Origin of the sequence: Streptomyces bungoensis (genome assembly GCF_001514215.1) — a bacterium.
GTDB classification, from domain to species: domain Bacteria; phylum Actinomycetota; class Actinomycetes; order Streptomycetales; family Streptomycetaceae; genus Streptomyces; species Streptomyces bungoensis.
In genome coordinates this window covers 68,165-125,685 of the sequence record NZ_KQ948859.1, presented here as the reverse complement: position 1 = coordinate 125,685, position 57,521 = coordinate 68,165, and the positions used below count along the sequence as shown (strand labels likewise).

Annotated in this window: 46 protein-coding genes and 1 tRNA gene (1 of these 47 cut by a window edge); 23 read left to right on the top strand and 24 right to left on the bottom strand. The window is 72.8% G+C overall.

Annotated features, from left to right (window positions below):
• The 3 genes from AQJ66_RS19610 to AQJ66_RS19600 form a co-directional block, all read left to right on the top strand.
• Positions 1–111, top strand: the end of a protein-coding gene (locus AQJ66_RS19610) for a response regulator transcription factor (RefSeq protein WP_061923634.1). Its footprint begins 609 nt before the window's first position; 111 of the gene's 720 nt are visible here — the last part of the coding sequence; its start codon lies beyond the left edge, outside the window; it ends in the stop codon at positions 109–111.
• Positions 108–1,511, top strand: coding sequence for a sensor histidine kinase (locus AQJ66_RS19605; protein WP_061923632.1), 1,404 nt, complete (start codon positions 108–110; stop codon positions 1,509–1,511). The genes AQJ66_RS19610 and AQJ66_RS19605 overlap by 4 nt, the downstream gene beginning before the upstream one ends.
• Positions 1,512–1,620: 109 nt before the next feature.
• Positions 1,621–3,081 (top strand): glycoside hydrolase family 18 protein, encoded by a 1,461-nt coding sequence (locus AQJ66_RS19600; RefSeq protein WP_061923629.1) that lies wholly within the window; start codon positions 1,621–1,623, stop codon positions 3,079–3,081.
• 97 nt (positions 3,082–3,178) lie between these two features.
• On the opposite strand, the gene AQJ66_RS19595 is transcribed toward AQJ66_RS19600, so the two are convergent.
• Positions 3,179–4,609 carry a GH1 family beta-glucosidase gene (locus tag AQJ66_RS19595; protein WP_061923626.1) on the bottom strand — a complete coding sequence of 477 codons (1,431 nt, stop codon included), beginning with the start codon at positions 4,607–4,609 and terminating at the stop codon, positions 3,179–3,181.
• Positions 4,610–5,322: 713 nt separating this feature from the next.
• Here AQJ66_RS19595 and AQJ66_RS19590 point away from each other — a divergent pair.
• The 5 genes from AQJ66_RS19590 (at position 5,323) to AQJ66_RS19570 (ending at position 11,902) form a co-directional block, all read left to right on the top strand.
• Complete coding sequence (locus tag AQJ66_RS19590) at positions 5,323–6,639, top strand: ABC transporter substrate-binding protein (RefSeq protein WP_061923624.1); 1,317 nt, start codon at positions 5,323–5,325, stop codon at positions 6,637–6,639.
• Positions 6,640–7,005: 366 nt separating this feature from the next.
• Positions 7,006–7,998, top strand: a complete 993-nt coding sequence (locus AQJ66_RS19585; protein ID WP_061923621.1) for a carbohydrate ABC transporter permease — start codon at positions 7,006–7,008, stop codon at positions 7,996–7,998.
• 14 nt (positions 7,999–8,012) lie between these two features.
• Positions 8,013–8,933: a carbohydrate ABC transporter permease gene (locus tag AQJ66_RS19580; protein ID WP_061923619.1), complete on the top strand. Its 921-nt coding sequence runs from the start codon at positions 8,013–8,015 to the stop codon at positions 8,931–8,933.
• 273 nt (positions 8,934–9,206) lie between these two features.
• Complete coding sequence (locus tag AQJ66_RS19575; RefSeq protein WP_061923616.1) at positions 9,207–10,664, top strand: GH1 family beta-glucosidase; 1,458 nt, start codon at positions 9,207–9,209, stop codon at positions 10,662–10,664.
• Positions 10,665–10,846: 182 nt separating this feature from the next.
• Complete coding sequence (locus AQJ66_RS19570; protein ID WP_061923614.1) at positions 10,847–11,902, top strand: LacI family DNA-binding transcriptional regulator; 1,056 nt, start codon at positions 10,847–10,849, stop codon at positions 11,900–11,902.
• Between the two features lie 86 nt (positions 11,903–11,988).
• Here the strand turns inward: AQJ66_RS19570 and AQJ66_RS19565 are convergent.
• The 4 genes from AQJ66_RS19565 to AQJ66_RS19550 form a co-directional block, all read right to left on the bottom strand.
• Positions 11,989–12,061, bottom strand: a tRNA-His gene (locus tag AQJ66_RS19565).
• Positions 12,062–12,190: 129 nt separating this feature from the next.
• The gene (gene orn, locus AQJ66_RS19560; RefSeq protein ID WP_061923611.1) at positions 12,191–12,793 is read right to left on the bottom strand and encodes an oligoribonuclease; all 603 of its coding nucleotides are present in this window, start codon (positions 12,791–12,793) and stop codon (positions 12,191–12,193) included.
• A gap of 162 nt (positions 12,794–12,955) precedes the next feature.
• The gene (locus tag AQJ66_RS19555) at positions 12,956–14,173 is read right to left on the bottom strand and encodes a helix-turn-helix domain-containing protein (protein ID WP_061923608.1); all 1,218 of its coding nucleotides are present in this window, start codon (positions 14,171–14,173) and stop codon (positions 12,956–12,958) included.
• Between the two features lie 378 nt (positions 14,174–14,551).
• The gene (locus tag AQJ66_RS19550; RefSeq protein ID WP_061923605.1) at positions 14,552–14,848 is read right to left on the bottom strand and encodes a hypothetical protein; all 297 of its coding nucleotides are present in this window, start codon (positions 14,846–14,848) and stop codon (positions 14,552–14,554) included.
• 320 nt (positions 14,849–15,168) lie between these two features.
• On the opposite strand from AQJ66_RS19550, the gene AQJ66_RS19545 reads away from it, so the two are divergent.
• Positions 15,169–15,696, top strand: coding sequence for a universal stress protein (locus tag AQJ66_RS19545; protein WP_061923602.1), 528 nt, complete (start codon positions 15,169–15,171; stop codon positions 15,694–15,696).
• 234 nt (positions 15,697–15,930) lie between these two features.
• On the opposite strand, the gene glmS is transcribed toward AQJ66_RS19545, so the two are convergent.
• The 3 genes from glmS to AQJ66_RS19530 all read right to left on the bottom strand — a co-directional run bounded on the left by glmS (position 15,931) and on the right by AQJ66_RS19530 (position 19,009).
• A complete protein-coding gene (gene glmS / locus AQJ66_RS19540) occupies positions 15,931–17,748 on the bottom strand; it encodes a glutamine--fructose-6-phosphate transaminase (isomerizing) (RefSeq protein ID WP_061923598.1) in 1,818 nt (605 codons plus the stop codon).
• A gap of 22 nt (positions 17,749–17,770) precedes the next feature.
• A complete protein-coding gene (locus tag AQJ66_RS19535; protein ID WP_061923596.1) occupies positions 17,771–18,028 on the bottom strand; it encodes a hypothetical protein in 258 nt (85 codons plus the stop codon).
• A gap of 96 nt (positions 18,029–18,124) precedes the next feature.
• Complete coding sequence (locus AQJ66_RS19530; RefSeq protein WP_061923593.1) at positions 18,125–19,009, bottom strand: DUF4429 domain-containing protein; 885 nt, start codon at positions 19,007–19,009, stop codon at positions 18,125–18,127.
• 62 nt (positions 19,010–19,071) lie between these two features.
• Between AQJ66_RS19530 and AQJ66_RS19525 the strand changes: the two genes are divergently transcribed.
• Positions 19,072–20,679 (top strand): beta-N-acetylhexosaminidase, encoded by a 1,608-nt coding sequence (locus tag AQJ66_RS19525; RefSeq protein ID WP_061923591.1) that lies wholly within the window; start codon positions 19,072–19,074, stop codon positions 20,677–20,679.
• 54 nt (positions 20,680–20,733) lie between these two features.
• On the opposite strand, the gene AQJ66_RS19520 is transcribed toward AQJ66_RS19525, so the two are convergent.
• The 10 genes from AQJ66_RS19520 to AQJ66_RS19475 all read right to left on the bottom strand — a co-directional run bounded on the left by AQJ66_RS19520 (position 20,734) and on the right by AQJ66_RS19475 (position 33,624).
• Positions 20,734–22,506, bottom strand: a complete 1,773-nt coding sequence (locus tag AQJ66_RS19520) for an IucA/IucC family protein (protein ID WP_061923588.1) — start codon at positions 22,504–22,506, stop codon at positions 20,734–20,736.
• On the bottom strand, positions 22,503–23,057 hold the full coding sequence (locus AQJ66_RS19515; protein ID WP_061923585.1) for a GNAT family N-acetyltransferase: 555 nt from the start codon (positions 23,055–23,057) through the stop codon (positions 22,503–22,505). The genes AQJ66_RS19520 and AQJ66_RS19515 overlap by 4 nt, the downstream gene beginning before the upstream one ends.
• Positions 23,054–24,343, bottom strand: coding sequence for a lysine N(6)-hydroxylase/L-ornithine N(5)-oxygenase family protein (locus AQJ66_RS19510; RefSeq protein WP_061923582.1), 1,290 nt, complete (start codon positions 24,341–24,343; stop codon positions 23,054–23,056). Before AQJ66_RS19510 ends, AQJ66_RS19515 begins: the two co-directional genes overlap by 4 nt.
• Positions 24,327–25,769 carry a pyridoxal phosphate-dependent decarboxylase family protein gene (locus AQJ66_RS19505; protein WP_061923580.1) on the bottom strand — a complete coding sequence of 481 codons (1,443 nt, stop codon included), beginning with the start codon at positions 25,767–25,769 and terminating at the stop codon, positions 24,327–24,329. The genes AQJ66_RS19510 and AQJ66_RS19505 overlap by 17 nt, the downstream gene beginning before the upstream one ends.
• Positions 25,770–25,839: 70 nt before the next feature.
• Entirely contained in the window at positions 25,840–26,658 is an 819-nt protein-coding gene (locus AQJ66_RS19500) for a siderophore-interacting protein (RefSeq protein ID WP_061923577.1), read from the bottom strand.
• 141 nt (positions 26,659–26,799) lie between these two features.
• Positions 26,800–27,846, bottom strand: coding sequence for an ABC transporter substrate-binding protein (locus tag AQJ66_RS19495; RefSeq protein ID WP_061924039.1), 1,047 nt, complete (start codon positions 27,844–27,846; stop codon positions 26,800–26,802).
• 111 nt (positions 27,847–27,957) lie between these two features.
• Positions 27,958–29,118, bottom strand: a complete 1,161-nt coding sequence (locus AQJ66_RS19490; protein ID WP_061924036.1) for an acyl-CoA dehydrogenase family protein — start codon at positions 29,116–29,118, stop codon at positions 27,958–27,960.
• Between the two features lie 5 nt (positions 29,119–29,123).
• Positions 29,124–30,047: a hydroxymethylglutaryl-CoA lyase gene (locus tag AQJ66_RS19485; protein WP_208611401.1), complete on the bottom strand. Its 924-nt coding sequence runs from the start codon at positions 30,045–30,047 to the stop codon at positions 29,124–29,126.
• Between the two features lie 17 nt (positions 30,048–30,064).
• On the bottom strand, positions 30,065–31,996 hold the full coding sequence (locus AQJ66_RS19480; RefSeq protein ID WP_061923571.1) for an acetyl-CoA carboxylase biotin carboxylase subunit: 1,932 nt from the start codon (positions 31,994–31,996) through the stop codon (positions 30,065–30,067).
• 11 nt (positions 31,997–32,007) lie between these two features.
• A complete protein-coding gene (locus AQJ66_RS19475; protein ID WP_061923568.1) occupies positions 32,008–33,624 on the bottom strand; it encodes a carboxyl transferase domain-containing protein in 1,617 nt (538 codons plus the stop codon).
• A gap of 94 nt (positions 33,625–33,718) precedes the next feature.
• Between AQJ66_RS19475 and AQJ66_RS19470 the strand changes: the two genes are divergently transcribed.
• The 3 genes from AQJ66_RS19470 to AQJ66_RS19460 all read left to right on the top strand — a co-directional run bounded on the left by AQJ66_RS19470 (position 33,719) and on the right by AQJ66_RS19460 (position 36,515).
• Entirely contained in the window at positions 33,719–34,318 is a 600-nt protein-coding gene (locus AQJ66_RS19470) for an SACE_7040 family transcriptional regulator (protein ID WP_061923565.1), read from the top strand.
• A 131-nt stretch (positions 34,319–34,449) separates the two neighbouring features.
• Positions 34,450–35,607 (top strand): acyl-CoA dehydrogenase family protein, encoded by a 1,158-nt coding sequence (locus AQJ66_RS19465; RefSeq protein WP_061924033.1) that lies wholly within the window; start codon positions 34,450–34,452, stop codon positions 35,605–35,607.
• Between the two features lie 35 nt (positions 35,608–35,642).
• A complete protein-coding gene (locus tag AQJ66_RS19460) occupies positions 35,643–36,515 on the top strand; it encodes an acyl-CoA thioesterase (RefSeq protein WP_061923563.1) in 873 nt (290 codons plus the stop codon).
• 28 nt (positions 36,516–36,543) lie between these two features.
• Here AQJ66_RS19460 and AQJ66_RS19455 read toward each other — a convergent pair whose 3' ends face one another.
• Positions 36,544–37,341 (bottom strand): phosphatase, encoded by a 798-nt coding sequence (locus AQJ66_RS19455; RefSeq protein ID WP_061923560.1) that lies wholly within the window; start codon positions 37,339–37,341, stop codon positions 36,544–36,546.
• 76 nt (positions 37,342–37,417) lie between these two features.
• Positions 37,418–38,947, bottom strand: coding sequence for a PucR family transcriptional regulator (locus tag AQJ66_RS19450; protein WP_061923557.1), 1,530 nt, complete (start codon positions 38,945–38,947; stop codon positions 37,418–37,420).
• 176 nt (positions 38,948–39,123) lie between these two features.
• Here AQJ66_RS19450 and AQJ66_RS19445 point away from each other — a divergent pair, with 176 nt between their 5' ends.
• Genes AQJ66_RS19445 through AQJ66_RS19435 form a run of 3 tightly spaced genes read left to right on the top strand, consistent with a single transcriptional unit; the run spans position 39,124 to position 43,308 of the window.
• A complete protein-coding gene (locus AQJ66_RS19445; RefSeq protein ID WP_061923555.1) occupies positions 39,124–40,584 on the top strand; it encodes a sodium:solute symporter family protein in 1,461 nt (486 codons plus the stop codon).
• A 55-nt stretch (positions 40,585–40,639) separates the two neighbouring features.
• Positions 40,640–41,620 (top strand): agmatinase, encoded by a 981-nt coding sequence (speB, locus tag AQJ66_RS19440; RefSeq protein ID WP_061923550.1) that lies wholly within the window; start codon positions 40,640–40,642, stop codon positions 41,618–41,620.
• Positions 41,617–43,308: a thiamine pyrophosphate-binding protein gene (locus tag AQJ66_RS19435; protein WP_061923547.1), complete on the top strand. Its 1,692-nt coding sequence runs from the start codon at positions 41,617–41,619 to the stop codon at positions 43,306–43,308. The genes speB and AQJ66_RS19435 overlap by 4 nt, the downstream gene beginning before the upstream one ends.
• Positions 43,309–43,420: 112 nt before the next feature.
• Here the strand turns inward: AQJ66_RS19435 and AQJ66_RS19430 are convergent, their stop codons facing one another.
• Positions 43,421–43,789: a hypothetical protein gene (locus tag AQJ66_RS19430; RefSeq protein WP_159052587.1), complete on the bottom strand. Its 369-nt coding sequence runs from the start codon at positions 43,787–43,789 to the stop codon at positions 43,421–43,423.
• Positions 43,790–43,943: 154 nt separating this feature from the next.
• On the opposite strand from AQJ66_RS19430, the gene AQJ66_RS19425 reads away from it, so the two are divergent.
• From AQJ66_RS19425 to AQJ66_RS19395, 7 genes are all read left to right on the top strand, one after another.
• Positions 43,944–44,870, top strand: a complete 927-nt coding sequence (locus tag AQJ66_RS19425; protein WP_061923540.1) for a serine hydrolase — start codon at positions 43,944–43,946, stop codon at positions 44,868–44,870.
• 53 nt (positions 44,871–44,923) lie between these two features.
• On the top strand, positions 44,924–45,961 hold the full coding sequence (locus tag AQJ66_RS19420; RefSeq protein WP_061924030.1) for an esterase-like activity of phytase family protein: 1,038 nt from the start codon (positions 44,924–44,926) through the stop codon (positions 45,959–45,961).
• Between the two features lie 99 nt (positions 45,962–46,060).
• Positions 46,061–49,780: an ABC transporter ATP-binding protein gene (locus AQJ66_RS19415; protein ID WP_061923536.1), complete on the top strand. Its 3,720-nt coding sequence runs from the start codon at positions 46,061–46,063 to the stop codon at positions 49,778–49,780.
• Between the two features lie 122 nt (positions 49,781–49,902).
• Positions 49,903–50,295 carry a hypothetical protein gene (locus AQJ66_RS19410; protein ID WP_061923533.1) on the top strand — a complete coding sequence of 131 codons (393 nt, stop codon included), beginning with the start codon at positions 49,903–49,905 and terminating at the stop codon, positions 50,293–50,295.
• Positions 50,296–50,380: 85 nt separating this feature from the next.
• The gene (locus AQJ66_RS19405) at positions 50,381–51,805 is read left to right on the top strand and encodes a S28 family serine protease (RefSeq protein WP_061923530.1); all 1,425 of its coding nucleotides are present in this window, start codon (positions 50,381–50,383) and stop codon (positions 51,803–51,805) included.
• Between the two features lie 280 nt (positions 51,806–52,085).
• A complete protein-coding gene (locus tag AQJ66_RS19400; RefSeq protein WP_061923527.1) occupies positions 52,086–53,981 on the top strand; it encodes a glycoside hydrolase family 3 protein in 1,896 nt (631 codons plus the stop codon).
• A gap of 112 nt (positions 53,982–54,093) precedes the next feature.
• Positions 54,094–54,735 carry a hypothetical protein gene (locus AQJ66_RS19395; protein ID WP_061923523.1) on the top strand — a complete coding sequence of 214 codons (642 nt, stop codon included), beginning with the start codon at positions 54,094–54,096 and terminating at the stop codon, positions 54,733–54,735.
• Between the two features lie 14 nt (positions 54,736–54,749).
• On the opposite strand, the gene AQJ66_RS19390 is transcribed toward AQJ66_RS19395, so the two are convergent.
• From AQJ66_RS19390 to AQJ66_RS19380, 3 genes are all read right to left on the bottom strand, one after another.
• A complete protein-coding gene (locus AQJ66_RS19390) occupies positions 54,750–55,991 on the bottom strand; it encodes an MFS transporter (RefSeq protein WP_061923520.1) in 1,242 nt (413 codons plus the stop codon).
• 114 nt (positions 55,992–56,105) lie between these two features.
• Positions 56,106–56,906: a sugar phosphate isomerase/epimerase family protein gene (locus tag AQJ66_RS19385; protein ID WP_061923517.1), complete on the bottom strand. Its 801-nt coding sequence runs from the start codon at positions 56,904–56,906 to the stop codon at positions 56,106–56,108.
• A gap of 16 nt (positions 56,907–56,922) precedes the next feature.
• A partial coding sequence (locus AQJ66_RS19380; protein WP_159052586.1) for a GNAT family N-acetyltransferase occupies positions 56,923–57,521 on the bottom strand: 599 nt, incomplete at its 5' end.

Sequence of the window (57,521 nt, the reverse complement as noted above, 5' to 3'; positions counted from 1 at the left end):
AAGCTGGGGGAGACCGCGGCCCGGCCGCGCTATCTGCACACGCTCAGGGGCGTCGGCGTGAAGCTGGAGCCGCCCGCGACCGGTGACGGGGAAGGGGAGCCGCCGCGATGAGATGGGCCCTGGTCAAGGTGTGCCTGGCGGTGACCACGATGGTCGTGGTCGCCTTCGCGGTGCCGCTCGGGCTCGTCGTCAAGGAGATGGCGCGCGACCGGGCCTTCTCGAACGCCGAACGGGAGGCCGCCGCGGTGGCGCCCGCCCTGTCCATCACCACCGACCGGGACAAGCTTGAGCGCGTCGTGGCCGCCGCCGGCGCCGACTCCGGCATGGCCGTGCACCTGCCCGCCGGCGGCGGCCGGGCCGCGCTCGACCTCGGCCGGCAGCGCGCCGCCGACGACGACATCGAGGCCGTGCGGAAGCTGGGCCGCGCCTCCACCACCTCGGTGGCGGGCGGATCGACGCTGCTGCAGCCGGTGGCGCTCGGCACGGGCGCGATAGCCGTCGTCGAGGTGTACGTCCCCGAGGCCGAGGTGACCAACGGCGTCGGCACGGCCTGGGCGGTGCTCGCGGCCGTCGGCCTCGCGCTGATCGTCGGCTCCGTCGCGGTCGCCGACCGGCTCGGGGTGCGCATGGTGCGGCCCGCGCAGCGGCTGGTCGAGGGCGCCCACGAGCTGGGCGAGGGCCGGCTCGGCGCCCGGGTCCCGGAGGAGGGCCCGAACGAACTGCGGCTCGCCGCGGTCGCGTTCAACTCGATGGCCGACCAGGTCGTCCAACTGCTGGCCAACGAGCGGGAACTGGCGGCCGACCTGTCGCACCGGCTGCGTACCCCGCTGACCGTGCTGCGGCTGAACGCCGCCTCCCTCGGCGCCGGACCGGCCGCCGAGCAGACCCGGTCGGCCGTCGCCCAGCTGGAGGACGAGGTCGACGCCATCATCCGCACGGCCCGGGAGGCCAAGCCGCAGACCGCGGCCGCCGGACCCGGCGCCGGCTGCGACGCGGCCGAAGTGGTCCGCGAGCGCATGGAGTTCTGGTCGGCGCTGGCCGAGGACGAGGGCCGCAAGTGGCGGGTGGCCGGGGTCGAGCGCCCGGTGCGCACACCCGTGGCCCGCGCCGACCTGGCCGCCGCCCTCGACGCACTGCTCGGCAACGTCTTCCGGCACACCGCCGAGGGCACCGCCTTCGCGGTCGACGTGCACAACGGCGAGGACGCGGTGATCGTGCTGGTCTCCGACGCGGGCCCCGGCATACCCGACCCCGAGGCGGCGATGGCCCGCGGCCGCGGCTCCGGGAACACCGGCTCCACCGGTCTCGGCCTGGACATCGTGCGCCGGCTCGCCGAGTCCACCGGCGGCGACGTCCGCATCGGCTCCTCCGTGCTGGGCGGGACCGAGGTGCGGATCTGGTTCCAGCTGGACGGCCGGAAGGCGGCGGGCCGCGGTCACCGGGGGACCACCCGAAGACGCCGGACGGGCAAATTGGTCTCTACCTTTAACCGTCCCCGATCCCTTCCTTAAGCGCGGCCTAAGAACCTCACCCCCCGTCCGCATCAGGCCGTTTGTCCGATTCCATGCCGCTAGCGTGCTGCCGCACCTCACCCCCCTGACGAACGAAGGCAGGACGCGCATGAGCACGCACCGGCGCAGGATCAGTGGCAGGAACAAGGCGATCGGTGGCCTGGTGGCCGCGGCCGTGGTCGGCGGCGGCGCGCTCGTGCTGACCGGCACCGCCAACGCCGCCGGTGTGAACGCCGCGTACACGAGGACCAGTGCCTGGTCGACCGGGTACACCGCCCAGTACGTCGTCACCAACAACAGCGGTGCCACCGAGAAGACCTGGACCCTGGAGTTCGACCTGCCGGCCGGTGCCAAGGTCAGCTCGCTGTGGAACGGCGAGTCGAGCACCAGCGGGCAGCACGTCACCGTCAAGCCCGCCCAGTGGGACACCGCCGGGCTCGCCCCCGGCAAGTCGGCCACCGTCGGCTTCGTCGTGAGCGGCAGCGGCGACCCGACGGGCTGCCGCATCGACGGCCAGCAGTGTTCCGCGGACGGCGGACCCACCCCCGAGCCGAGCGGCCGCCCGACCCAGTCGCCCACGCCCAGCCCGTCCCCGAGCAGGAGCGCGACCCCGAGCCAGAGCCCGGCGCCCACCCCGACCCCCACGCCCGGCCAGAGCTCCGGCACCGGCACCACCGCCTCGGCCGGCTTCGCGCCCTACGTCGACACCTCCCTCTACCCGGCCTTCGACCTCCTCGCCGCGGCCGACGCGACCGGTGTGAAGAACTACAACCTCGCCTTCGTCACCGACGGCGGCGGCTGCACCCCCAAGTGGGGCGGTGTCACGGACCTCACCGGCGACGGCGTGGCCGCGCAGATAGGCTCCCTGCGCGCCAAGGGCGGTGACGTCCGGGTCTCCTTCGGCGGCGCCTCCGGCTCCGAGCTGGCCACCACCTGCTCCTCCGCGGACGCGCTGGCGGCGGCGTACGGCAAGGCGGTCGACGCCTTCAAGCTCACCAAGGTCGACTTCGACGTCGAGGGCGGCGCGCTGCCCGACACCGCGGCCAACACCCGCCGCGCGCAGGCCGTCGCCGAGCTCCAGCAGCAGCACCCGGGCCTGGACGTCTCCTTCACCCTCCCGGTGATGCCCGAGGGACTCACCCAGGACGGCGTGAACCTGCTGGCCGACGCCAAGTCCAACGGCGTGAGGATCGGCGCGGTCAACATCATGGCGATGGACTACGGCCCCGCCTACAGCGGCGACATGGGCACCTACGCCGAGCAGGCCGCCACCGCCACCCAGGCCCAGGTCAAGAGCGTGCTGGGGCTGTCCGACTCCGCCGCCTGGAAGACCGTCGCGGTCACCCCGATGATCGGCGTCAACGACGTCTCCTCCGAGGTGTTCAAGGTCGACGACGCCACCCAGCTGGTGGACTTCGCCCGGTCCAAGGGCCTCGGCGGGCTCTCCATGTGGTCCGCGACCCGCGACAAGGCGTGCGCCGGCGGCACCAAGCCCACCGCCGACGCCACCTGCAGCTCGATCGCCCAGGACCCGAACGCCTTCTCGAAGGCGTTCGGCGCCTTCAAGTGACGCCTGGGAAGACACCGGGCGCGGCCCGCCCCCACAACGGGCCGCGCCCGGGCCGGTGGACGCGGCCCTCCCCTATGACGGGTCGCGTCCCGGCCGGTCAGGCGGCCGGCTCCACCGACGGCAGCGCCCCGGTCCGCGCCGCCTGGCCGTACCACCGGGCGCTGGACTTGGGGGTGCGCTCCAGCGTCGTGTAGTCCACGTACACCGCCCCGAACCGCTTGCCGTAGCCGTAGGCCCACTCGAAGTTGTCCAGCAGGGACCACAGGTAGTAGCCGCGGACGTCGGCGCCGTCGGCGAGGGCCCGGCGCACCGCCGAGAGGTGGCCGTGCAGATAGGCGATGCGCTCCGGGTCGTGCACCCGGCCGTCGGGGCCGGGCTTGTCGTCGTAGGCCGCGCCGTTCTCGGTGATGTACAGCGGCAGCCCGGGCGCCTCGCGCGTGTAGCGCATGATCAGGTCGTACAGACCCGTCGGGTCGATCGTCCAGCCCATCTCCGTGCGCTCGCCCGGGGTCTGGTGGAACAGCACGTCGTCGGCGCCCGGCCAGGGAGAGTGCTCGCCGCCGCCGTGGCCGTCGGCCCGCGGGCCGACGGACCCGCCGGCGGCCGCCGAGACCAGGGCCGGCGTGTAGTAGTTGAGGCCCAGCGCGTCCAGCGGCGCGTGACTCGCGCGCTCGTCGCCGTCCCGGACGAACGACCAGTCGGTGACGGACGCCGTCGCCGGGAACAGCGACTCGGGGTACGCGCCGTGCAGCATCGGCCCGTGGAAGACCCCGTTGGCCAGGTCGTCGATCCGGCCGGCCGCCGCCAGGTCGGCGGGGTCCGGCGTCAGGGGCCGCACGACCGAGGAGTTGAGGCTGACGGCGATCCGGTTGCCGGCGGGCATCGCCGAGCGGAGCGCGGCCGCGCCCAGGCCGTGCGCCAGGTTGAGGTGGTGGGCGGCGCGCAGCGCGGCCGCGGGGTCGGTGCGGCCGGGGGCGTGGACGCCGGAGCCGTAGCCCAGGAAGGCGCTGCACCAGGGCTCGTTGAGGGTGGTCCAGTTCTCCACCCGGTCGCCCAGCGCCTCACCGACGATCCCCGCGTACTCGGCGAACCGCGGCGCGGTGTCCCGCTCGGGCCAGCCGCCCGCGTCCTCCAGCTCCTGCGGCAGGTCCCAGTGGTAGAGGGTGAGCGCCGGCCTGATGCCCTGGGCGAGCAGCTCGTCCACCAGGCGCCGGTAGAAGTCCAGGCCCTTCTGGACCGCCGGCCCCCGGCCGGTCGGCTGCACCCGGGACCAGGAGACGGAGAAGCGGTAGGCGTTCAGGCCCAGCTCCGCCATCAGCGCCACGTCGTCGCGGTAGCGGTGGTAGTGGTCGACAGCGGTGTCACCGGTCTCGCCGCCGGCCGTCTTGCCCGGCGTGTGGCTGAAAGTGTCCCAGATCGAAGGGGTGCGGCCGTCCTCCCGCACGGCCCCCTCGATCTGGTACGCGGAGGTCGCGGCGCCCCAGAGGAAGGCGGGAGGGAAGCTCTCGGTCAACGCGTCATCGGGCATGGAATCGCTCCCACGAGTCGGGTGCGCCCATTATGCATGGGAGCGCTCCCACGGCAAAGTGCCTGGCGGCAAGGGGAACGACGCTCACCCACATCCGGCCGGAGCGCCCGCCGGGAGGCCGTCCCCCTCTCTCGGCGGCCGGTGGACGCCGGCCCGGCGGCGGGCCGGGGTGCCGGGCCGCGGGACGGTCGCCGGACGACCGCCCGCCGCGACGCACCGTTCACCTTCCGGCGTCCCCTCGGGGCGTGCGGGATTCCGGCCCGGAAAACGCCCCCGGCGCCCCGGCGTCCGGGGCAACAGCCGGACCCCCGGCGGCAGTTACGTCGATGACCTGCGGGGATCCGGGAGAATGCCGGCTGATGTCCGGCCGGTGACGCCCCGCGGTGTGACACATTCCCGTGACGTGCGGAACACGCTTGCGCAACAACGCCGTTTTCAAGTCTTGACAGCGCGCCCGGCAGGAACCAGTCTTCCGGCATGCCGCGTGGGAGCGGTCCCACGGTTGGTCGGGGGGCTCACTCCCGTGTGGAGCGAACCACCCCAAGGCCCTTCCCTCTGTCGTCACTGCACCCCGATGACCAGCACCTTTTCCACCGCACGCCGCGTGTTGTGGGCTGGCCGCTGCTCGCACCGAGAGGGCAGGTCCGGATTGCCGGAGCACCGGCAGTCTGATTCCTGAGATCCCGTTCCCCACTGGAACAAGGAGTAGTGGAATGCGCATCACCCGTACCGGCGGTCGTGGCCTCAGAGCGGCGGCCCTGACCACATCGGTCCTGACCGCCTCGGCACTGCTGCTGACCGGCTGCAGCGACGACAGCGACTCGAGCACCTCGGACGCGAACGGGAACATCACTCTCACGGTGGCCGACTTCGGGCAGTTCGGCTACAAGGAAGCCGATCTGTTCGCTAAGTACCACAAGCTGCACCCGAAGATCACGGTCAAGGAAGAGACGACCGCCAACGAGCAGGACTACTACCCCAAGCTCCTTCAGCAGCTGAACACGGGCAGCGGCCTCGCGGACGTCACCGGCATCGAGGTGGGCCGCATCAAGGAGGTCGTCGACACGCAGGCGGCCAAGTTCGCCGACCTGAGCAAGACGATCAACGTGGGCGACTGGGTCTCCTGGAAGGAGAAGCAGGCCACCGCCAAGGACGGCACGGTCATAGGCGCCGGTACCGACATCGGCCCGATGTCGCTCTGCTACCGCAAGGACCTGTTCCAGAAGGCCGGCCTGCCCACCGACCGCGAGGCCGTCGCCAAGGCCGTCGCGGGCGGCTGGGAGGACTACCTCAAGCTCGGCGAGCAGTACAAGAAGAAGGCGCCCGCCGGCACCTACTTCATGGACTCCGCGAGCGCCATGTACAACGCGGTGGTCAGCTCCAGCTCGAAGCAGTACTACGACGCCGACGGCAAGGCGATCTACAAGGACAGCCCCTCCGTGCAGCAGGGCTGGAACCTGGCCGCCGAGGCCGCGTCGAAGAAGCTGACCCAGGGCCTGCCGCAGTTCACCGACGCCTGGACGGCGGCCCTGCGCAAGGGCAGCGTGGCCACCGTGGCCTGCCCCGCCTGGATGGCCGGTCAGATCTCCACCAACTCCGGTGACGCCTACAAGGGCAAGTGGGACATCAGCCGGGCCCCCGGCTCGACCGCGGCCAACTGGGGCGGCTCCTTCCTGGCCGTGCCCAAGGGCGGCAAGCACGTCAAGGAGGCCACCGACCTCGTCAAGTGGCTGACCGCCCCGGAGCAGCAGGCCGCCGTGTTCAAGGCGATCGGTGTCTTCCCCTCGAACAAGGGCGCCTACGAGCTCGCCGACGTGAAGAACGCGAAGCTGCCCTACTTCAGCGACGCGCCGATCGGCCAGATCTACGCCGACGAGGCCAAGTCCATCCCCGAGACGGTGCTCGGCCCGAAGGACGCCACGATCAAGGACTCGATCTCCAACCAGATCAACAACATGGAGAAGCGGGGCACCAAGCCCGCCGACGCGTGGAAGGCCGCGACCGACGCGATCGACAAGGTGATCGGCTGACACCCGACGGTGCGGGCGGCCCGACCGGCCGCCCGCACCGCGCCGTGGCGCGCGGGGCCGCGCGGCGGCTCCCGCCACCGGCGGGGGCCGCCCGCACTCCGCACCCGGGAGCGGTGGCCGGCCGCCGGTCCCGCTCCGCGGCGTCCGGCGCCGGTTCCCGCCGTACGGCCACCCGCTCCCGTACCCCGCGTACGGGGGCCGGTGCCCGTGAGGCGGGAACGGGCGCCGGACGCCACGCGCCGTGTCCCCGGGCCGGTGACCCAAGGCCGGTGAACGCCCGCCCGGCCACCCGGTTCCGTCCGGGCGGTGGGACGCCGACGTCCCCCGCCCCGTAACCGGCCGAAAACCCCAGGAAGGAACTTCCCCGTGGCAACGACAACTCCCACACGGGGTGCCCCCGCCCCGCGCGCCGGCGGCGCGGGTGCCGCGCCGAACGGACGCGGCACCTGGCGGACCCGGCTGTGGCGCCTCGACGACATCGCCTCCCCGTACGCGTACATCGCCCCGTTCTTCCTCGTCTTCGGTGCCTTCGGGCTCTACCCGCTCCTCTACACCGGCTGGATCGCCCTGCACCGGGTGGAGATGACGAGCCTCAGCCAGTCGGACTGGGTCGGCTTCGACAACTTCGCCAAGATCCTCCAGGACTCGGAGTTCTGGACGGCGGTCACGAACACCTTCCTGATCGGCGTCATCTCGACCGTCCCGCAGCTGCTCGTCGCCCTGGGCCTCGCCCACCTGCTCAACTACAAGCTGCGCGCCAGTACCTTCTGGCGGACGGTGATCCTCACCCCGTACGCCACCTCGGTGGCGACCGCCGCCCTGGTCTTCGCCCTGGTGTTCCGGGCCGACGGCGGCATCCTCAACTGGGTGCTCCACTTCGTCGGCATCGGCAACACCGACTGGGCCAACGGGGAGTGGACCTCCAAGATCGCCATCTCGGTCATCATCATCTGGCGCTGGACCGGCTACAACGCGCTGATCTACCTGGCGGCCATGCAGGCCGTGCCCAGCGACCTGTACGAGGCGGCCTCCATCGACGGCGCGACCCGCTGGCAGCAGTTCCGCAAGGTGACCATCCCCTCGCTGCGGCCGACGATCCTGTTCACCATCGTCATCTCGACGATCGGGTCCATGCAGCTCTTCGGCGAGCCGCTGCTGCTGCAGGGCGGCACGCTCGGCTCCACGGGCGGCACCGACCACCAGTACGAGACCCTCAGCATCTACCTCTTCAACTACGGCTGGAAGCTGGGACACCTCGGCCCCGCCGCCGCCGTGGCATGGGCCATGCTCGTCCTGCTGCTGCTCATCGCCCTGATCAACTGGATCGTCGGCCGGTTCGTGCGCAAGAGCGCGGCCTGACGGGAGCGATATCGATGACCACGACCAGCCCCACCAAGACCGCGCCCGGCTTCGACCCGGCGCCGCCGGTCGCCGGCCCGGCCAGGAGCCGCACCCGTCTCAAGCTCGGTGCCGGGCAGCAGCTCAAGGGCGGCCCCTTCACCTACGCCGCCCTGATCGTCGTCGGCCTGGGCTCCCTCTTCCCGCTGTACTGGACGCTGGTGGCCGCCTCGCACGACCAGCAGCGGGTCCTCGACAGCCCGCCGCCGCTCCTCCCGGGCGGCCGGCTGTGGACCAACCTCCAGACCGCCTGGGACCAGGCCCACCTGGGCAAAGCCATCGTCAACAGCGTCATCGTGGCGGGCTGCATCACCGCGGCCACCCTGTTCTTCTGCACCCTCGCCGGCTACGCCTTCGCCAAGATGCGCTTCCGCGGCCGGGGCGCGCTGATGACCGCGGTCATCGCCACCCTGACGATCCCGCCGCAGCTCAGCGTGGTCCCGCTGTTCATGATGATGTCCGACATCGGGTGGGGCGGGAAGCTGGAGTCGGTGATCTTCCCGACCCTGGTGGGCGCCTTCGGTGTCTTCTTCATGCGCCAGTACCTGCTGGAGGCCCTGCCCTACGAGCTCATCGAGGCGGCCAAGGTGGACGGCGCGACCAACATCCGCATCGTGTGGAACGTGGTCCTGCCCGCGGCCCGCCCCGCGATGATGGTGCTCGGCATGCTCACCTTCGTCCAGGCGTGGAACGACTTCTTCTGGCCCTTCCTCGCCCTGAACCAGGAGAACCCCACCCTCCAGGTGGCGCTCGGGCAGCTCAGCGCCTCCTACACCCCCGACCAGAGCATCGTCATGGCCGGCGCGCTGATCAGCACCCTGCCGCTGCTGCTCGTCTTCGTGATCTTCGGCAAGCAGATCGTCGGAGGCATCATGGCGGGCGCCGTCAAGGGCTGACACCGGGCGCCCGCGCCCCGCTCGGGGGAGCCGCGCGGGGCCGGTCCGCCCGGCCCCGCGCCCCGGCCCTCTCGTGCCGGCCGGGCCGGACGCGCACGTCCGGCCCGGCCCGGATCCGCACCGGAGACCGGGCCCCGCCCGCCGCCCTACGGCCCGCCCGACGCGCGGGCCGCGTCCGGCCGGGCGCCCGCGTGCGCGGGCCCGCCCGGTGCCGGCCCCCAGCAGGACCCTTTCCGATCTTTCCCCTCACGCCACTTTGGGAGCGTTCTCACGATGACCGCCGTACGTACCGAGACCACTGCCCAGTCGGCCTCGGACACCTCTTTCCCGCCCGGCTTCGTCTGGGGGGCCGCCACCGCCGCGTACCAGGTGGAGGGTGCCGCCGCCGAGGACGGCCGCACCCCGTCCATCTGGGACACCTTCAGCCACACCCCCGGGAAGGTCCGCAACGGCGACACCGGTGACATCGCCGCCGACCACTACCACCGCTACCGCGACGACGTGGCGCTGATGAAGGACCTCGGCCTCAAGGCCTACCGGTTCTCCGTCTCCTGGTCCCGGGTGCAGCCCACCGGCCGGGGCCCCGCCGTGGAGCGCGGCCTGGACTTCTATCGCAGGCTCACCGACGAGCTGCTGGAGGCGGGCATCGCCCCCGTCGTCACCCTCTACCACTGGGACCTGCCGCAGGAGCTGGAGGACGCGGGCGGCTGGCCGCACCGCGACACCGCGCACCGCTTCACGGACTACGCCGAGATCATGGCGCGGGCCCTCGGGGACCGGGTCGGCGTGTGGACCACCCTCAACGAGCCCTGGTGCTCGGCGTTCCTGGGCTACGGCTCCGGCGTGCACGCCCCGGGGCGCACCGACCCGGCCGCCACCCTGCGCGCCGCGCACCACCTGAACCTGGCCCACGGGCAGGCGGTCGGGGCGCTGCGGGAGATCCTGCCGTCGACCGCGCAGACCTCCATCACCCTCAACCTGCACCAGGTGCGCCCGCTCACCGGCAGCGCCGCCGACGCGGAGGCCGCCCGCCGCATCGACGCGGTCGGCAACCGGATCTTCACCGGCCCGATCCTGGACGGGGCCTACCCCGAGGACCTGATCGCCGACACCGCGCACCTCGTCGACTGGGCGGAGCTGGTGCACGACGGCGACCTGGCCAAGATCTCCCGCCCGATCGACGTGCTCGGCGTCAACTACTACTCGCCGACCGTGGTCTCCGCGGCCGCCGACGGCGATGCCAGCACCCGCAACGACGGGCACGGCGCGAGCGACCACTCGCCGTGGACGGGCGCCGGCGACGTCGCCTTCCACCTCGCGAACAACGATGTCACCGCGATGAACTGGGCCATCGACCCGAACGGACTGCACACCCTGCTGACCGACCTGGCGGCGTCGCACCCGGGGCTGGCGCTGATGGTCACCGAGAACGGTGCCGCCTTCGACGACTACGTCTCCCCCGAGGGCCGGGTGAACGACCCGCAGCGGATCGCCTACCTGCACGCCCACCTGGAGGCCGTCCGCCGGGCCGTGGCCGACGGAGCCGACGTGCGCGGCTACTTCCTGTGGTCCCTGCTGGACAACTTCGAGTGGGGCTACGGCTACTCGAAGCGCTTCGGCGCCGTCTACGTCGACTACTCCACCCAGCGCCGCATCCCCAAGGCGAGCGCCCACTGGTACGCCGACGTGATCCGCCGCAACGCCCTGCCGGCCGCCGGCGAGCAGGGCTGAGGCAGCGGGACCGGACCGCGTGGCCCGGCCGGGGGACCGGCGGGCCGCGGCGGCCCGCTCCCGGGCTCCGGGCCCGGGGAGCAGGCCCGGTCCACGGCGGACGATGCGACGATGGGGTCGGGGGAGGCCGGGCCACGGCTGTTAGATTCCTGGCCTGAGGCTGCGAACGGAAGGCGGCGACTATGGCGGTCAAGGGCGAGCGGAGCCGGGGTATTCGGCGGCCCACCCTGGAGGAGGTCGCCGCCCGGGCCGGCGTGGGCCGCGGCACGGTGTCGCGGGTGATCAACGGCTCGCCCCGGGTCAGCGACGCCACCCGCGCGGCCGTGGAGGCGGCCGTCAGCGAGCTCGGCTACGTGCCCAACACCGCCGCCCGCGCCCTGGCCGCCAACCGCACGAACGCGATCGCGCTGGTCGTGCCCGAGCCGGAGACCCGGTTCTTCTCGGAGCCGTACTTCTCCGACATGCTCAGCGGCGTCGGCGCCGAACTGTCCGACACCGAGATGCAGTTGCTGCTGATCTTCGCGGGCAGCGACCGCGAGCGGGCCCGGCTCGCCCAGTACCTGGCCGCGCACCGGGTGGACGGCGTGCTGCTGGTCTCCGTGCACGCCGACGACCCGCTGCCCGACCTGGTGGCCCAGCTGGAGATCCCGGCCGTGATCAGCGGTCCGCGCTCGGCGGCGGAGACGCTGCCCTCGGTGGACTCGGACAACTACGGCGGTGCCCGCTCGGCCGTGGAGCACCTGCTGGGCCGCGGCCGACGCACGATCGCCCACATCACCGGCCGTCTCGACGTGTACGGCGCCCAGCGCCGCGTCGACGGCTACCGCCAGGCCCTGCTCGACGCGGGGCGCTCGGCGGACGAACTCCTCATCGAGCCGGGCGACTTCACGGAGGAGGGCGGCCGCCGCGCGATGTCCCGGCTGCTGGAGCGCAGCCCCGGCCTGGACGCGGTGTTCGCCGGCTCGGACGTCATGGCGGCCGGCGCCCGGCAGGTGCTGCGCGAGGCGGGCCGCCGCATCCCCGAGGACGTGGCCCTGGTCGGCTACGACGACTCGGCCATCGCCCGCCACATGGACCCGCCCCTCACCAGCGTCCGCCAGCCGATCCAGGAGATGGGCCGCGCGATGATCGACCTCCTCCTCGAGGAGATCGCCGACCGCCGCCCCGCCGCCTCCCGGGGACCGGAGCGGCAGCAGCTGGTCCTGCCCACGGAACTGGTGCCGCGGGCGTCGTCCTGAGGGGCCCCGCCCCGCACCGGGGCGGCCCCGCCGGACACGCAAGAGGCCGGTGACCTGTCGTACAGGTCACCGGCCTCTTCACGAAGGGTGAGTGACGGGACTCGAACCCGCGGCATCCTGGACCACAACCAGGTGCTCTACCAGCTGAGCTACACCCACCATGACCGGCGGTTCGAGGAGTGGTTTCCCCGACCGGCCGAGAAGAAGTCTACAGGGTCGTGAGGGGTGCTCGCGCACAGGTTTTCGCGCGCCGCTCCGGGCGGGCCCCGGGGGGCCTGCCCGGGCGGTTCACCGTGCGGGCAGGACGTGCTTGGCGGCGATCGTCCTGGCCGTGTCGGAGTCCGGGCCGGGCTGCGGGACGAAGATGGCCTCGCGGTAGTAGCGCAGCTCGGCGATCGACTCGCGGATGTCGGCGAGGGCGCGGTGGTTGCCGTTCTTCTCCGGGCTGTTGAAGTACGCCCGCGGGTACCAGCGCCGGGCCAGCTCCTTGATGGAGGACACGTCGACGATCCGGTAGTGGAGGTAGTCCTCCAGCGTCGGCATGTCGCGCAGCAGGAAGCCGCGGTCCGTGCCGACGGAGTTGCCGCACAGGGGGGCCTTGCCGGGCTCCTTGACGTGCTCGCGGACGTAGGCGAGGACCTGCTCCTCGGCGTCGGCCAGCGTGGTTCCGCCGGGCAGCTCGGTCAGCAGCCCGGAGGCGGTGTGCATCTGACGCACCACGTCCGGCATCGTCTCCAGCGCCTGCTCCGGCGGGCGGATGACGATGTCCACCCCCTCGCCGAGCACGTTCAGCTCGGAGTCGGTGACGAGGGCGGCCACCTCGATGAGCGCGTCGTCGGACAGCGAGAGGCCGGTCATCTCGCAGTCGATCCACACCATGCGATCGTTCATGCGTCTCACCTTACGGCGACCCGACCCGGCCCGGACCGCGCGTGCGGCGACCTTGTCCGTGTGCAGGCGAAGAGACCGGCCGAAGAGACCGGCTGAAGAGACCGGAAAGGGCGGGGGAGGGGCGGAGTCGAGCTCCGCCCCTCCCCGTCGCCTCCGCGTCGCTCAGCCGGCGCCGCGCGGACCCGGCAGCAGGCCGACCGCGCCGGCCGCCTGGCGGCGGCTCTGCATCGGTACGGCGCTGTCCCGCTCCGGGTGCAGCATGGCGGGCGCCGCGCCGACCGGTACGTGACCGTGCAGTCCGGGCGGCGGGCCGGCGGGGCCGGGCTGGTGCACCGGCTCCGTCTCACCCGGCCGGTCGCCCTGCGGGCGCCGGGCCCGGTAGGCGGCCCGGTACGCCGCCGGGGACGAGCCGAGCTGGCGGCGGAAGTGCCCGCGCAGCGCGACCGGTGAACGGAAGCCGCACCGCCCCGCCACCTCGTCCACGGAGTAGTCCGACGTCTCCAGCAGCCGCTGCGCCTGCAGCACCCGCTGGGTGATCAGCCACTGCAGAGGCGCGCTGCCGGTCAGCGAGCGGAACCGGCGGTCGAACGTACGGCGGCTCATGTAGGCGCGTGCCGCCAGGGTCTCCACGTCGAACTGCTCGTGGAGGTGTTCCAGCGCCCAGGCGACGACCTCGGCGAGCGGGTCGGCGCCGATCTCCTCGGGTAAAGAGCGGTCGAGGTAGCGCTCCTGGCCGCCGCTGCGGCGCGGCGGGACCACCAGGCGCCGGGCGAGCGCGCCGGCCGCCTCGTTGCCGTGGTCCGACCGCACGATGTGGAGACAGAGATCGATGCCGGCCGCCGTGCCCGCCGACGTCAGCACGTCGCCGTCGTCGACGAACAGCTCTCTGGGATCCACGTGCACCGACGGATAGCGCTTGGCCAGCGTCGGTGCGTACATCCAGTGTGTGGTCGCCGGGCGGCCGTCCAGCAGGCCCGCCGCCGCGAGGACGAACGCGCCCGTGCACAGCCCGACGATGCGGGCCCCTTCCTCGTGCGCCCGGCGCAGCGCGTCGAGCGCCTCCTCCGGTGGCGGCGAGGTGATCGAGCGCCAGGCCGGTACGACGACCGTGCCCGCGCGTGAGATCGCCTCCAGCCCATGCGGTGCGGTGAGTTCCAGGCCCCCTGTGGTCCGCAGCGGGCCTTCCTCGCCGGCGCACACCAGCAGCCGGTAGCGCGGCACTCCGGCGTCCTGGCGGTCGATGCCGAACACCGAAAGTGGTATGGAACTCTCGAAGATGGGGCCGCCGCTGAACAGCAGCACCGCGACGATCTCCTTGCGGCGGCGCCCGGACAGTTTCCGGGCCGCGGCTTCCGGCATGGCAGTGGAGTCGTGGCTCATCCTGCTAAGCCCCCCTCGGTGGTCGCGGCTCCTCGGTTGTGTCGCTCCTGCACGTTTCCCCTCGGTCCTGCACGAGTCCCCCGCCGTAAGACAGTCAAGATCGAATCTACTGGCTCCCGCGGTCTGACGGTGGCCAGTTCGACACGCCGTAGTTTGTCGACATGACAACTTGGCGTGAAGCATTCGATCACGAAGGGTTGCACTCGTGGGCCGCGCAGGGAAGTGCGCCTTGTCGTAGTGGCCAAACCGCGTAGGGTGCGCAGGCCGGCCCGGACCCTTTCCGTGCAGGTGGAACGGGGGTTGAGGGGTGGTCGGCGCCCCCCGGAAGCGGTATCCGGAAGTTGGCTGAAAAGAAGCGCTCGGGGGTACAAAAACCGGTCAGTCGACCGGTGTCCCGCTCCAGGTGTGACGTCCACCTCCTCTTTGCGTGCCGGAACGCTCGGCGCCCCGCCCGGCGCTCCGCGCGGCACACCGCTCGGAGCGCCGCAGCAGGACCCGGCAGGCGGCCGTGACGGCGGCGAGTCCGAACGCGGTGCCGGCGGCGCCGGCGAGCGAGGTGCCGTACCAGAGCAGCACCACCGGGACGAGGACGCAGCTGAAGGCGGCCCAGCGGATCACGTCGCTCGTGGTGTCCCGGCCCGGCTGGGGGGCGGGGGTGGATCGGGGTCCGGGCATCTCGTACTCCCTGTGGGGACGGCTCACCGGGGTTCAACGCCCGTTCGATCCGCCGGTCACCGCCCGTGGCCGGGTGACGCTGTGCAAACCGCCTGTACGGGGCAGCAACCATTGCGTTACGGGCGTCGCTCGTGCATGCTCCGGGGAACCCCTGTGGTCACCCCCCGGGGGAGCCGCTCACGGAGCGTGCGCACGAGCTGGGCGGAGGAGGCTTGTCGCCGTACCCTTGGGGGTATGGGGTTGGGAAGACGAATCCCGGACACAGCTCCGCAGCACGATGTCACCCCCATCCACACAAGGATCACAACGCCGAGACAGCCATGGCCGGTCACGAATTCTTCGAACCCGCGGACCGCAAGCGGCCCGTCGCCGATCCCACGGCGGCCGAGCCCCTGGCGGCGGAAGAGGCGCGTCACTCCTGTGACCCCGCCTTCAGGCACGGAGTCGTCGTCGGTTTCGACGGCTCCACGTCCAGCGAGCGCGCCCTCGCCTACGCGATCGGCGTGGCCCACCGCTCCCACGCGGGGCTGATCATCGTCCACGTGGCCAACCGGCTGCCCACCACCGTCTGGGCGGGCTGCGAGCCCCCCGTCTTCGTCGACGTGCCGGACCACCGCACCGAGGTGCTGGGGCTCGAGCTGGCCTGTGCGGAGCACCTCGCCGAGGTGCCCTGGATCCTGGTCGAGCGCGGCGGCGACATCTGCCACGAACTCGAGGAGGTGGGGCGGGAGTACGAGGCGGACGCGATCGTGGTCGGCTCGACCCACGGCCTCGTCGGCCGGCTCTTCGGCTCCGTGGCCGGACGGCTCGCCAAGCGGGCGCAGCGGCCCGTGATCGTCATCCCGTAGGCGTCTCACGCCCCGTCAACTGCTCTTTGCCGATGCGTGGATTGCACGCACCCCGCAGGTGTTTGTGCGCTTGTGAAGGGCATATATCCCTGGCCGGCAGCGCTTCTTCGGCGTGCCGCCGGCCGGGGAGTGACGGCCACCGGCTGATCCGCGGCGGCACCGAACGGACCCCCGCGTGGAGGGTGGCCCTCGCGGGGGTCCGTTCCGCTGCTGCTCGAGTGATCGGCCGCTCGGCTACTCGACCGTGACCGACTTGGCGAGGTTCCGCGGCTTGTCGATGTCCCGGCCGAGGGCGAGCGCCGTGTGGTAGGCCAGCAGCTGCAGCGGGATGCCCATCAGGATCGGGTCCAGCTCGTCCTCGTTCTTCGGGACCACGATCGTCTGGTCGGCCTTCTCCTGGTGCCGGTGGGCCACCGCGAGGATCTTGCCGCTGCGGGCCTTGATCTCCTCCAGGGCCGCGCGGTTCTTCTCCAGCAGGTCGTCGTCGGGGACGATCGCGACCGTGGGCAGGGCCGGCTCGATGAGGGCCAGCGGGCCGTGCTTGAGCTCGGAGGCGGGGTAGGCCTCGGCGTGGATGTAGGAGACCTCCTTCAGCTTCAGGGAGGCCTCGCGGGCCACCGGGTAACCCCGGACCCGGCCGATGAAGAGCATCGAGCGGGCGTCGGCGTAGCTCTCGGCCAGCTCCTTGATCTCCTCCTCCTGCTTGAGGATCTCGGTGATCTGCTCCGGCAGCCGGCGCAGCCCCTCGATGATCCGCTTGCCGTCGCGCACGGAGAGGTCGCGGGTGCGGCCGAGGTGCAGGGCGAGCAGGGCGAAGGCGACCGTGGTGTTGGTGAAGCACTTGGTGGACACCACGCACACCTCGGGGCCGGCGTGCACGTAGATGCCGCCGTCGGCCTCGCGGGCGATCGCCGAGCCGACCACGTTGACCACGCCGAGGACGCGGGCGCCCTTGCGCTTCAGCTCCTGCACGGCGGCGAGCACGTCGTACGTCTCACCGGACTGGGAGACCGCGACGTACAGGGTGTCGGGGTCCACGACCGCGTTGCGGTAGCGGAACTCGGAGGCCGGCTCGGCGTCGGCGGGGATGCGGGCCAGCTCCTCGATCATCTGGGCGCCGATCATGCCCGCGTGGTACGAGGTGCCGCAGCCGAGGATCTTCACGCGGCGGATCCGGCGCGCCTCGCGGGCGTCCAGGTTGAGGCCGCCGAGGTGCACGGTGGAGAAGCGGTCGTCGATGCGGCCGCGCAGCACGCGGTCCACGGCGTCGGCCTGCTCGTGGATCTCCTTGTGCATGTAGGTGTCGTGGCCGCCCATGTCGTACGACGCCGCCTCCCACTCCACGGTGGTCGGCTCGGCGCTGGTGCGGGTGCCCTCGGTGGTGTAGGTGCGGAAGTCGTCCGCCTTGAGGGTGGCCATCTCGCCGTCGTCCAGCGTCACTATCTGCCGGGTGTGGGCGACCAGCGCGGCGATGTCGGAGGCGACGAACATCTCCTTCTCGCCGATGCCGAGGACGACCGGGGAGCCGTTGCGGGCGACGACGATGCGGTCGCCGAAGTCGGCGTGCATGACCGCGATGCCGTACGTGCCCTCGACCACCCGCAGGGTCTCGCGGACCTTGTCCTCCAGCTTCTCGGCCGTGGAGCGGGCGATCAGGTGGGTGAGGACCTCGGTGTCGGTCTCGGAGAGGAACTCCACGCCGTCCGCCTCCAGCTTGCGGCGCAGGTCGGCGGCGTTGTCGATGATCCCGTTGTGGACGACGGCGACCTTGTGGTCGGCCGACATGTGCGGGTGGGCGTTGACGTCGGAGGGGGCGCCGTGGGTCGCCCAGCGGGTGTGGGCGATGCCGGTGGTGCCCTTGAAGCGCGCCGGGACCTTGGCCTCCAGGTCGCGCACCCGGCCCTTGGCCTTCACCATCTTCAGGCCGGCCGTCTTGGGGGAGGTGACCACGAGGCCCGCGGAGTCGTAGCCGCGGTACTCCAGGCGCTGCAGGCCTTCCAGCAGCAGCGGAGCCACGTCACGCTTCCCGATGTATCCGACAATTCCGCACATATACAGGTATCTCTCAGTCTTCTCAGCCGTAGACGATGCGGCGCAGCTGCCTGAGCGTCAGCTCCGGCGGCGCCACCGCCCGGTATTGCAGGTCCGCCTCGATCCGTTCGAAGATCGCCTCGTTCGTCAGGCCCAGGGCCTGCAGTTCGCGGTGGCGGCGACGGACGTAGTCCTGCGTCGTCTCGTCGAAGTAGGCGAGCACGTCCTGGATCACCCGCAGCGCCTCGCCCCTGTTCAGGGGCGTGGACCGCGTCAGGTGATCGACAAGTTCCTCGTGCACCCGGTAGATCCTCGGGCACGAGCGAGACTTTCGCAAGAATCCTGCCCGATTCCGGGCAGCGGTGCACGGTGTCCGTCGTCTCCGGCGAGACGGAGGTCACATCCGCCGCAGGACCGCCTGCTTGGCCAGGGAGAACTCCTCCTCGGTCAGCACCCCCGAGCGGTGCAGCTCGCCCAGCTCGCGCAGCCGCCGCACCAGCGCGTCGTGGTCCTCCCCGCCCGCGGGCGCCTCGGCGGGCAGCGGCGGCTCCGGCCGCGCGTCCGTCCCGGCGGCCGGGGCGGCGGGGTGCGGCAGCCGGGCCTGGACGGCGGCCGCGACCAGCGCCATCAGCGGGTCCTTCTTGAAGCCCCACAGCTCGACGGCGTGCGGGTCGTGCTTGGCCGGCGGCGGGGTGGCGGGCGCGCCGCGCACGACGAAGCGCAGGTGCCCGTTCTCCAGTCCGGCCGCCGGCTGCCACTCCACCCCGGTGATCTCGCCGAGCGGGATCGTCCGGGGCCCGCCGGCGGCCTTGGCGTCCTCCGTCTTCCAGTTCCACTCCAGCCGCACCCGCTCCCCGTCGAAGCCCGCCGTGCCGTCCCCGGCGGAGGCGGTCAGCGGCACGGACGGGCCGGGCAGCAGGTACCCGGCGACCGGCTCCGGCGAAACCCCGTTCAGCAGCAGCGCGTTGCGGACCTCGTCCGCGAAGTACTCGGCGACGCCGTACCGGTCGGACTCCACGGTCAGCCGGTAGGGGTCGTGCGGCTCGGTGAGCCGGCCGCCGGTGGCGTGCAGCAGCGGGTCGGCGCCCTCGCGCAGCCGCAGCCTCAGCCGCCCCGCGCGCCTGCCCTGCTCGAACGAGACGCCCGCCAACGCCCCCAGCGGCACGACGAGTTCGCCCAGCTCGCCGCGGAGCAGGCCGACGCCCTTGTCCCGGCCGGGGGTCAGCCGCAGGGCGTCGCCGTCGAACGCCCAGGTGCCGTCCTTCTGGATGATTTCCGCCATCCGGGGATTGTTCCACCGGATCTGCGGGAGAGTGGTCTTTACCAATCCTGAAGGGAGCGCATGTGAGACGGCACCACAGCACGACTCCCCGGCTGACCCGCGTCCTAGGGTCCCTGCTGCTCGTGGCCGCGGCGGGCGTGGCCACCGCCGGCGCGTCACCCGCGCCGCCGGCCGCGCCGCCCGTACCGCTCGGCCAGGTCGTCCCGGCACCCGCCTCGGTGTCACCCGGCGGACAGCCGTACCGCGTCACCTCCGCCACCCGCATCCGCCTCGACCCCTCGGCCTCCGCCCGGGTCCGCGGGATCGGCGCGTACCTCGCCGGCATCCTGCGCCCGTCCACCGGCTACCCGCTGCCCGTCGCCGACCGGGGCGCCGGCGGCATCCGCCTGCACCTCGCCGCCGGCCCGTACGGCGCCGAGGGCTACCGCCTCAGCAGCGCCCCGCACGGGGTGACCATCACCGCGAGCGCCCCGGCCGGCCTCTTCCACGGCGTGCAGACGCTGCGCCAGTTGCTGCCCCCCGCCGTGGAGAAGAAGACCCGGCAGCCCGGCCCGTGGCAGATCGCCGGCGGCACGATCCAGGACCGCCCCCGCTACGGCTACCGCGGCGCGATGCTGGACGTCTCCCGGCACTTCTTCACGGTCGGCCAGGTCGAGCGCTACATCGACCAGCTGGCCCGCTACAAGGTCGACGAACTGCACCTGCACCTCAGCGACGACCAGGGCTGGCGCATCGCCGTCGACTCCTGGCCGCGCCTGGCCTCCTACGGCGGCTCCACCGAGGTCGGCGGCGGCCGGGGCGGCTTCTACACGAAGGCCGACTACCGGCGGATCGTCCGCTACGCCGCCTCCCGCTACCTGGAGGTCGTCCCCGAGATCGACATGCCCGGCCACACCAACGCGGCCCTCGCCTCCTACGCCCGGCTGAACTGCGACGGCACCGCACCCCCGCTGTACACCGGCACCGCCGTCGGCTTCAGCTCGCTGTGCGTCGGCAAGCAGGTGACGTACGACTTCGTGGACGACGTGGTCCGTGAGCTGGCCGCCCTCACCCCCGGCCGCTACCTGCACATCGGCGGCGACGAGGCGCACTCCACCAGCCACGCCGACTACGTGGCGTTCATGGACCGGGTGCAGCCGATCGTCGCCAGGTACGGCAAGACGGTCATCGGCTGGCACCAGCTGACCGGCGCCACCCCCGCGAAGGGCGCCCTCGCCCAGTACTGGGGCCTGGACGGCACCAGCGCGGCCGAGAAGGCCCAGGTCGCCGCGGCCGCCCGGAACGGCACCGGGCTGATCCTGTCCCCGGCCGACCGGGTCTACCTCGACATGAAGTACACCTCGGCCACCCGGCTGGGCACGAAGTGGGCGGGCCTGGTGGAGGTGCGGCGCTCCTACGACTGGAACCCCGGCGCCTACCTGCCCGGCGCGCCCGCCTCGGCCGTCAGGGGCGTCGAGGCCCCGCTGTGGTCCGAGACGCTCACCACGTCCGACGACATCGAGTACATGGCCTTCCCGCGCCTGGCCGGAGCGGCCGAACTGGGCTGGTCGCCCGCGGCCACCCACGACTGGGAGAGCTACAAGGTGCGGCTGGCCGCCCAGGGCCCGCGCTGGGACGCCGCCGGCATCCGGTACTACAGGTCCCCCCAGGTGCCCTGGCCCCAGGGGTGACACCCAGGGACGGGCGCCCCGGAGAACCGCGCTCCGGGGCGCCCTCCCGTGGCGTCAGAACCCGGCGACCGGGTTCCGGAGCGTGCCCACGAGCTGCAGCGCGCCCGACGGGTCGGCGAGGTCCACCATCTGCCGGTTGTCGCGCAGCTGGAGCCGGTTGAGGCAGGACAGCGCGAACTCGGGGGCGAACAGGTCGTACCGCGCGAACTTCCCGGCGAGTCCGGGCACGCCCCGCTGGTACTCCCGGGCGACCTCGGCGACCGTCCGCCAGAAGTCGTCCTCCGCCAGGAGCCCCTCGGCGGCGAGGTGCGCGGAGAGGAAGCGGAAGAAGCAGTCGAAGACGTCCGTGAACAGCGACAGCAGCCGCTTGTCCTCGGGCACCTCGACGCGGATCCGCCGCACCTCGGGCGGCAGCTCCGCGTCCGGGTCCATGACCGCGATCTCCTCGGCGATGTCCTTGTGGATCACGCGCCGCACGACCCCGTCCTCCAGCACGAGGATCACGTTCTCGCCGTGCGGCATGAACACCAGGTCGTGGGCGTAGAAGCAGTGCAGCAGCGGGGTGAGGTACGCCCGCAGGTAGTGCCGCAGCCACGCGGTGGGCGCCAGTCCGGAGCGCGCGATCAGCGCACCCGCGAAGGAGGCGCCCTCGTGGTCCACGTGCAGCAGCGACGCCATGGTGGCCAGCGACTCGCCCTCGCGCAGCGACGGCACCGGGCTCTCCCGCCACAGGGCGGCCAGCATCTTGCGGTACGGCGAGTGGGGGCCGGTGGCCCGCTCGTACTCCGGGTGCCGGTAGCCGACGGCCGCCCGCTCCCGGATGACCGTGACGCCGGTCGCCCGCAGCACGGGGTCGCCGTCGATCAGCCGGGCCAGCCAGTCGTTGATCGCCGGGGTCGCCTCCATGTAGGCCGCGGACAGGCCGCGCATGAAGCCCATGTTGAGCACGGACAGGGCGGTCTTGACGTAGTGCCTGCGCGGGTCGGACCGGTTGAAGAAGGTCCGTACGGACTGCTGGGCCAGGTAGGCGTCGTCGCCCTCGCCGAGGTACACCAGGTTCCGCCGGGCCACCTCGGCGGCGAAGGCGGTACCGAGCTTGTTCCGCCACTGCCAGGGGTGGACGGGGATGAGGAGGTAGTCGGCGGGGTCGAGGCCCTGGCCGGCGAGCGTCCCGCGGAAACGGTTCAGCGTCGGCTCGCCCAGCTCGTCCCGCAGGAAGGACTCCTGCTCGATGCCGGCACCGGCCGTGAACACGGCCCGCGAGCGGTGCGCGGCCAGCCACACCAGCCGGACCGGGCTCGCGGTCTCCGGGGCGTACGACAGGTAGTCGTCGAGGCCGAACCCGAGCCGCCCGCTGTTGGCGACGAAGCAGGGGTGGCCCTCGGTCATCGCGGTCTCGACGGCCTGGAAACCGCGGCCCGCGAGCTCGGCGGAGGTGACGCGGGGCTTGCCGAGCTTGTAGCAGGTGCCGGCGAGGGTGGCGGAGACCTCCTCCAGGTAGACCGGCAGGATCTCCTCGCCGAGCCCCAGGGACTCCCGCAGCTCGATGAGGAAGTCCAGGGCGCACAGCGGCAGTTCGCTGCCGTCCCGGTGCCGGGTGATCGAGCCGGCCGCCACCTGCCAGTGGTCGAGGGCGCGGCGGACGGCGGTGAACCGGTAGGCGGTGAGCCCGTCGTCGCTGCGGACGACGTACCGGTCCCCGTCCTGCCGCTCCGGCCGGATCAGGCGCTCGTGCGCGAACTCGGCGAGCGCCTTGCGTATCAGCAGCCGGTTGGCGTCCGCCCAGCGCTCGGGCGACAGGTGGGCCACGGCGTCGGCGGCGTTCATCGGGCCACCGCCTCCTCGAACCGCTCTCGGGTGCAGAAACTCAGCAACGCCTTCTTCTCCGGCTTCTCGATCTCCCGTTCGGGCACGAACCCGACGGCCTCGTTCAGGGCGTGGACGGCGGTGTTGCGCACGTCCGGCTCGACCACCACCCGCCGCACCGCGGGGTCCGCGAAGAGCCGGGCCAGCACGGCCGTGATCACGGCCCGGGTGAACCCGTGCACGGGCCGGTCGGTCGCCGGCACCAGGAAGTGCATGCCGACGTCCCCGGGCCGCGCCTCGTAGAGCCCGGCCAGCTCCCGGTGCGCGGGGTCGTACGTCTCCACGAGGAAGACGGGCTCCCCGTCGCGCAGCCCGAGCAGCGCGTGGTGGTGCTCGTCCGCCGCGATCTCCCGGTACGCCCGTTCGACGTCCTCCCGCGCCGCGTCCCGCATCATCCAGAAGGCCGCCTTGGGATGCGTCACCCAGCCGTGCAGCAGCCCGGCGTCCTGCGCCGGGTCGACGGGGCGGAAGGTGAAGGCGGGGGTGAGGGCGGGGGTGGATGCGGGGGTCATGCGGCGAACTCCTGGAAGGTGATCGTCTTCTCGACCGGGTAGTACTCGGTGCCGAGCAGCTCGCGGACGATGTACGCGTTGCGGTACGCGCCCATGCCGAGGTCGGGGCTGGTGACGCTGTGGGTGTGGACGCCGGCGTTCTGCAGGAAGACGCCCCGGCCGGTGACGTCGATGGAGTAGTTGCGGGCGACGTCGAAGCGGCCGTGGCCGTCGAAGCGCAGCCGGTCCCGGACCGGGTCGAGGAAGGCCGGGGGCTCGTAGTGGTAGCCGGTGGCCAGCAGCAGGCCCTCGGTGCGGATCTCGAAGTCCTTGCCCTGCTCGTCCTGGTGGAAGCCGAGGGTGTAGCCGCCGTCCTCGTGACGGGCTCCGGTGAGGCTGGAGTTGGTGAGCAGCCGGGTCGGCACCGGCCCCGCGAGGCTCTTCTCGTAGAGCAGGTCGAAGATCGAGTCGATGAGATCGGCGTTGATGCCCTTGAACAGGCCCTTCTGCTGCTTCTCCAGCCGGTAGCGGGTCTCCTCGTCGAGCGCGTGGAAGTAGTCGACGTAGTCGGGGGAGGTCATCTCCAGGGTCAGCTTGGTGTACTCCAGCGGGTAGAACCGCGGTGAGCGGGTGACCCAGTTGAGCCGGTAGCCGTGGACGTCGATCTCGCCGAGCAGCTCGTGGTAGATCTCGGCGGCGCTCTGGCCGCTGCCGACGATCGTGATGGACTCCCTGGCCTGCAGCTCGGCCTTGCGGTGCAGGTACCGGGAGCTGTGCACGACGTCGTCACCGAGTCCCCGGCAGGCGGGCGGGACGAAGGGCACCGTGCCCGTGCCGAGGACCAGGTGCCGGCCGCGGTAGGTGTCGCCGGACCCGGTGCGCACGGCGTACAGCCCGTCCTCGTACGTCACCTCGGTGACGGTCGTGGAGAACCGGACACTGCTCAGCTTCCCGGCCGCCCAGCGGCAGTAGGCGTCGTACTCGGCGCGCAGCGGGTAGAAGTTCTCGCGGATGTAGAACGAGTACAGCCGGCCCCGCTCCTTCAGGTAGGCGAGGAACGAGTACGGCGAGGTCGGGTCCGCCAGGGTGACCAGGTCGGACAGGAACGGGGTCTGGAGGTGGGCGCCGTCGAGGAACATGCCGGCGTGCCACTCGAAGCCGGGCTTGGAGTCCAGGAAGACGCAGTCCAGTTCGGCGATCGGCTCGGTCAGGCAGGCGAGGCCGAGGTTGAACGGGCCGAGCCCGATGCCCACGACGTCGTGCACGCGGCCGGCCCCGGCGGGCGCGGTCTCAGCAGGCGCGGTCAAGGGATGCCCCCAGGTACTGCTCGGCGTGGCCGGCGATCAGGTCGAGGACGGCGGCGATGTCGTCCGGTGTCGTCTCGGGGTTGAGCAGGGTGAACTTCAGGTAGTGGCGGCCGCCCACCGTGGTGCCCGCGACCACGGCGTCACCGGAGGCGAACAGGGCCTTGCGGGCATGGAGGTTGGCGCGGTCGGTCTCGACCGGGTCGGTGGCGGCCGCCGGGACGTGGCGGAAGACGAGGGTGGACAGGGCGGGCGCGACGACCACCTCGAAGCGCGGGTCGGCGGCGAGCATCCGCCAGGCCTCCCGGGCCAGGCCGCAGACCTCGTCGAAGAGCTGCCCGATCCCGTCGGCGCCCATCGTGCGCAGCGTCAGCCACAGTTTCAGGGCGTCGAACCGCCGGGTCGTCTGCAGGGACTTGTCGACCTGGTTGGGGATGCGCTCCTCGACCATGCGGCGCGGGTTGAGGTAGTCCGCGTGGTAGGTGGCGTGCCGCAGCGTGGCCGCGTCCCGGACCAGCACGGCGGAGCAACTCACCGGCTGGAAGAAGGACTTGTGGTAGTCGACGGTGACCGAGTCGGCCCGCTCGATGCCGTCCAGCAGGGCGCGGCGCGTGGGGGAGACCAGCAGCCCGCAGCCGTAGGCCGCGTCCACGTGCAGCCACACCCCGTACCGGTCGCACAGCCCGGCGATCTCCGGCAGCGGGTCGATGGAGCCGAAGTCGGTGGTACCGGCGGTGGCGACCACGGCCATCGGGACCAGGCCGTCCCGCGCGCAGCGCTCCAGCTCGCGGGCGAGGGCGGCGGTCCGCATCCGCCGCTCGTGGTCGACGGGGACGCTCACGACGGAGTCCGGGCCCAGTCCGAGCAGCTTGGCCGACTTGCGGACGCTGAAGTGGCCGGCCTCGGAGACGAGGATCCGCAGCCGGGCGAGGTCGCCGGTCTTGGCCTCCTCGCGGGCGAGCAGCAGCGCCTGGAGGTTGGACTGCGTGCCACCGGAGGTGAACACGCCGTCGGCGGCGGGCCCGAGGCCGATCCGCCGGGCGGTCCACTCGACGAGCCGGCGCTCGATGAGGGTGCCGCCCGCCGACTGGTCCCAGGTGTCCAGGGAGGAGTTGACGGCGCAGAGCACGGCCTCGCCGAGCACCGCCGGGATGACCACCGGGCAGTTGAGGTGGGCGAGGTAGCGGGGGTGGTGGAAGTAGACCGCGTCCCGGAGGTAGACGTCCTCCAGCTCGTCCAGGGCGGCGGCGGTGTCGCCGAGGGGCCGGTCGAGGTCGACGGCGTCGACGCGGGGGGCGAGGGCGGCGGCCGTGACGCCGGTGAACGGACGGTCGGTGGTGGCGAGCCTGGCCGCCACCCGCTCGACTCCTTCGGTCACGGAGCGGCGGTAGTGCTCCGCGGTGAGGCCATTGAGCAGGTGCGAGCGCATGTGGGGGTCCTCCGAGGGGGCTGACCGAACGGGGATCAACTTAGGTAAGGCTAACCTAACTTATTAACTCTCAGTCCGCGGCCCGGAACTGTTCCTCCGTCATGCCCCGCCGCCAGTAGCCGACGAAGGTCACCCGCCGCCGGTCGACCCCGCGCTCCGCGACGAAGTACCGCCGCAGCGCCCTCACGTGCCCCGACTCCCCGGCGAGCCACACGTACGGCCGCTCGCCGAGCGGGAGCCGCGCGGCCCGTACGGCGTCGACGGCCGTGGGGGACCCGGCGTGCCGCACGAGCCAGTCGATCTCCGCGTCGGCTTCCGTGGCGATGTCCTGGATGTCCCCGGCGTGCGGCACCTCCAGCCAGGCGCGGACGCGGGTGCCGGCCGGCAGGGACTCCAGGACGGCCGACGCGGCCGGTACGGCGGTCTCGTCGCCCCACAGCACGACCAGGTCGGTGTCCTCGGGCGGGCGGAAGCGGACGGCCCGGTTGTCGGCGATCGCGGGGCCGAGTACCAGCACCCGGTCACCGGCGGCGGCCCGGGAGGCCCACCGCGAGGCGGGCCCGACGCCGTGCAGCGCGAAGTCGATGTCGATCTCGTCGGGGTCGCGGCGGACGGCCCGGAGCGTGTACGACCGCATCACCGCCCGCACGTCCTCGGGCAGTTCCCGCCACGCCTGCCACCAGCTGTCGCCCAGGTCCAGTGGGACGACGGGCTCCTTCCGCCCCGGCTGCGGCAGGAACAGCGACAGCGACTGGTCCCGCCCGAGCGACTGCAACGCGCCCAGATCGGCCCCGCCGAAGGTCACCCGGACGAGAGACGGCCCCAGCCGCCCGACCCGCACGACGTGCAGGGAAAAGAACCGAAAGGGGGCGGCCACGGCCGTGGTCATGAGGGCTCCTGATGATGAGGGGGAAACCGGAGCTGCCCAGGGGCGCGGGGCTGTGTCGCTATGCGGCTCCGCCGCGTGGGCGCGACAAGCCACGCCGACCCGCGACCGCCCGAGACGCAGAACCGCCCCCGGAACAGGCGTCTAACGAACCTTCTTCGCCTTCTCCAAGGCCTCGGCGAGCCCGGTCAGCAACGGCACGCACTTCCCGTAGGAGAGAATCGGTTCCGGCGACCGCGCGATGACCTGCCCCGCCTTCACCGCCGGCAGCCGCCGCCACGTCGCCTTGGTGATGTCGGCGGGCTGGAGCGCCGAGGTCCGGTCGTCCATCATGATGATGTCGGCCGGGTACTTGTCGACGTTCTCCCAGCTCAGCGACTCGTACCAGCCGCCCCCCTGCTTCTTCGCGCTCTCCGGCGGCTCCACGAAGTCCACGCCGAGGGCCTTGAAGTACTCCAGGTCGACGGAGAGGTTCGTGCCGGAGACGTAGAAGAGCTGGTCGCTCGCGCTGCCGGCCAGCACCTTGAGTCCGGGCTTGGCCTTCGCGGCGGCGCGCAGCCGGGCGGAGGCCTCCTCGAACCGCTTCTTCGCGGCGGTGACCTCGGCCGCCTTCATGTCCGCGCCGAGCGACCCGGCCAGCTCCCACACGCGCTGCAGCGGCCGGGTGAGCTGACGGTCGTAGACGGAGATAGCGACGGAGGGGGCCAGCTGGGCGATCTTCTTCTTCGACTCGTCGGGGACGTACCAGAGGGTGCCGGCGGAGTCGAACATCGTGGAGATGAGCACGTCCGGCGCGAGGGCCGCGTACTTCTCGATGCTGAACTGGCCCCAGGAGTTGCCGAGGACCGTCACCTTGCTGACGTCCATGTCGCCGGCCTGGACGTCGGCCCTGCCGTCCTTGGTCCGCGTCGGGCCGAACACGCCCTTCACCTGGACGCCGTAGTCGTACAGCGCGGCGCCGACGCCGGTGAAGGCGACGATGTTCGCCGGGACCTTGTCGAGCTTCACGGTCGTGCCGCGGTCGTCGGTGAACGACCAGGGGCCGGACCTGCCGGCCGTCGTCCCCTTGCCGGAGCCGCTGTCTTCGCCCTGGCCGCCCCCGCAGGCGGCGAGCGCGGCACCGAGTCCTAGGGTGCCGCCCGCGGCGAGCAGTCCGCGGCGAGTGAGGGGGAGGGCACGGGCATGGGACATGGGCATGACTGCTTTCGACCAGGGCGAGGCGCCCGCCGGACAACATCGAAGATAGGTTAGCCTAACCTCACTTGCTGTCCAGGGGGGCGCCTCGCACCCGCCGTGCTCGCGTCAGCCCGTCAGGCCCAACTCCCTTGCGATCAGCATGCGCTGGACCTCGCTCGTGCCCTCGCCGATCTCCAGGATCTTGGAGTCGCGCCACATGCGGGCCACCGGATACTCGTTCATGAAGCCGTAGCCGCCGTGGACCTGGGTGGCGTCGCGGGCGTTGTCGACGGCGACGGTGGAGGAGTACAGCTTGGCCATCGCCGCCTCCTTCTTGAAGGGCTCGCCGGCCACCAGCCGGAAGGCGGCGTCACGCCAGGCCAGCCGGGCGGTGTGCGCCTTCATCTCCATGTCGGCGATCTTGAACTGGATGGCCTGGTTGGCGCCGATCGGCCTGCCGAAGGCGTGCCGCTCCTTCGCGTACTTCACCGACTCGTCCACACAGCCCTGCGCCAGACCGGTGGCCAGGGCGGCGATGGCGATGCGGCCCTCGTCCAGGATGCGCAGGAACTGGGCGTAGCCCCGGCCCTCCTCGCCGAGCAGGTTGGCGGCCGGCACGCGGACGTCGGCGAAGGACAGCTCGCGGGTGTCGGAGGCGTTCCAGCCGACCTTGGAGTAGGGCGCGGCCACCGTGAAGCCGGGTGTGCCGGACGGGACGATGATCGCCGAGATCAGCGGCCTGCCGTCCGGCTTGCGGCCGGTCACGGCGGTCACCGTCACCAGACCCGTGATGTCCGTGCCCGAGTTGGTGATGAAGCACTTGCTGCCGTTGATCACCCACTCGTTCGTGTCCGGGTCCAGGCGGGCCGTCGTCCGGGTCGCCCCCGCGTCGCTGCCGCCGTCCGGCTCCGTCAGGCCGAACGCGCCGAGGATCTCGCCGGAGCAGAGCCGGGGCAGCCACTCGCGCTTCTGCTCCTGAGTCCCGAAGAGGTGGACCGGCATCGCGCCCAGCGACACCCCCGCCTCCAGGGTGATGGCCACCGAGGAGTCCACCCTGGCCAGTTCCTCCAGGGCGATGCCCAGGGCCAGGTAGTCGCCGCCCATGCCGCCGTACTCCTCCGGGAACGGCAGCCCGAACAGGCCCATGCGGCCCATCTCGCGGACGATCTCGTACGGGAACTCGTGCCGCTCGTAGAAGTCGCCGATCTTCGGCGCCACGACGTCGTGCGCGAACTCCTCCACCGTGCGGCGGAGTTCCTCCAGCTCGGGGCTGAGGCGGTGGTCCATGCTGATCACTGGTCCTTGTGGGAGAGAGCGCGGACGGTGCGGGACGGGCTGGGCCGGCCCAGCTGTTCGGCCATCCACACGCTCGTGGCGGTCAGACGGCCGAGGTCGACCCCGGTCTCGATGCCGAGGCCGTGCAGCATCCAGACGAGGTCCTCGGTGGCGAGGTTGCCGGTGGCGGACTTGGCGTACGGGCAGCCGCCGAGGCCGCCCGCGGACGCGTCCACCGTGGTGACACCGTGCTGCAGCGCGGCCAGGGTGTTGGCGAGCGCCTGGCCGTAGGTGTCGTGGAAGTGCACGCCGATCTCGTGCGTCGGCACGCCCTCCTCGTTCAGCAGGGCGAGGAGCTCGCGCACATGTCCCGGGGTGGCGACGCCGATGGTGTCGCCGAGGCTCAGCTCGTCGCAGCCCATGTCCCGCAGCGCCGTGCAGACCCGGGCCACCTGGCGGAGCGGGACCGCTCCCTCCCAGGGGTCGCCGAAGCACATCGAGACGTATCCGCGCACGTGCACGCCCGCGTCCTTCGCCTGCCGCACCACCGGCTCGAACACCGCCAGCGACTCGTCCAGGCCGCGGTTGAGGTTGGCCTTGGCGAAGGACTCCGTGGCGCTGGCGAACACCGCGATGCGGCGGGCGCCCAGGGCGAGGGCCCGCTCCAGGCCCCGCTGGTTCGGCACCAGCACCGGCAGGTCGATGTTCCCCAGGCCGGCCAGCTGCGGGAACAGCTGCTCGGCGTCCGCCAGTTGGGGCACCCACTTGGGGTGCACGAAGCTCGTCGCCTCGATGGTGGTCAGGCCGGCCTCGGCCAGGCGGCGGACGAACTCCGCCTTGACCGGCGTGGGCACGGCCCGCTGCTCGTTCTGCAGCCCGTCGCGCGCGCCGACCTCGTGGATCCGCACTCGCGCGGGCAGACCCGAGTCCGGCACCACCATGGGCAGGGCGTCCGCGGTCACGGGGCCACCTCCTCGGCCGGGGTGATGACGGCCAGCACCTGGTCCATGGCGACCGTCGTGCCCGGGGTCACGTCCAGTTCGGCGACCGTGCCGGCGTGCGGGGCGGAGACGACGTGCTCCATCTTCATCGCCTCCACCACCAGCAGGCTCTGGCCGGCGGCCACCTCGTCGCCGACGGCCACCTTGACCACCGTCACCGTGCCGGGCATGGGCGCCGTCAGGGAGTCGGCGCCCGCGTGGGCCGCGCGGTTCAGCGACGCGGCGACCGGGTCGTGGTCGCGCACCTGCCAGGCGTCGCCGTCCCGGCCGATCCAGTCGCCGGCCCGGTGGAAGGTGTGCGTGACGCCGTCCAGGGTGACGCGGACCCGGTCGCCGGTGACGGCGTGGGTGCCGCGCGGGGTGTACGTCACCGGTTCCTGCACGCGCAGCGGGAACGCGGGCGGCTTCGGGGTGCCGCCCAGCCGCCAGCCGCTCGGCACCGAGAACGGGTCCGTCCAGCCCCCGGAGCGCGGCCGCAGCGCCTCCAGCCGTACGGCCGCCGCCGCCTCGTACACCTCCTCGGGCACGTCGGTGGAGACCAGACCGTCCACCTCCCGCTCCACCAGGCCGGTGTCCAGGTCGCCCCGGACGACGGCCGGATGGGCCAGCAGCCGCCGCAGGAACCCGGCGTTGGTCTGCACGCCCAGCGTGACCGTCTCCGCCAGGGCCGCCCGGAGCCGGCGCAGCGCCGTCGCGCGGTCGGGGCCGTACGCGATCACCTTGGACAGCATCGGGTCGTACAGGCTGCCCACTTCGGTGCCCTCGCTGAGCCCGGAGTCGGTGCGCACGCCGTCGCCCTGGGGTTCGTGGAGCTTCAGGACCGTGCCGCCGGAGGGCAGGAAGCCGCGCGCGGGGTCCTCCGCGCAGACGCGCGCCTCCACCGCGTGCCCGGTGAGCGACACGTCCTCCTGGGCGAAGCCCAGCCGCTCCCCGGCCGCGACGCGCAGCTGCCACTCCACCAGGTCGAGCCCGGTGACGAGTTCGGTGACCGGGTGCTCCACCTGGAGGCGGGTGTTCATCTCCATGAAGTAGTACGACGACGGGTCCCCGCCCGGCACGATGAACTCCACCGTGCCCGCGCCCCGGTAGCCGCAGGAGCGGGCCGCCTGCACGGCAGCCTCGCCCATCGACGCGCGCGTGGCCTCGTCGAGGAGGACGCTCGGCGCCTCCTCGATCACCTTCTGGTGGCGCCGCTGCAGGGAGCACTCGCGCTCGCCGAGGTGCACCACGTTGCCGTGGCCGTCCGCCAGCACCTGGATCTCGATGTGCCGGGGGCGGTCGATCCACCGCTCCACCAGCAGCGTGTCGTCGCCGAAGGAGGCACGGGCCTCGCGGCGGGCGGCCGCGATCTCCTCCTCCAGCGCCGCGACGTCGCGCACGAGCCGCATGCCCTTGCCGCCACCGCCCGCCGACGGCTTGAGCAGCACGGGCATGCCGATCTCCCGTGCGGCACCGGCGAGTTCGGCGTCCGAAAGCCCGCTGCCGCTGGAGCCCGGCACGACCGGCACCCCGGCCGCCTGCACCGTCTCCTTGGCGCGGATCTTGTCGCCCATGAGCGCGATCGCGTCCGCCGGCGGGCCGATGAAGACCAGCCCCGCCTCCTCGCAGGCGCGCGCGAAGCCCGCGTTCTCGGCGAGGAAGCCGTACCCGGGATGGACGGCCTGCGCGCCGCTGCGGGCGGCCGCCTCCAGCAGCCGCTCGACGGACAGATAGCTCGCGGCGGCCGGCGCCGGGCCGATCCGCACGGCCGTGTCGGCCTCGCGCACGTGCCGCGCGTCGGCGTCGGCGTCGGAGAAGACCGCCACCGAGCGGACGCCCAGCGAGCGGAGCGTACGGATGACGCGAACGGCGATCTCGCCCCTGTTGGCGACCAGCACTGTGTCGAACACGGTTCCCCTCCTCACATCCGGAAGACGCCGAACTGGGGGTCCCCCAGGGGCGCGTTGGCGCAGGCCGTCAGGGCGAGTCCCAGCACCTGACGGGTTTCCATCGGGTCGATCACGCCGTCGTCCCAGAGGCGGGCGGTGGCGTAGTAGGCGTTGCCCTGGCGCTCGTACTGCGCGCGGATCGGCGCTTTGAAGGCCTCTTCGTCCTCGGCGGGCCACTCCTCGCCGCGGGCCTCCGCCTGGTCCCGCTTGACGGTCGCCAGCACGGAGGCGGCCTGCTCGCCGCCCATGACGGAGATCTTGGCGCCCGGCCACATCCACAGGAAGCGGGGCGAGTAGGCCCGGCCGCACATCGAGTAGTTGCCCGCGCCGTACGACCCGCCGACGACCACGGTCAGCTTCGGCACGCGCGTGCAGGCGACGGCCGTCACCATCTTGGCGCCGTGCTTGGCGATGCCGCCCGCCTCGTAGTCCTTGCCGACCATGAACCCGGAGATGTTCTGCAGGAACACCAGCGGGATCCCGCGCTGGTCGCACAGCTCGATGAAGTGGGCGCCCTTCTGGGCGGACTCGGAGAACAGGATGCCGTTGTTGGCGACGATGCCGACCGGGTGGCCGTGGATCCGGGCGAAGCCGGTGACCAGGGTCTGCCCGAACTCGGCCTTGAACTCCGCGAACCGCGAGCCGTCGACCACGCGCGCGATGATCTCGCGCACGTCGTAGGGGGTGCGGGAGTCCACGGGCACGGCGCCGTACAGCCCGGACGGGTCCACCTTGGGCTCCACGGCCGCGGTGACCTCCCAGGGCAGGGACCGCCGCGCGGGCAGCGTGGCGACGATGTTCCGCACGATGCGCAGGGCGTGCGCGTCGTCCTCGGCGAGGTGGTCGGTGACGCCGGAGACGCGGGAGTGCACCTCGCCGCCGCCCAGCTCCTCGGCGGTGACGACCTCACCGGTGGCCGCCTTCACCAGCGGGGGCCCGCCGAGGAAGATCGTCCCCTGGTTGCGGACGATCACGGCCTCGTCGCTCATCGCCGGGACGTACGCCCCGCCGGCCGTGCAGGAGCCCAGGACGGCCGCGATCTGCGGGATCCCGGCGCCCGACATCCGCGCCTGGTTGTAGAAGATCCGCCCGAAGTGCTCGCGGTCGGGGAAGACCTCGTCCTGCATGGGCAGGAAGGCGCCGCCGGAGTCCACCAGGTAGACGCAGGGCAGCCGGTTGTCCAGGGCCACCTCCTGCGCGCGCAGGTGCTTCTTCACGGTCATCGGGTAGTACGTGCCGCCCTTGACGGTGGCGTCGTTGGCGACGATCACGCACTCGCGCCCGCTGACCCGGCCGATCCCGGCGATCACCCCCGCGGCCGGGGCCTGCCCGTCGTACATCCCGTCGGCCGCGAGGGGAGCCAGCTCCAGGAACGGCGAGCCCGGGTCGAGCAGCGTGTCCACCCGGTCCCTCGGCAGCAGCTTGCCGCGCGCGGTGTGCCGGGCGCGCGCCCTCTCGCCGCCGCCCAGGGCCGCGGCGGCCAGTTTGCCGCGCAGTTCCCCGACGAGCGCGAGATGGGCCTGTTCGTTGGCCCGCCAGGCCTCCGACGCGGGATCGGCCGCGCTGTGAAGCTCCGGTGCCTCGTGCATCCTGCGGTCCCCTCACCCAGTGGTGACTGTTAATGAGCGTTAACCATTTCCTCCAGGTTAACGACCGCTAACCTCGCTGTCTAGAATTACTTGCATGGCCATCAGAACCGACGCCCCGACCCGCCGCGAGCAGATCCTCAAGGAGGCTGCCCGGCTCTTCGCCGAGCGCGGCTTCCACGGGGTCGGCGTCGACGAGATAGGCGCCGCGGTCGGCATCAGCGGCCCCGGGCTGTACCGGCACTTCCCGGGCAAGGACGCGATGCTCGCCGAGCTGCTGGTGGGCATCAGCGGCCAGCTGCTCACCGGCGCCAAGCGGCGCCTGGCGGAGGCCGACGGCGAGGCCGGCGCCACGGCGGTGCTCGACTCCCTCATCGAGGGCCACATCGACTTCGCCCTCGACGACCGCCCCCTCATCACCCTGCACGACCGCGAGCTGGACCGCCTGCGCGACAGCGACCGCAAGCTGGTGCGCCAGCTGCAGCGGCAGTACGTGGAGCTGTGGGTGGAGGTGGTCCGCGAGGTCTACCCGGCCCTGACCGAACCGACGGCCCGCTCGGCGGTCCACTCGGTCTTCGGCCTGCTCAACTCGACCCCGCACCTGGGCCGCGCGGGCACCCTGCCGGGCCGGGGGACCACGGCGGCCCTGCTGCACCGGATGGCGCGCGGGGCCTTCGCGGCGGCGGGGGAGCGGTGACCCGGCCGCGGGCGTGACGAGCGTTACGGTCCGGACCCCCTGGACGGTCCTCCCTACCCGCCGGTACGGTTGAGTGAGCAAGCGCTTAGACATGCGCTCGTGTCATGCCGAGGAACGTGGAGGTGGGCGGCGTGCGCCGTACGGTGTTCAACGAGGATCACGAGGCGTTCCGGGAGACCCTTCGCGCCTTCATCGAGGCCGAGGTCGTTCCCGTCTACGACGAGTGGTTCGCGGCCGGCCAGGCCCCGCGCGACTTCTACTACAAGCTCGGTGAGCTGGGTGTCTTCGGCATCAGCGTGCCCGAGGAGTTCGGCGGCGCGGGCCTGGACACCCACAAGTTCGAGGCCGTCATCTACGAGGAGACCGCCCGCGCGGGCGTCAGCTTCGGCGGCTCCGGCGTGCACGTGCTGCTCGCCCTGCCCTACATCAAGATGCTCGCCACCGACGAGCAGAAGAAGCGCTACCTGCCGAAGTTCGCCACCGGCGAGGAGATGTGGGCCATCGCGATGACCGAGCCGGGCACCGGCTCCGACCTCGCGGGCATGAAGACCACCGCCAAGCTCAGCGAGGACGGCACCCACTACGTCCTCAACGGCGCCAAGACCTTCATCACCGGCGGCGTCCACGCCGACAAGGTGATCGTCTGCGCCCGCACGGCCGCGCCCACCGCCGAGGACCGCCGCCACGGCATCTCCCTGTTCGCCGTGGACACCAAGTCCGAGGGCTACTCCGTCGGCCGCAAGCTGGACAAGCTGGGCCTGAAGACCTCCGACACCGCCGAGCTGGCCTTCGTCGACGTCAAGGTGCCCGTCGAGGACCTGCTCGGCGAGGAGAACAAGGGCTTCTACTACCTCGGCCACAACCTCGCCTCCGAGCGCTGGGGCATCGCCTTCGGCGCCTACGCGCAGGCCAAGGCCGCCGTCCGGTTCGCCAAGCAGTACGTGCAGGAGCGCACCGTCTTCGGCAAGCCGGTCGCCCACTTCCAGAACACCAAGTTCGAACTGGCCGCCTGCCAGGCCGAGGTGGACGCCGCCGAGGCCGTCGCCGACCGCGCCACCGAGGCCCTGGACGCCGGCGAGCTCACCCCCGCCGAGGCCGCCTCCGCCAAGCTGTTCTGCACCGAGGTCGCCCACCGCGTCATCGACCGCTGCCTCCAGCTGCACGGCGGCTACGGCTACATGAACGAGTACCCGATCGCCCGCCTGTACGCGGACAACCGCGTCAACCGCATCTACGGCGGCACCAGCGAGATCATGAAGACGATCATCGCGAAGGACATGGGCCTGTAAGCCGACCGCAATCGGTGGCCGGTACAACAGAACCCATGAGCCAGGCACTCCAGGAACTCCTCGATCTGCTCGACCTCGAGCAGATCGAGGAGGACATCTTCCGCGGCCGGTCCCGCTCCGCCGTCGTCCCCCGCGTCTTCGGCGGGCAGGTGGCGGCGCAGGCGCTGGTCGCCGCCGGGCGGACGGTCCCCGCGGACCGGCCCGCCCACTCCCTGCACGCGTACTTCCTGCGCCCCGGGGACCCCGGCGCGCCGATCGTCTACAGCGTCGACCGGATCCGCGACGGCCGCTCCTTCACCACCCGCCGCGTGGTCGCCGTGCAGCACGGCAAGCCGATCTTCCACCTCTCGGCGTCCTTCCAGACGTACGAGGAGGGCCTCGACCACCAGGCCCCCATGCCGCCCTCGCCCGACCCGGCCGGCCTGCCCACCTCCCAGGAACGCCTGCGCGGCTACGACCACCTCGCCCCCGAGGTCGTCGAGCGGTTCCTGGAGGCCCGCGAGGCGATCGACCTCCGGTACGTGGACGAGCCGCCGTACGGCAGGTTCGGCGAGCCGCGCGAACCGCACAGCCAGGTCTGGTTCCGCACCAACGGCAAGCTGGACGACGACCCCCTGCAGCACGTCGTCCTCGCCACCTACGTCTCCGACATGACCCTGCTCGACTCCGTGCTGCTCGCGCACGGGCGCGGCGGCTGGGCCGTGGGCGACGTCGTCGGGGCCTCGCTGGACCACGCCATGTGGTTCCACCGCCCGTTCCGCGCCGACGAGTGGCTCCTGTACGACCAGGAGTCGCCCACCGCGCACGGCGGCCGGGGCCTCGGCCAGGCCCGCATCTACACGCAGGACGGGCAGCTCGCCATCACGGTCATCCAGGAGGGCGTGGTCCGCGTCCCCCGGGCCGGCTGAGGCGCGGCCCGGCGGGACGGGCCGCCGCTCAGTCCTCCGCGTTCAGACCCGCCTGCTCCAGCAGGTACGCCGTCATCGGGTCGTAGTGGCGGGGGCTGACGACGTGGTCGTCGAGCGGCACGGCCACCTGCAGGGTGCCCTCGGACTCGGCGAGGAACAGCGCCGGGTCGTTGCAGTCGGCGTATCCGGTGGAGTCGACGCCGTGCTGCGCGGCGTAGCCCGCCCAGCCGTGGTCGGCGACCACCAGGTCCGGCAGCGGACGCCCCTCGCGCTCAAGTCCCTCCAGAACGGCGCGCATCGGCTCCCCGGAGTGGGTGTGCCACAGGCTCGCCCCGTGCTCCAGGACGGCCACGTCCGCGAACTGCATGACGTACCCCTCGTCCGTCTGCAGCCCGTCGGGGATGACGACGATCTCGCAGCCGGCGGCGCGCAGCGCGGCGGCCGTGGCCCGGTGCACGTCCAGCAGCCCGCCCGGGTGGCCGGTGGCGAACAGCACCCGCTGCCGCCCCTCGGCGGCCTTGCGCAGCCGCGCCGCCAGCCGCTCCAGCGCGTCCACGGTCAGTTCGGGGTCGATGGTGTCCGGCCCGTACCGGTACCCGGGATCGTCGTTGACGCCGACCCGTTCGGCCATCACGGCGAGCACGTCCTGCTCGTCCGCCCAGCGGTCGCCCAGCTCCAGTCCGAACCAGAAGTTGCGCTCGCCGTTGGCCAGCCTGCGGTAGTGGGAGAGGTTGTTCTCGCGGGGCGTGGCGACGTCCCCCGCGATACGGGTCCTCACCAGGTGGTCGACGAGCTGGGCGCGGCTGGGTGTCCCGGGTATCGGCATGCCTCCCATTGTGGGGCAGCGTGCCGCACGCGTCCCCGGCATGCCGCACCTGGGACACGGGTCACTCGCCCGCCCGTCAGCGCCGCAGCGCGAACCACAGCTCCATCCGCACGTCCGGGTCGTCCAGGTCGGCGTCCAGCAGGGCCGCGCAGCGGGCGATCCGCTGCCGCACGGTGTTGCGGTGCACGTCCAGCGCCACCGCCGTACGGTCCCAACTGCCGTGCAGGGACAGCCAGCCGCGCAGGGTCTCGGCGAGCGCGGGCTGTCCGGCGAGCGGGGCGAGCAGGGCGCGGGCGTGCGCCTCGGCGTCCGCCCGGGGCACCAGCTCCGCCAGCCCCGGCGGGGCGCCGTGCCGGACCAGGGTCCTGCGGGTGGCGCGGGCCCGGGACAGGGCGCGGGCCGCCTGCGTGTCGGCCGCCGGCCAGTCCCGCGGCGCGACGGCGGCGCTCACCCCGAGGGTCCAGCCGGGCTGCGGCTCCGGCTCCCGCCCGGCCGGCACCAGCACGCGTACGGCGTCGTGCGCCAGGTCGACCAGCGGCGAACCGAGCGCGGCGCCCAGCGCGGAGGCGGCGACGGCGTCCGGCGGCCGGTGCTCCGGCCGGGCGTGCACGACGACCCACCGCCCGTCCCCCAGCAGCGGCGCCACCTCCTCGGGCGCCGAGCCGAGCAGCAGCCGCACCAGCGCCGCGGAGCGCGCGGCACCGGCCCCGCCGCGGTGCTCCCCGGTGAGCAGCGACAGCAGCACGGCGGCGACGGAGGCGATGGTGTGGTCGCCGGGCTCCCGCTGCCCGGTGGCGACCCCGAGCACGAAGCCGCCGCCGGCGCCGAGGGCGTAGGCGGAGAGATGGGTGTCCCCGTGGGAGTCGGTGGCGGAGGCGGGGGCGGGCCGCACGGCACGTGCCGGGTCGGCGGCGGCCGGCTCCTGGCCCGTCCGGGGGGCCGGCCGTACCACCTCCGCCAGTGCCGCGAGCGCCTGCGGCACCCCCGGTACGGGCTCCCGGCCCGCGGCGGCGATCTCCGCGCCCTCCGGTCCGTACAGCACCGCGTGCCCGCCCAGCCGCTGGGCCAGTTGGCGCAGGACCGAGGGGACCGGGTCCGGGCGGGCGGCCGCGGCGGCGAGGCTCTGCTGGGCGTCGGTCACGCGGCGCAGTTCGGCCAGGCGGGCCTGGGCCATCAGCTGCCAGACCGCGCGGGCGATCCCCGAGAAGGTGGTCTGCGGCGGCACCTCCAGCAGCGGCAGCGCGTGCGCCTCGCAGGCCTCGACGAGCGCGCCCGGAACCGTGTCGTGCAGCGGGGCCAGCCCGAAGCCGAGCGCCGCGCCGCCCGCCGCCACGATCCGGGAGACGTACGCCTCGAAGTGCGGCCCCCAGTCCGCGGCCGGCACGTGCACCCCGGCCGTCAGCAGCAGTTCGCCGCCCAGCAGGTACGGATACGGGTCGGCCATCTCCGAGGTGTGCGCCCCGTGGATCACGAGGCCGGGACCGGACGGCCCCGCCACCTGCCGCAGGCCCAGGTCCTCCCGGGCCAGCAGGGCCGAGAGCGGCACCGGCGGGGTGGGCGGGACCGCCGGGGGGATCGTCGCCGGCATGGTGTGCGTTTCCTCCATCCCGCATGGATCGGATGGATGAAACGTACACTTCGCAGTCGCTTTCCGGCCACCTAGTGTCAGTGCGGAACCGGCAGCCGCGGGTACGGGCGGATGTCCTCGCGATCCGCTGCCGGAGTCGTCCCCACCGCATCTGCACGACACGCCACCGGGAAGTACGCGAAGGAGGGCCCCACATGGCCGTCGACTACACCGTGATCGTCGTCTATCTGGCCGGCATGCTGGCCATGGGCTGGTGGGGCATGCGCCGCGCCCGGTCCAAGAGCGAGTTCCTGGTGGCGGGCCGCCGCCTCGGCCCCGCGATGTACTCCGGCACCATGGCCGCCATCGTCCTGGGCGGCGCCTCCACCATCGGCGGCGTCGGCCTCGGCTACCGGTACGGCCTCTCCGGCGCCTGGATGGTCTTCACCATCGGCCTCGGCCTGCTGGCCCTCTCCGTCTTCTTCTCGGCGCGCATCGCCCGCCTGAAGGTCTACACCGTCTCCGAGATGCTGGACCTGCGCTACGGCGGCCGGGCCGGCGTGATCTCGGGCGTGGTCATGTGGGCCTACACCCTCATGCTCGCGGTGACGTCCACCATCGCCTACGCCACGATCTTCGACGTGCTCTTCGACATGAACCGCACGGTCGCGATCATCCTCGGCGGCTCGATCGTGGTCGCCTACTCCACCCTCGGCGGCATGTGGTCCATCACGCTGACGGACATGGTGCAGTTCGTGGTCAAGACGATCGGCGTGCTGCTCCTGCTGCTGCCCATCGCGGTCGTCAAGGCGGGCGGCTTCTCGGAGATGAAGGCCAAGCTGCCGACCTCGTACTTCGACCCGCTGGGCATCGGCGGCGAGACGATCTTCACCTACGTCCTGATCTACACCTTCGGCATGCTGATCGGCCAGGACATCTGGCAGCGCGTGTTCACCGCCCGCGGCGACCGGACCGCCAAGTGGGGCGGCACGGTGGCCGGAACCTACTGCCTGGCCTACGCCCTGGCCGGCGCGGTCATCGGCACGGCCGCCAAGGTGCTCTACCCGAAGCTGGGCAGCCCCGACGACGCGTTCGCCACCATCGTCAAGGACGAACTCCCGGTCGGCGTGCGCGGCCTGGTGCTGGCCGCCGCCCTGGCCGCCGTGATGTCGACGTCGTCCGGCGCCCTGATCGCCTGCGCGACGGTCGCCAACAACGACATCTGGTCCCGTCTGCGGGGTGCCGTACGACGCGGCGGCGAGGACCATGACGAGGTCGGCGGCAACCGCGCCTTCATCCTGATCATGGGCGTGGCGGTGATCGGCACGGCGATCGCGCTGAACAACGTGGTCGAGGCGCTGACCGTGGCGTACAACCTGCTCGTCGGCGGCCTGCTCGTCCCCATCCTCGGCGGTCTGCTGTGGAAGCGCGGCACCGTCCAGGGCGCGCTGGCCTCCGTGATCGTCGGCGGTCTCGCGGTGATCGGCCTGATGGCCGGCTACGGCATCCTCGCCAACGAGCCCGTCTACTACGGCCTGCTCGCCTCCCTCGCCGCCTACCTCGGCGTGTCCCTGGCGACCCGGCCCACCGACGAGACGGTGCTGGCCACCTGGCGCGAGCGCCTCGCCGGGCGGTCCCCCGAACTCGCGTCCGAACCGGTCCCGGCTCACCAGTAGAGTCATAGGAAGGCATGACAAGCGCGACTAAGCGCACGAAGGAAGGCATTTCATCATGAGCGGCAACGAGACGCCCCGCGGACCCGTCGACTCCTCCCGCATCCCGCGGTACGCCGGACCCGCGACCTTCGCCCGGCTGCCCCGGCTGGACGAGGTCGGCACCACCGACGTCGCCGTCGTGGGCGTGCCGTTCGACTCGGGCGTCTCGTACCGGCCGGGCGCCCGCTTCGGCGGCAACGCCATCCGCGAGGCGTCCCGGCTGCTGCGCCCCTACAACCCGGCGCAGGACGCGTCCCCCTTCGCCCTGGCCCAGGTGGCGGACGGCGGCGACATCGCCGTCAACCCGTTCAACATCAACGAGGCCGTCGAGACGATCGAGGCGGCGGCGGACGAGCTGCTCGGCACCGGCGCCCGCCTGATGACCCTGGGCGGCGACCACACCATCGCGCTGCCGCTGCTGCGGTCGGTCGCGAAGAAGCACGGCCCGGTGGCGCTGCTCCACTTCGACGCCCACCTGGACACCTGGGACACGTACTTCGGCGCCGAGTACACCCACGGCACCCCGTTCCGCCGGGCGGTCGAGGAGGGCATCCTCGACACCTCGGCCCTGTCCCACGTCGGCACCCGCGGCCCCCTGTACGGCAAGCAGGACCTGACCGACGACGAGAAGATGGGCTTCGGCATCGTCACGTCCGCCGACGTCTACCGCCGGGGCGCCGACGAGGTCGCCGACCAGCTCCGCCAGCGCATCGGCGACCGCCCGCTGTACATCTCCATCGACATCGACTGCCTGGACCCGGCCCACGCGCCCGGCACCGGCACCCCCGAGGCCGGCGGCATGACCTCCCGTGAGCTGCTGGAGATCCTGCGCGGGCTCGCCTCCTGCAACCTGGTCTCGGCGGACGTCGTCGAGGTGGCGCCCGCGTACGACCACGCGGAGATCACCTCGGTGGCGGCCTCCCACACGGCCTACGAACTGACCACCCTCATGAGCCGCCAGATCGCGGCGGCCCGGAAGGACGCGGAAGCGAAGTGACGCACGACCACGACCTGGTACTCCGCCCGACCGAAGCCCAGCAGGAGGCGGCGCTGAATCCTCCCCCCGGCCGCAACGGCGGAGACCTGGTCGTGGAGACGCTGGCCGGGCTCGGCGCGACCACGGTCTTCGGCCTGCCCGGCCAGCACGCCCTCGGCATGTTCGACGCCCTGCGCCGCTCCTCGCTCCGCTACGTCGGCCTGCGGGTGGAGAACAACGCGGGCTTCGCGGCGGACGCGTACGGCCGGATCACCGGCGAGGCGGCCCCGCTGCTGCTCTCGACCGGCCCGGGCGCCCTGACGTCCCTGGCCGCGCTGCAGGAGGCGGCGGCGGCCTCCGCCCCCGTCCTCGCGATCAGCAGCCAGATCCCGACGGCGGGCCTGGGCGGCGGCCGGCACGGCTACCTCCACGAACTCCCCGACCAGGCGGCCTCGTTCCGGGGCGTGGTCAAGTCGGTCCACACGGTCCGCACCCAGTCCCAGATCCCGTCCGCGATCGCGGCGGCCTGGAGGTCGGCGCTGACGGCCCCGCACGGCCCGGTCTGGGTGGAGATCCCGCAGGACGTGCTGCTGGCGGAGACCTCCCTGCCGGTGGTGACGGCGCCGGACGCCACGCCCGAGGAACTGGTCCCGCGCCCCGAACTGACGGCGGTGGCGGCGGATCTGCTGTCCCGCGCGGCCCGCCCGGCGGTCATCGCGGGCGGCGGGGCCGTACGGTCGGACGCGTCGGGCAAGCTGCTGCAGCTGGCCGAGAAGCTGGACGCGCCGGTGGTGACCACCTTCGGCGGCAAGGGCGCGTTCCCCTGGGAGCACCCGCTGTCGCTCCAGTCCTGGCTGGAGGACCGGCACACCACGGACTTCCTGGAGGACGCCGACGTCCTGCTGGTGGTCGGCTCGGGCCTGGGTGAACTCTCCTCGAACTACCACACGTTCACCCCCCGCGGCCGGGTGATCCAGATCGAGGCGGACCTCGGCAAGCTGGAGTCCAACCACCCGGCCCTCGGCATCCACGCGGACGCCCGCCTCGCGCTCCAGGCCCTGCTGGAGACGGTGGAGGAGCGCACGGACCCGTCGGCGCCGGAGCGGGTCCAAGGCCTCCTCGCGAAGGTCGCCGCCCGCATCGCGGCCCAGGAACTGACCCTGGAACAGGACGTGCTGGCGTCGGTCCGGCGCGCCCTGCCGGCCGGCTCCCCGTCCTTCTGGGACATGACGATCCTCGCGTACTGGGCCTGGTCCGCCTTCGACCCGCGCGGCACGAACCTCATGCACTCCGCCCAGGGCGCCGGCGGCCTCGGCTACGGCTTCCCGGCGGCGCTCGGCGCGGCGGCGGCCGACCCGGCCCGCCCGGTGCTGGCGGTCTCCGGCGACGGCGGAGCCCTGTACTCGATCGCGGAACTGGCCACGGCCAGGCAGTACGACCTGCCGGTCACCTGGCTGATCGTCGACGACGGCGGCTACGGCATCCTCCGCGAGTACATGGCGGACACCTTCGGCCAGGCCACGGCCACGGAACTGACCCGCCCCGACTACGTGGCCCTCGCGGAGTCCTTCGGCGTCCCGGCCGTCCGCACGACCCCGGAAACCCTGGAGACCGACCTGGCGAAGGCCCTGTCGACCCCGGGTCCGTCGGTGGTGGTGCTGCCGGCGGTGCTGAGGATGTTCGCGCCGACGCACCTGGGAGCGATCTGACCGGTTGCAGCCGAACGGCCCCCGACCACTGTGGTCAGGGGCCGTCGTGGTGTCCGCCCTCGGCCGGCCGCGCTCGGACGGAGGCCGGGTTCGCTGAGAGCCGGACGCGGGCTCAGCGGAACAGTTCGGGGAAGTCCTCGCTGACGGCGGCCAGTTGGGCTTCGTAGCCCGCCCGGTGCTGCGCCGACTCCGCAGGGCTCATGTTCTTGCCCGGCAGGCTGCCCTCCTCCATGAAGGCGGGTATCGACTGGAACGTCCTCGACGCGGCCTTCCAGTGGTCGCCTCCCCGGCCCCGCGCCAGATCCAGGTTGTCGCACGCCTGCTGCCTGAGACCGTTCGTCCGGTCCGGCAGGCTGTCCTTCACCCCGAACCCGTCGGGGCTCGGCAGGTCCCGGCCCCGTTCGGCCAGGAAGTGCAGCACGGCCAGTGCCGCGAACAACCGTCCCGACCGCTTGTGCGCTGTCTCCGTCTGCTCCGGCATGGGTGAAGCATTGCCCCACGCCGGGCCCTTCGAACTCCGCTCCCCGCAACGCGCGTACAACCTCCCGCCACCGTGGTGAGTCCCACCTGGCAGCGCACGGGTGCGCTCAAGGCGTTCAGGGGGACGCCCGTACGACGTTCAAGGGGAACTCTTCATGACTCACCGGATATCCGGCCGCACCGGCGCGCTCGCCGCAGCCCTCGGCGCCGCCGTGCTCATACCCACCGCGGTCGCCGCCACCCCGGCCGCCGCGGCCACCGCACCCACCGTCAGCTGCACCTCCGCCAAGGCCGGCCTCGCCGACAAGCTGAAGAAGGACATCACCGCGGCGCTCGCGAACCGCAGGGGCACGGTCGCGATCGGTCTGTACGACCGCGTCACCAAGACCACCTGCACCCTGCGTGCGACCAGCGCCTACGACTCGGCCAGCACCGTCAAGGTCACCGTCCTCGCCACGCTGCTGTGGGACGCGAAGAAGCACAACCGGTACCTGACGGACCGTGAGACCTCGCTCGCCAAGGCCATGATCACCAAGTCGGACAACAGCGCGACCAGCACCCTCTGGAAGCAGCTGGGCCTGACGAAGATCAAGGGCTTCCTCGCCGCCGCCGGGATGACGAAGACCGTGCCCGGCGCGAACGGTTACTGGGGCCTGACCCAGGAGAACGTCACCGACGAGCAGAAGCTGCTCAAGCTGGTCACCGCCAAGAACACCGTGCTGAGCGACAACTCCCGCGCCTACATCCTCAAGCTGATGAGCCAGGTCGTCTCCTCGCAGCGCTGGGGCACGCCCGCCGGCGCTCCGTCCACGGTCACCGTGCACGTCAAGAACGGCTGGCTGGAGCGCGCCACGCACGGCTGGCGCGTGCACAGCCTCGGCACGTTCGACGGCGGCGGCCACGACTACATGATGTCCGTGCTGACGCAGGACAACAGCACCATGAGCTACGGCGTCACCACCATCCAGAACGTCGCCGAGGCCATCCACAAGGACCTGGTGCCGACCACCTCCGGCGTCCTGCGCTACACCCCGACCAGCGAGCCCCGCGAGGCGTTCGTCGCGGTTCCACCACAAGGCTGAGCCTTCACGGACGGGTCTCCCGCCGGACACCCGAGCGCCCTACGGTGACCGGCATGCGCCTGAGATCCGTACTCGCCGGCCTCGCCGCCGGCCTGGCGGCGGCCACCTGCCTGACCGCCGCCGGGCCCGCCCCCGCCCACGCGGGCCCCGAGCCCGACCACGACCACCCCTGCTCGCCCCGCGTCTCCATCCAGCGCTTCTCCGACGCCCTCGACAAGACGACGTACCACGGCATCTTCGTCGGCAACTTCTCCGCCCTCGCCGTGGACACCGACGGCTCCCTCGCCGCGCTCGAGGACCGCTCCGTCCTGTTCGACCTGGACCCGGTGACCCTGCGGCCGAAGGCGGCCGTCCGCCTCGCCGACGAGAACGGCGCCGAACTCGACTCCGAGGGAATCGCCGTCGAAAAGGACGGCACCCGGCTCGTCTCCTCCGAGACCGAGCCGTCCGTCCGCCGCTACTCCCGCGACGGCAGGATCCTCGACCGCCTCCCGGTCCCGCCCGCCCTGCTGGTCGCCCCGGCCGGGCGCGCCACCCCCAACCAGACCTTCGAGGGCCTGACCCCGCTGCCCGGCGGCCGCGCCCTGCTGGCCGCCATGGAGGGCGCGATCGCGGGGGACTCGCCCGGGATCGTCCGCTTCCAGACCTGGCAGCGCCACCACGACCGCTTTCGGCTCGCCGCCCAGTACGCCTACCGCACCGACCCCGGCCTCGGCGTCCCCGAGGTCCAGGCCCTCCCCGACGGACGGCTGCTGGTCCTGGAACGCGGCTTCACCGCGGGCTACGGCAACACCGTCCGCCTCTACCTCGCCGACCCGCGCCACGCCACGGACACCAGCGGCATCACGTACCTGACCGGGCAGCCGGGCGTCCGCCCGGTGGGCAAGACGCTGCTGGCCGACCTCGTCACCTGCCCGAGCCTCGGCGCGACCGCGAAGCAGCCCCAGCCGAACCCGCTGCTCGACAACATCGAGGGCATGACGATCACGGGGCGCGACCGCACCGGGCGGCTGAAGGTCGTCCTGGTCAGCGACGACAACGCGAACCCGGCCCAGACCACACGCTTCTACTACCTGCGGGTCCGCGTCTGACGCCTGCCCCCGTTTTGTTGCGCGGGGATGAAATCCGTCCCCGCCGGCGTTGGTGCCTTCCGGTAGAGCAGGTGGACTGGTCGACAGGAAGGCACCGGTGTGGGCACGCGACGGGGATGGGCACGACGGCTGGCGGGATACGCCTGGCGGTATCCGAAGGACGTCGTCCTGGCCCTCGGCTCCTCCCTCGCCGGCATGGCCGTGATGGCCGTCGTCCCGCTGGTCACCAAGGTGATCATCGACGACGTCATCGGCACGCACACCCGCTCCATGGCCCCCTGGGCGGGCGCCCTGATCGGCGCGGCCCTGCTCGTCTACGCCTCCACCTACGTCCGCCGCTACTACGGCGGCCGGCTCGCCCTCGACGTCCAGCACGACCTGCGGACGGAGATGTACGGCACGATCACCCGCCTCGACGGCCGCCGCCAGGACGAGCTGTCCACGGGGCAGGTGGTCGGCCGGGCCACCAGCGACCTGCAGCTGATCCAGGGCCTGCTCTTCATGCTCCCGATGACCATCGGGAACGTCCTGCTCTTCCTGATCTCCCTGGGGATCATGGCCTGGCTGTCGCTGCCGCTGACCCTGGTCGCCCTCGCCGTCGCCCCGGCGCTGTACCTCATCGCCAAGCGCAGCCGCACCAGGCTGCACCCCGCCACCTGGTACGCCCAGGCCCAGGCCGCCGCCGTCGCGGGCGTGGTCGACGGCGCGGTGAGCGGCGTCCGCGTGGTCAAGGGCTTCGGGCAGGAGGACCAGGAGACCGGCAAGCTCCGCGAGGTCGGCCGGCGGCTCTTCGCGGGACGGCTGCGCACCATCCGCCTCAACAGCCGGTTCACCCCCGCCCTCCAGGCCGTCCCGGCCCTCGGCCAGGTCGCCATGCTGGCCCTCGGCGGCTGGCTGGCCGTGCGCGGCCACATCACCCTCGGCACCTTCGTCGCCTTCTCCACCTACCTCGCCCAGCTGGTCGGCCCGGTCCGGATGCTCGCGGTCGTCCTCACCGTCGGCCAGCAGGCCCGCGCCGGCACCGAGCGCGTCCTGGAGCTGATCGACACCGAGCCGACCCTGAAGGACGGCACCCGGACCCTGCCGGCGGACGCCCCCGCCACCGTCGAGTTCGACGACGTCTCCTTCGGCTACGACGACGACCACCCCGTCCTCGAAGGACTCAGCTTCGAGATCCGCCCGGGGGAGACCCTGGCCGTCGTCGGCTCCTCCGGCTCCGGCAAGTCGACCGTCTCCCTGCTCCTGCCGCGCTTCTACGACGTCACCCGGGGCGCCGTCCTCATCGGCGGCCACGACGTGCGCGAGCTGACCCTGGACTCGCTCCGGGCGGCGATCGGCCTGGTCCCGGAGGACTCGTTCCTGTTCTCCGACACCGTCCACGACAACATCGCCTACGGCCGTCCCGACGCCACCCAGGAGGAGGTCGAGGCCGCCGCCCGCGCCGCCCAGGCGGACCGGTTCATCGCCGAGCTGCCCGACGGCTACGACACCAGGGTCGGCGAGCACGGCCTGACGCTCTCCGGCGGCCAGCGCCAGCGCGTCGCGCTCGCCCGCGCCCTGCTCACCGACCCGCGCCTGCTCGTCCTGGACGACGCCACCTCGGCCGTGGACGCCCGCGTCGAGCACGAGATCCACGAGGCGCTCCAGCACGTCATGGAGGGCCGTACGACCCTCCTCATCGCCCACCGCCGCTCCACCCTGAACCTCGCCGACCGCATCGCCGTCCTGGACGGCGGACGGCTCGCCGACCTCGGCACCCACGACGAGCTCCAGCAGCGCTGCGCGCTCTACCGCCGGCTGCTCACCGACCCCGACGAGCTGGGCGGTGTCTCCCCGGGCCACACGGGCCCCAGCGCACCGCAGGAGGACACCAGCCTGCGCGAGGAGCTGGACGCCGAGTACGACGCCGAGGCCGGCATCACGCCCCGGCTGTGGACGGGCGAGCGCCGGCCGCGGGACGCGGACACGGCGGGCACCCCGGCCACGCCCGAGCTGCTGGCCCAGGTCGAGGCGCTGCCGCCGGCAACCGACACCCCCGACATCGACGAGGACCGGGCGGTCCGCCCCGAGGAGTCCTACGGCCTCAGGCGCCTGCTGCGCGGCTTCGGGGCGCCCCTGCTCGTCAGCCTGCTGCTGGTCGCGGTGGACGCGGGTGCCGGGCTGCTGCTGCCGGTGCTGATCCGGCACGGCATCGACCAGGGCGTCAGCAAGACCGCCCTGGGTGCCGTGTGGGCGGCCTCGCTGCTGGGGCTCGTCACCGTGCTGGTGCAGTGGGCCGCGCAGACCGGCGAGACCCGGATGACCGGGCGGACCGGCGAGCGCGTGCTGTACGCGCTGCGGCTGAAGATCTTCGCGCAGCTCCAGCGGCTCGGCCTGGACTACTACGAGCGCGAGCTGACCGGCCGGATCATGACCCGGATGACCACCGACGTCGACGCCCTGTCGACCTTCCTGCAGACCGGCCTGGTCACGGCGTTCGTCTCGGTCGTCACCTTCTTCGGCATCATGGTCGCCCTGCTGGTGATCGACCTGCAGCTCGCCCTCGTCGTCTTCGCCACCCTGCCCCCGCTGGTCGTCGCCACGTTCTTCTTCCGCCGGGCGAGCGTGAAGGCGTACGAACTCGCCCGCGAACGCGTGTCGGTGGTCAACGCCGACCTGCAGGAGTCGGTCGCCGGGCTCAGGATCGTGCAGGCCTTCCGGCGCGAGCGGGACGGCGGCCGGCGGTTCGCCGAGCGCAGCGACAGCTACCGCAGCGCCCGCATCCGCGGCCAGTGGCTGATCTCCGTCTACTTCCCCTTCGTCCAGCTGCTGTCCTCCGTCGCCGCGGCCGCCGTGCTGATCGCGGGCGCCGGCCGGGTGGAGGCGGCCACGCTGACCACGGGCGCGCTCGTGGCGTACCTGCTCTACATCGACCTGTTCTTCGCGCCGGTCCAGCAGCTCTCCCAGGTCTTCGACGGCTACCAGCAGGCCACCGTCTCGCTGGGCCGCATCCAGGAGCTGCTGCGCGAACCGACGTCCACCCGGCCCGCCGGGCAGCCGCTCGCCGTGCCCTCCCTGCGCGGCGAGATCGCCTTCGAGAACGTGCACTTCGCGTACGGCGACGACGAGGAGGCGCTGTCCGGCGTCGACCTGCGGATACCCGCCGGGCAGACGGTCGCCTTCGTCGGCGAGACGGGCGCCGGCAAGTCGACGCTGGTCAAGCTGGTGGCGCGGTTCTACGACCCCACCTCCGGGCGGGTCACGGCCGACGGCACGGACCTGCGCGACCTGGACCTGACGGCCTACCGGCACCGGCTCGGGGTGGTCCCGCAGGAGGCCTACCTCTTCCCGGGCACGGTCCGCGACGCCATCGCCTACGGCCGTCCCGACGCCACCGACGCCGAGGTCGAGGCGGCCGCCCGGGCGGTCGGCGCGCACGAGATGATCGCCCGGCTCACGGGCGGCTACCTGCACGAGGTAGCCGAGCGCGGCCGCAACCTCTCGGCCGGCCAGCGCCAGCTCATCGCGCTCGCCCGCGCCGAACTCGTCGACCCCGACGTGCTGCTGCTGGACGAGGCCACGGCCGCGCTGGACCTGGCCACCGAGGCACAGGTCAACCAGGCCACCGACCGGCTGGCGGGCCGCCGTACGACGCTGGTGGTCGCCCACCGCCTGACCACGGCGGCCCGCGCCGACCGGGTGGTGCTGATGGACCACGGCCGGGTGGCCGAGGACGGCACCCACGAGGAACTCCTGGCCCGCGGCGGCCGGTACGCCGACCTGTGGTGGACCTTCCTCGGCCGGTCGGAGCCGGAGGAGCCGGTCGGGGTCACCCGCTGAGGCGGCGCCGGCGCGCGGGTGGGGGCGCGCGCCGGCCGCCGTGCAACCATCACGTACCTGTCGTGCGTCCGTACATCAGTACGGTCATCGCTGACGCAAGGTGCGGTACGGGGAGGACAGCAGTGGACAGTGGTGCGATGCGACGGCGCCTGGCGCTCGGCGCGACCGTCGTGGCAGCCTCCGGCGCGCTCGCCCTCGCGGTGCCCGCCACCGCCCAGGCGGCGACGGCCGGTTCCTGCGCCGGGCACGAGGTGCGCAGCCTGCCCTTCGGCGACGGCGTCGTCCACGTCTACAAGCGCAACGGCTACGTCTGCGCCGTCACCGTCGCCCGGCAGCCCGGCGCCAAGCGCGCGATGTCGGTCAGCGTCCAGGCCCGCGGCAACCGGCCGGTCGTGGACAAGGGCCGCTACAAGTACCTCGCCGGACCGGTGACCGTGCACGCCGGGCAGCGCTGCGTGTGGGTCAAGGGCTCGGTGGGCGGCCAGTCGGTCAGCTCCGGCTGGATCCTGTGCTGAACGCGCGCGTCACTCAACTCCCTCTGGTGTGCAAACAGTTGTTCAAGTAGCTTGCGGCGCACATCTGTCTCACAGGGGAGTGCGCATGCGCAAGGCGCTCAGATGGCTGCTGGCGCTCACGGTGCTCATAGGCACGCTGAGCACAGCGGCCACGGCCACCGCCGCCCAGCCCGAGCCCACCGACATCAAGGACCGGCTGCTGGCCGTACCCGGCATCAGCCTGGTCCAGGAGAAGCCCTACCCGGGCTACCGCTACTTCGTCCTCACCTACACCCAGCCGGTCGACCACCGGCACCCGGACCACGGCACCTTCCAGCAGCGGATCACCGTGCTGCACAAGGACACCAGCCGGCCCACGGTCTTCTACACGTCCGGCTACAACGTCTCCACGACGCCGTCCCGCCGCGAGCCCACCCAGATCGTGGACGGCAACCAGGTCTCCCTGGAGTACCGCTTCTTCACCCCGTCCCGTCCCGACCCGGCCGACTGGTCGAAGCTGGACATCTGGCAGGCGGCAAGCGACCAGCACCGCGTCTACGAGGCGCTGAAGCCGATCTACGGCGGCAACTGGCTGGCCACCGGCGGCTCCAAGGGCGGCATGACCGCCACCTACTACGAGCGCTTCTACCCGCACGACATGGACGGCGTCGTCGCCTACGTCGCCCCCAACGACGTCGTCAACCGCGAGGACTCGGCCTACGACCGCTTCTTCACCCGCGTCGGCACCCGGGAGTGCCGCGACCGGCTGAACGCCGTGCAGCGCGAGGCGCTGGTGCGCCGCGAGCCCCTGGAGAAGAGGTACGCGCAGTACGCCGCCGACCACGGCTACACCTTCGACACCATCGGCAGCCTCGACAAGGCCTACGAGGCGGTCGTCCTCGACTACGTCTGGGGCTTCTGGCAGTACAGCCTGCTGAAGGACTGCGACAGCGTCCCCGCCGACGCGGCGAGCGCCACCGACGACGCGATCTGGGACTCGGTCGACACCGTCTCCGGCTTCTCCGCCTACACCGACCAGGGCCTGGAGCCGTACACGCCGTACTACTACCAGGCGGGCACCCAGCTGGGCGCCCCCACCATCCACTTCCCCTACATCGAGCGGAAGTTGCTCCGCTACGGCTACCAGCCGCCGCGCAACTTCGTGCCGCGCTCCATCCCCATGCGCTTCCAGCCGGACGCGATGCGGGACGTGGACACCTGGGTGCGCCACCACGCCCGGCACATGCTCTTCGTGTACGGGCAGAACGACCCGTGGGGCGCCGAGCGCTTCCGGCTCGGCGCGGGCGCCCGTGACTCCTTCGTCCTCACGGCGCCCAGCATGAACCACGGCGCGAACGTGGCGGGCCTGGTCGCCGAGCAGAAGGCGTCGGCCACGGCCAGGATCCTCGCGTGGGCGGGAGTCGCGTCCCCGGCGGTGCTGGCGAACCCGTCTGCGGCGCGGCCGCTCGCCCGGTACGACTCGCGGCTGGACGTACGGGACGCGGAGCGCGAACCCGCGCTGCGGCCCTGAGCCCCGGGGCCGGCCCCCGCACCGGGGGCCGGCCCTCGCCCGGCCGCCGTGGAACCCGCCGCCGCCCTGCGCCGTCGAAGGGCCGGACCGCCGGGCGAGCCCCGTGGTGCGGGTGCGCGCCACGCCCGGCGGTCCGCCGCCACCGGCGCGCCCCCCTCCCATGCGCCGGTGGCGGCGCCGTCCCCGCTTCCTGTGCGTTGTCTTGACGGAAAGAAACTTCCCGGATATTGGTGCCCTTTGGAAGTTTCCTTCAAGCGGTTCTCCTCCGGAAGGAGCGCACGTGCACGACAGCAGCACGGCAGGCACGGGAAACACCGCACGGCCGTCCAGACGTACCGTCCTCGCCGCGACCGCGGGCCTCACCGCCGCGCTGACGGTCCGGGCCGGCACCGCCCACGCCGACCCGCCGGCGGACGACCGGCGGCTGAGCTCCCTCGTCTCCCGGATGACCCTGGAGGAGAAGGTCGGCCAGCTCTTCGTCATGCGGGTCTACGGCCACTCCGCCACCGCCCCCGACCAGGCCGACATCGACGCCAACCTCAAGGAGATCGGGGTCCGCACGGCCGCCGAGCTGATCGCGAAGTACCGGGTCGGCGGCATCATCTACTTCACCTGGGCCCACAACACCCGCGACCCCCGGCAGATCGCCGACCTGTCCAACGGCGTCCAGCGGGCCTCGCTGGGGCAGCCCCGCGGCCTGCCGGTGCTCATCGCCACGGACCAGGAGCACGGCGCGGTGTGCCGGGTGGGCAAGCCCGCCACGCTGTTCCCGGGCGCGATGGCCGTCGGTGCGGGAGAAAAAGGGCGCGAAGCGCTTCATCGGAAGGGCGGTGGCGGGAGGCGGGCGGGCGGAGCCCGTGCCGACGCCCGCGCCCTCGGCCGGATCTCCGGCGCCGAGCTGCGCGCCATGGGCATCAACCAGGACTACTCGCCGGACGCCGACGTGAACGTCAACCCGGCCAACCCCGTCATCGGCGTACGGTCGTTCGGCGCCGACCCCGAGGCCGTGGCCGCCCTGGTGGCCGCCGAGGTGGAGGGCTACCAGGCCTCCCGCGTCGCGGCGACCGCCAAGCACTTCCCGGGGCACGGCGACACCGCCGTCGACAGCCACACCGGGTTCCCGGTCATCACGCACAGCCGGGAGCTGTGGGAGCGGCTGGACGCCGTGCCCTTCCGGGCGGCGATCGGGGCCGGGATCGACTCGATCATGACGGCCCACATCCAATTCCCGGCCCTCGACGACTCCGGCGACCCGGCCACCCTCTCCCACCCGATCCTCACCGGCATCCTGCGCGGCGAACTCGGCTACGACGGGGTGGTGATCACCGACTCGCTCGGCATGGAGGGCGTGCGCACCAAGTACGGCGACGACCGGGTGCCGGTGCTGGCCCTGAAGGCCGGCGTCGACCAGCTGCTCAACCCGCCGTCCATCGACGTGGCCTGGCACGCGGTCCTGAAGGCCGTCCAGGACGGCGAACTGACCGAGGCCCGCCTGGACGAATCGATCCTGCGGATCCTGCGCCTGAAGTCCCGGCTCGGTCTCCTCGACCGGGCGCCGTACGTCACCCGGGCCGGCGTCGACCGGACGGTGGGCACCGCGGCCCACCTGGCCGCCGCCGACCGGATCGCCGAGCGGACCACGACGCTGCTGGTCAACGACGGCGGCGTGCTCCCGCTCGACCGCGGCCGGGAACCCCGGATCCTGGTCGTCGGCGCCGACCCGGCCTCCCCGTCCGGCACCACCGGGCCGCCCACCGGCGTCCTGGCCGCCGCCCTCACCGGGCTCGGCTTCACCGCCACCGCCCTGTCCACGGGCACCGCACCCTCGGCGGCCACCGTCGACCAGGCGGTGACGGCCGCTCAGGAGGCGGACGCCGTGGTCGTCCTGACGTACAACGTCACGGCGGGCAGCAGTCAGCGGACCCTGGTCCAGCGGCTGCTGGCCACCGGCCGGCCGGTGGTGGCCGTCGCCGTCCGCAACCCCTACGACGTCGCCCAGCTCGCCGGCGTCAAGGCCTGCCTGGCGACCTACTGCTGGACCGACGTCGAACTGCGCGCCGCCGCGCGGGTCGTCGCCGGCCGGGTGTCCCCCCGCGGCAGGCTCCCGGTGCCGGTGCAACGGGCGGACGACCCGGCCCAGGTGCTGTACCCCATCGGCCACGGGCTGACGTACTAGGCGTACGCCCCGCACCGGGCGCACGGCACCCACAAGGAGGAAAACCCCCGGCCCGTCTGGCGTGGCCCGTCATCGGCGGCCACGCTGGACGGGGGCGTCCGGGGGGAATGCGATGCGCGGGCAAGGTGCCGTGAGGGCGGCGTACCGGCTGCTGCCGGTCTGCTCGGCCCTCGCCGCGGCCGTCCTGCTCGGCGGCTGCCAGGGCCCGCGGGACACCCCCGTCGGCAACGCCGGGCCCACCACTGCCCAGCTCCCCGGCCACGGCGCCCAGTTCCTGGCGGTCGGCGCGTGCAGCTCCTTCGGCACGGCCGCCGTCACCGAGGTGCCGTGCGCGAGCGAACGGGCCGCCGCCCGGGTCGTCGCCCGCTACGACGGCACGGCCGACGACGGCCCGCTGTGCCCGCCGCTCGCCGACTTCGTCCTGCACATCGGCGCCCAGCGGCCGGCGGGCGACGCGGACGGCGACGAGGACCTCGGCGCGATCCCCCCGGGCTACGCCTGCATGCGCGACCTGGAACCGCCGCATCCCGGCGACCCCGGCGCCGGAGGCGGCCCCCGCACGATCCCGGGCGACTGCGTGCGCGACGTGGGCGGCGGCCGGGTCCGCGAGACCCCCTGCGACGGCTCGGGCCCCCGGGCACCGCAGTACGAGGTCACGACGGCGGTCACCGCCAGGTCCGCCTGCCCCGCCTCGACGGTCCTCTACGTCCAGCTCGGCGGCGGGGAGCCGGTGGGCTGCGCGCGAAGGCTGTGACGGCCCGCCGGCGCTCAGGCCCCCTCGGGCAGCGCCCGGGCCGCGTCCCGGAGTTCGGGCGTCGTCGCCGCGACCGCCGCCACCGCGAGGACGCACAGCAGGCCCCCGGTGACCAGGGAGAACGTGCCGGAGGTCCAGCCGGCCAGCAGACCGCCGCGCACGTTGCCGAGGCTGGGGCCCGCCTGGCCCACGATCTGCTCGGCGGCCGTGACCCGGCCCAGCAGCGCGTCCGGGGTCCGGGTCTGCACGAGGGTGGAGCGGGCGACGACCGAGGTGGCGTCCCCGGCCCCCGCGACGACGAGCAGACCGAGCCCGGCCCACGGGTTCGTCGACAGGCCGAACAGGACCAGGGACACGCCCCAGGTGCCCGCGGCGCACAGCATCACCGGGCCGGGCCGCCCCAGCCGGGTCAGCGCACCGGACAGCGCGGTCGCCCCGACGCCGCCCACCGCCAGGGCCGACAGGAACAGGCCCAGGGTGCGCGGGTCGTCGCCGAACCGCTCGGCGTTGACCAGGGGGAACAGGCTGACCGGGAAGGACAGCACGGTGGCGGCCAGGTCCGTGACCAGCGCCCCGCGCACCGCGCGGTGCCCGGCCAGGAACCGCAGCCCGTCCAGCACCCCGTGCAGCCCCGCCCGCGACGGCTCGCCCTCCGGCGGCAGCGGGGGCAGCCCGAAGGCACCGTAGAAGGCGAGGCCGAAGCTGAGGGCGTCCAGCAGATAGCAGGTGCCCACGCCCAGCCGGCCCAGCAGCACACCGGCCAGCGCGGGGCCGAGGAGCATCATCGACTTCCCGGCGACCTGGTTCAGGGCCAGACCGGCGGCCACCTGGTCCCTGGGCAGCAGCCGCGGTACGAACACCCCGGCGGCCGGGGCCCCGAGCGCGCCGAACGCCGCCTGCACCGCGACCAGCGCCAGGACGGCCACCACCGGGACGTGCCCGGTGTAGCCCTGCACGGCCAGCAGCAGCGAGCAGGCGGCCTGCCCCACGGTGGCCGTCAGATAGATCCGGCGCCGGTCCGCCCGGTCCGCCCGGGCCCCGGCGAACAGGCCGAACACCACCAGGGGCAGCGCCTGCGCCAGCCCGACCGCGCCGGTCCACGCCGTGCTGCGGGTCATGCCCCAGACCTGGTACATGACCGTCACCATGGTCATGAACCCGCCGAGCAGGGAGACCGTGCGCCCGATCAGCAGCCGCCGGAAGACGGGTGAGGTGCGCAGCGGCGTGACGTCGACGAGCGAGCGGGCCAGGCTCATGAGGGCAGGCCGGGGAGGGCGGGCGGCGCGGTCACCGGGGGAGACTAACGGGGCACCACGACCCCGGCGAGCGAATTTCCGGCGTGACCGGCCGCCACCGGCGCCGCCCGACGGCTAGGCGGCCTCTCCGAGCAGGCGTACGAGGTGGTCCCGGCCGGCGTCGAGCAGTTCCGGGAGCGGGGCGGCCGCCTCGTACCACCGCTTCTCGTACTCCCAGCACAGCCAGCCGTCCCAGCCGTTCCGGCACAGCACGTCCACGCACTCGGTGAGCGGCAGGACGCCCGCGCCGAGCGGCAGCGGGCTGGTGTCGTCGGCCGAGGCGATGTCCTTGACCTGGACGTAGCCGAGGTGCGGGGCGAGCGCCGCGAAGCTGTCCGCGGGCTGCTCGCCGCCCAGCCAGGTGTGCATCACGTCCCACAGCGCGCCCACCTGCCGGTGCCCGACCGGTCCGAGGACGCGGATCGCGTCGGCGCCGGTGCGGTGCGAGTCGTGGGTCTCCAGCAGGATCCGCGGGCCGAGCGCGGAGGCGTCCTCGGCGGCGGCGCCCAGGCGCCGGGCGGCGATGGCGTCGGACTCCTCGGGGGGCAGGTTCGGGTCGGCGCCGGGGAGGACCCGGACGAAGGGGGCGCCCAGGTCGTGGGCCAGCTGCAGGAGCTGCCGGATCTCGTCGAGGACGGGCGCGTCGTCACCGGGCGCGGCCACCCGCGTGTATCCGGCGAGGCCCAGGACCTCCACGCCGGCCGCCTTGAACTGCGAGGCGATCTCGGCGCGTTCGGCCGGGGAGAGGCCGGGGTGCACCGGTTCCTCGGGATGGGCGCGCAGTTCCACGCCGTGATAGCCGTGCGCGGTCGCGAGCGCCAGGACGTCGGGTACGGGCAGACCGGGGACACCGAGAGTGGAGAACGCCAGCTTCATGCTCGGACCCTACTCGTCAGGTGCCCGATCCGCGCAGATCCAACCGCCAGTCCTGGCCGACCAGATCCCGGCCGAAGGAACGGTGGGGTTTCTCGGCTACGAGGACGAAGCCGTGCCGCTGGTAGAGGCGCCGGGCGCCGCTGAGCACGTCGTTGGTCCACAGCACCAGGTGCCGGTAGCCGGTCTCGCGCGCGAAGCCGACGACGGCGCGCACCAGCCGGTCGCCGATCCCGTGCCCGCGCGCGGAGGGCTCGACCAGCAGCAGCCGCAGGCGCGCGGTGGCCGGGGCGGCGTCCCGCACGCACATCACGCATCCCACCGCCCGGCCGTCCAGCTCGGCGATCCACACCCGTTCCCGACGCGGGTCGTGATCCTCGGCGAAGTCGGCGACGATCCGCGCCACCAGCCCCTCGTACTCGGCGTTCCAGCCGTACTCGGCCGCGTACAGCGCACCGTTGCGCTGCACGATCCACCCGAGATCACCGGCCCGGGGCGCGCGCAGCAAGACCCCCGGCCCACCGGCCGCCGCCCCGTCGGAACCCCTGGCATCCACAGATCCGGAGCCTAGGCCCACACGAAGACCCCGTCGACCGCAGAAGGACGCGGCGCTCCCCC

What these genes read in the sequence shown, in the direction of transcription:
- AQJ66_RS19430 (WP_159052587.1), bottom strand. Translation starts at nt 43,789, where the DNA reads ATGCCGGAGCAGACGGAGACAGCGCACAAGCGGTCGGGACGGTTGTTC.
- AQJ66_RS19425 (WP_061923540.1), top strand. Translation starts at nt 43,944, where the DNA reads ATGACTCACCGGATATCCGGCCGCACCGGCGCGCTCGCCGCAGCCCTC.
- glmS (WP_061923598.1), bottom strand. Translation starts at nt 17,748, where the DNA reads ATGTGCGGAATTGTCGGATACATCGGGAAGCGTGACGTGGCTCCGCTG.
- AQJ66_RS19445 (WP_061923555.1), top strand. Translation starts at nt 39,124, where the DNA reads ATGGCCGTCGACTACACCGTGATCGTCGTCTATCTGGCCGGCATGCTG.
- AQJ66_RS19475 (WP_061923568.1), bottom strand. Translation starts at nt 33,624, where the DNA reads ATGCACGAGGCACCGGAGCTTCACAGCGCGGCCGATCCCGCGTCGGAG.
- AQJ66_RS19455 (WP_061923560.1), bottom strand. Translation starts at nt 37,341, where the DNA reads ATGCCGATACCCGGGACACCCAGCCGCGCCCAGCTCGTCGACCACCTG.
- AQJ66_RS19450 (WP_061923557.1), bottom strand. Translation starts at nt 38,947, where the DNA reads ATGGAGGAAACGCACACCATGCCGGCGACGATCCCCCCGGCGGTCCCG.
- orn (WP_061923611.1), bottom strand. Translation starts at nt 12,793, where the DNA reads ATGAACGATCGCATGGTGTGGATCGACTGCGAGATGACCGGCCTCTCG.
- AQJ66_RS19550 (WP_061923605.1), bottom strand. Translation starts at nt 14,848, where the DNA reads ATGCCCGGACCCCGATCCACCCCCGCCCCCCAGCCGGGCCGGGACACC.
- AQJ66_RS19485 (WP_208611401.1), bottom strand. Translation starts at nt 30,047, where the DNA reads ATGGTGGTGCCGGACTCGGGTCTGCCCGCGCGAGTGCGGATCCACGAG.
- AQJ66_RS19520 (WP_061923588.1), bottom strand. Translation starts at nt 22,506, where the DNA reads ATGAACGCCGCCGACGCCGTGGCCCACCTGTCGCCCGAGCGCTGGGCG.
- AQJ66_RS19385 (WP_061923517.1), bottom strand. Translation starts at nt 56,906, where the DNA reads ATGAAGCTGGCGTTCTCCACTCTCGGTGTCCCCGGTCTGCCCGTACCC.
- AQJ66_RS19545 (WP_061923602.1), top strand. Translation starts at nt 15,169, where the DNA reads ATGGCCGGTCACGAATTCTTCGAACCCGCGGACCGCAAGCGGCCCGTC.
- AQJ66_RS19420 (WP_061924030.1), top strand. Translation starts at nt 44,924, where the DNA reads ATGCGCCTGAGATCCGTACTCGCCGGCCTCGCCGCCGGCCTGGCGGCG.
- AQJ66_RS19495 (WP_061924039.1), bottom strand. Translation starts at nt 27,846, where the DNA reads ATGTCCCATGCCCGTGCCCTCCCCCTCACTCGCCGCGGACTGCTCGCC.
- AQJ66_RS19395 (WP_061923523.1), top strand. Translation starts at nt 54,094, where the DNA reads ATGCGCGGGCAAGGTGCCGTGAGGGCGGCGTACCGGCTGCTGCCGGTC.
- AQJ66_RS19590 (WP_061923624.1), top strand. Translation starts at nt 5,323, where the DNA reads ATGCGCATCACCCGTACCGGCGGTCGTGGCCTCAGAGCGGCGGCCCTG.
- AQJ66_RS19580 (WP_061923619.1), top strand. Translation starts at nt 8,013, where the DNA reads ATGACCACGACCAGCCCCACCAAGACCGCGCCCGGCTTCGACCCGGCG.
- AQJ66_RS19570 (WP_061923614.1), top strand. Translation starts at nt 10,847, where the DNA reads ATGGCGGTCAAGGGCGAGCGGAGCCGGGGTATTCGGCGGCCCACCCTG.
- AQJ66_RS19390 (WP_061923520.1), bottom strand. Translation starts at nt 55,991, where the DNA reads ATGAGCCTGGCCCGCTCGCTCGTCGACGTCACGCCGCTGCGCACCTCA.
- AQJ66_RS19460 (WP_061923563.1), top strand. Translation starts at nt 35,643, where the DNA reads ATGAGCCAGGCACTCCAGGAACTCCTCGATCTGCTCGACCTCGAGCAG.
- speB (WP_061923550.1), top strand. Translation starts at nt 40,640, where the DNA reads ATGAGCGGCAACGAGACGCCCCGCGGACCCGTCGACTCCTCCCGCATC.
- AQJ66_RS19595 (WP_061923626.1), bottom strand. Translation starts at nt 4,609, where the DNA reads ATGCCCGATGACGCGTTGACCGAGAGCTTCCCTCCCGCCTTCCTCTGG.
- AQJ66_RS19530 (WP_061923593.1), bottom strand. Translation starts at nt 19,009, where the DNA reads ATGGCGGAAATCATCCAGAAGGACGGCACCTGGGCGTTCGACGGCGAC.
- AQJ66_RS19605 (WP_061923632.1), top strand. Translation starts at nt 108, where the DNA reads ATGAGATGGGCCCTGGTCAAGGTGTGCCTGGCGGTGACCACGATGGTC.
- AQJ66_RS19600 (WP_061923629.1), top strand. Translation starts at nt 1,621, where the DNA reads ATGAGCACGCACCGGCGCAGGATCAGTGGCAGGAACAAGGCGATCGGT.
- AQJ66_RS19405 (WP_061923530.1), top strand. Translation starts at nt 50,381, where the DNA reads ATGCGCAAGGCGCTCAGATGGCTGCTGGCGCTCACGGTGCTCATAGGC.
- AQJ66_RS19490 (WP_061924036.1), bottom strand. Translation starts at nt 29,118, where the DNA reads ATGGACCACCGCCTCAGCCCCGAGCTGGAGGAACTCCGCCGCACGGTG.
- AQJ66_RS19500 (WP_061923577.1), bottom strand. Translation starts at nt 26,658, where the DNA reads ATGACCACGGCCGTGGCCGCCCCCTTTCGGTTCTTTTCCCTGCACGTC.
- AQJ66_RS19555 (WP_061923608.1), bottom strand. Translation starts at nt 14,173, where the DNA reads ATGAGCCACGACTCCACTGCCATGCCGGAAGCCGCGGCCCGGAAACTG.
- AQJ66_RS19575 (WP_061923616.1), top strand. Translation starts at nt 9,207, where the DNA reads ATGACCGCCGTACGTACCGAGACCACTGCCCAGTCGGCCTCGGACACC.
- AQJ66_RS19515 (WP_061923585.1), bottom strand. Translation starts at nt 23,057, where the DNA reads ATGACCCCCGCATCCACCCCCGCCCTCACCCCCGCCTTCACCTTCCGC.
- AQJ66_RS19470 (WP_061923565.1), top strand. Translation starts at nt 33,719, where the DNA reads ATGGCCATCAGAACCGACGCCCCGACCCGCCGCGAGCAGATCCTCAAG.
- AQJ66_RS19505 (WP_061923580.1), bottom strand. Translation starts at nt 25,769, where the DNA reads ATGCGCTCGCACCTGCTCAATGGCCTCACCGCGGAGCACTACCGCCGC.